This window comes from Streptomyces sp. NPDC057694 (assembly GCF_042799415.1).
Taxonomy (GTDB): domain Bacteria; phylum Actinomycetota; class Actinomycetes; order Streptomycetales; family Streptomycetaceae; genus Streptomyces.
Genome location: NZ_JBHVIX010000035.1, coordinates 1 through 45,637 on the forward strand (window position 1 = coordinate 1; position 45,637 = coordinate 45,637).

Below are 45,637 nucleotides of genomic sequence, written 5' to 3' on the forward strand. Positions count from 1 at the left end.
GCAGCCTTCGAGGTCCTGGAAGTCCTCGAGCGTGGGATCCTGCGCCTGCAGCATGGTGCCCATCGCACCGTCGGCCACCACGACACGGGAGGCGAGGGCCTGCCGTAGGGCGTCCACGCGGGCGCGGGAATCTGTGGCGGCGGATGCGGGCGTCGGCAACGAGGCCATGAAAGTGCTCCCTGAGGTGCGACGGCTGTCGGCTTTGCGGCTCCACTGCTGGAGGCGCACCCGGCCAGGGTAGCCGGGACCTTGGTCGTTCCGTACAGAAGTCCACGGGCCGGACCGGAGCGGGCGCCGTGTCGCGACGCCTCCCGGGGGGCGGCTGTGGCGAACGGGTCAAAATAGAGGCGCACGCCGCATTAGCAACGGTCGGCAACGACCGATACTGTTCAGCATTGCCGAACGTTGCATGGTGAGAGGACCGAGGGAGGAAGGGACTGCGATGGCACGCAACATCCAGTCGCTGGAACGGGCCGCGGCGATGCTCCGGCTCCTCGCGGGCGGTGAGCGGCGACTCGGCCTCTCGGACATCGCCTCGGCGCTCGGGCTGGCGAAGGGCACCGCGCACGGCATCCTGCGCACCCTTCAGGCCGAGGGCTTCGTGGAGCAGGACGCGGCGTCGGGGCGCTATCAGCTGGGCGCGGAGCTGCTACGCCTGGGCAACAGCTATCTGGACGTCCATGAGCTGCGGGCCCGCGCTCTCGTCTGGACCGACGACCTGGCCCGTTCGAGTGGCGAGGCGGTGTATCTCGGGGTCCTGCACCAGCAGGGCGTCCTGATCGTGCACCACGTGTTCCGGCCCGACGACAGCCGGCAGGTGCTGGAGGTGGGGGCGATGCAGCCGCTGCACTCCACGGCGCTGGGCAAGGTCGTCTCGGCGTACGACCCGGTGGCGCACAGCGAGGTCGTCGAGGCCGAGCGCAAGGAGTTCACGGCGCGGACGGTGACCGGGCTCGCCGCTTTCGAGTCGGTGCTCGATCTGACCCGCGCGCGCGGGTACGCCGAGGACGTCGAGGAGACGTGGGAGGGCGTGGCCTCGGTCGCGGCGCCGATCCACGACCGGCACCGGATGCCGGTGGGCGCGATCGGCATCACCGGTGCGGTGGAGCGGGTCTGCAAGCCCGACGAGCAGGGTGCGCTGCGGCCCGAGCTGATCGCCGCCGTGCGGGACTGCGCCCGTGCCGTCTCCCGTGACCTGGGCGCCAGCCGCTTCTGACCCCCGGCCCCGCCGGTCCCCCGAGCCCCGTCCCCGGACGGGGCTCTTTCGTGTTCGCGCGCGGCCAAGGTGCAGAGCACACCGATCCGCGCGACGATCGACAGACGCCCAGGGAGCGTGTGGGCGGCGATAGGCGGGAACGATCAATAACGATCGTGGTTTCGATAACAGAACCCTTGACGATTCGGTGAACGCGGGGCGAGACTCGCGTCCATCGGTCGGCATTGTCGAACACCTACCGGCAATACGCGTTAGAGTGTGGGCAAGGCCAGGCCGCAGACCCGCCCCCGCACGGGGCTCGGACCACCGGAAGGGACCCGGAGGTTCCGTACTCGGGTATCCCCTGGACGAAGGACAAAGGAGTCGCGGGTGTCCAGCTCCGACATCTTCCTCGGCGAGACCATAGGTACCGCCGTACTCATCCTGCTGGGCGGTGGCGTCTGCGCCGTACTGACCGGTGCCTACATGGTGGGTGGCGTCTCCGGCGCGCACCTGAACCCCGCGGTCACCGTCGGCCTGGCCATCGAGGGCGGCACCAAGTGGAGCGACGTACCGCTCTACCTGGCCTCGCAGCTGCTCGGCGCCATGATCGGCGCGGTGCTGGTCTACGCGGCGTACGCCGGCCAGTTCCGGGCGCACCTGACCGACCCGGCGATCCTGGAGGCCCACGCGGCCAGCGCCGCCGACGACGAGGGTCTGGTCGACCCCAAGGCGGCGCCCGCGGCCGGCCCCGTGCTCGGCGTCTTCTCGACGGGCCCGGAGATCCGCAACGTGGTGCAGAACATGACCACGGAGATCATCGCCACGACCGTGCTGGTCCTCGCGATCCTCACGCAGGGTCTGAACGACAACGGCAACGGCATCGGGGTGCTCGGCGCCCTCATCACCGCGCTCGTCGTGGTCAGCATCGGCCTGTCGCTCGGTGGCCCCACCGGCTACGCGATCAACCCGGTCCGTGACCTCGGACCGCGCATCGTCCACTCGCTGCTCCCGCTGCCCAACAAGGGTGGTTCGGACTGGTCGTACGCGTGGATCCCGGTGGCAGGACCGCTCATCGGCGGTGCCCTGGCCGGCTTCATCTACAAGCTGTTCTGAAGCCCGGCACCGACACCGACGACCCCGTACTTGAGGAGCAGGAGCACACCGTGACCGACGCACACACCGCAGGCCCCTTCATCGCCGCGATCGACCAGGGCACCACGTCCAGCCGCTGCATCGTCTTCGACCGCGACGGACGCATCGTCTCCGTCGACCAGAAGGAGCACGAGCAGATCTTCCCGAAGCCGGGCTGGGTCGAGCACGACGCGACCGAGATCTGGGCGAACGTCCAGGAGGTCGTCGCCGGCGCCATCACCAAGGCCGGCATCACCAAGGACGACATCAAGGCCATCGGCATCACCAACCAGCGCGAGACGACGCTGCTCTGGGACAAGAACACCGGTGAGCCCGTCCACAACGCCATCGTCTGGCAGGACACCCGCACCGACGCCCTCTGCAAGGAACTGGGCCGCAACGTCGGGCAGGACCGCTTCCGCCGCGAGACCGGTCTGCCGCTGGCCTCCTACTTCGCCGGGCCCAAGGCCCGCTGGCTGCTCGACAACGTCGAGGGGCTGCGCGAGCGCGCCGAGCGCGGCGACATCCTCTTCGGCACCATGGACAGCTGGGTCATCTGGAACCTGACGGGCGGTGTCGACGGCGGCCGGCACGTCACCGACGTCACCAACGCCTCGCGCACCATGCTGATGAGCCTGCACGAGATGCAGTGGGACGAGCGCATCTGCTCCTCCATCGGCGTGCCCATGTCGATGCTGCCCGAGATCCGCTCCTCCGCCGAGGTCTACGGCGAGGTCACCGGCGGCAAGCTCGGCGGGATCCCCGTCGCCTCGGCGCTCGGCGACCAGCAGGCGGCCCTGTTCGGCCAGACCTGTTTCGCCGAGGGCGAGGCCAAGTCCACGTACGGCACCGGCACCTTCATGCTGATGAACACCGGTGACAAGGCCATCAACTCCTACTCGGGCCTGCTGACCACGGTCGGCTACCAGATCGGCGACGCCAAGCCGGTCTACGCCCTGGAGGGCTCCATCGCCGTCACCGGTTCGCTGGTGCAGTGGATGCGTGACCAGATGGGCCTGATCAAGTCGGCCGCCGAGATCGAGACGCTGGCCTCGTCGGTGGACGACAACGGCGGCGCGTACTTCGTGCCCGCCTTCTCCGGCCTGTTCGCCCCGTACTGGCGCTCCGACGCGCGCGGTGTCATCGCGGGCCTGACCCGCTACGTCACCAAGGCGCACATCGCCCGCGCCGTCCTCGAGGCCACCGCCTGGCAGACCCGCGAGATCACCGACGCCATGACGAAGGACTCCGGCGTCGAGCTGACCGCGCTCAAGGTCGACGGCGGCATGACCTCCAACAACCTTCTGATGCAGACCCTCTCGGACTTCCTCGACGCGCCCGTGGTGCGGCCGATGGTGGCCGAGACGACCTGCCTCGGTGCCGCCTACGCCGCCGGTCTCGCCGTCGGCTTCTGGTCCAGCACCGACGACCTGCGTGCCAACTGGCGCCGGGCCGCCGAGTGGACCCCCCACATGGACGCGGCAACCCGCGACCGTGAGTACAAGAGCTGGCTCAAGGCCGTCGAACGGTCCATGGGCTGGCTCGATGATGAGTCCGCCGAGTAAGCAGTCGAGGAGTACGACCCCACCATGACTACCCAGTCCACCCTGCAGACCGTGCCTGCCCTCGGAACGCACCCCGTCGCCGGCTCCAACCCGAGCCGCGCCGAGACCCGCGAGCAGCTTTCCAAGGCGACGTACGACCTCCTGGTCATCGGCGGCGGCATCCTGGGCATCTCCACTGCCTGGCATGCGGCGCAGTCCGGTCTCAGGGTGGCCCTGGTCGACGCCGGCGACTTCGCCGGCGCCACCTCCTCCGCCTCGTCCAAGCTGCTCCACGGTGGTCTGCGCTACCTGCAGACCGGCGCGGTGAAGCTGGTCGCGGAGAACCACTTCGAGCGGCGTGCGGTGTCCCGGAACGTGGCGCCGCACCTCGCCAACCCGCTCACCTTCTACCTGCCCGTGTACAAGGGCGGTCCGCACGGCGCGGCCAAGCTGGGCGCGGGTGTCTTCGCGTACAGCGCGCTGTCGGCGTTCGGCGACGGCGTCGGGCACCTGCTCTCCCCCGGCAAGGCCCAGCAGGACGTGCCGGAGCTGCGGACCGAGAACCTGAAGGCCGTGGCCGTGTACGGCGACGACCAGATGAACGACGCGCGGATGGCCCTGATGACCGTGCGGGCGGCCGTCGACGCGGGCGCCGTGGTCCTCAACCACGCCGAGGTCACCGGCCTGCGCTTCACCAAGGGCCGGGTCACCGGCGCCGAGCTGAAGGACCGCATGGAGGGCGAGGAGTTCGGCGTCAGCGCCCGTCTGGTGCTCAACGCGACGGGGCCCTGGGTCGACCACCTGCGCAAGCTGGAGGACCCGAACGCGGCGCCGTCGATCCGCCTGTCCAAGGGCGCGCACCTGGTCATGAAGCGGACGTCGCCGTGGAAGGCCGCGCTCGCGACCCCCATCGACAAGTACCGCATCACGTTCGCCCTTCCCTGGGAGGACATGCTGCTGCTCGGCACGACCGACGAGGAGTACGAGGGCGACCCGGCGGACGTCTCCGTCACCGAGAAGGACATCGACCAGATCCTCGACGAGGCCGCCTTCTCCGTGCGCGACCAGCAGCTCAAGCGGGAGCTGATGACGTACTCGTTCGCCGGTCTGCGGGTGCTGCCGGGCGGTCCCGGCGACACCTCGAAGGCCAAGCGCGAGACGGTCGTCACCGAGGGCAAGGGCGGCATGCTGTCCGTCGCGGGCGGCAAGTGGACGACGTTCCGGCACATCGGCCGCACCGTCATGCAGAAGCTGGAGTCGCTGCCCGGCCACCCGCTCGGCGACGACTTCGAGCCGATCAAGGAACTGCCGAAGCGGATGCCGCTCCCGGGCGTCGCCAACCCGCGTGCCGTCGCGCACCGTCTCCTGGTCGACAACCCGGCGCCCGGCCCGCGGATGGCCGCCGACACGGCCAAGCACCTGGCGACGCACTACGGCTCGCTGGCCTTCGACATCGCGCGCCTCGCGAACGAGAACCCGGAGCTGGCCGCGCGCGTCCACCCCGACGCCCCGGAGATCTGGGCGCAGGTCGCCTACGCCCGTGACCACGAGTGGGCCGAGACGGCGGACGACGTGCTGCGCCGCCGTACGACGCTGACGATCCGCGGTCTCGCGACGGACGAGATCCGCGGCAAGGTGGAGGACCTGCTCGGCAAGAAGTAGGCCTGAGCGAAGGTGACTTGAGGGGCGGCTCCCACGGGGGGAGCCGCCCCTCCCTGCTGTCCGGGCGGGCTGCCATGCCGCGGACATACGCGCGCAATGTCCGGGAGTGACGCTTGGACCATGTCTGCTGCGTCTGCATCGTCGCCCTCTCCGTTCCTCCTCGGTCTCGCGCTGACCGCCGAACCGGGCCTGTCCCCCGACGAGTTCGTCCGTCTCGTACGGCGTGCGGAGGCGGCCCGCGTCGACTTCGTGACCGTCGAGGACGACCCCGGGCGCCTCGACTCCACCCTGCTGCTCGCGCTCGCCGCCCGGGAGACCAGCCGGATCGGGCTCGTGCCGCTCGGGCCGGTCCTCGGTCAGCCCGCCGGGTACGCCGCCCGGTTCGCGACGCTCGATCTGCTCAGCGGCGGGCGGGCCGGGGTGCGGCCGCGGATCGCCGCGGACGATGTGGAGCACGAGCGGATCGTGCGGGCCATCGGCACCCCGGAGGGCGACGCGCTGGTCGCCGAACTCTTCGCCAGGGCCGATGAGTTCATCGGCCGGGTCGGGGACGCGTGGGACGTGTCGGGGACCGCGCCGCAGGGCCGGCCGCCGCTGCTGTCGCTGGCGCACGACACGGTGCCCTACCGATTCGCGGCCCGGCACGCGGACGCGGTGCTCATCACCCCCTTCGACGTCCAGGGGGTACGGCGGATCCGCGCGGAGGTCGACGCGCTCGCCGCCGAGGCGGGACGGACGGTGAAGGTGCTCGCCGATCTCCACGTACTGCTCGCGCCCACGGACGCGGAGGCCGCCGAACGGCGCTCGGAACTCGGGGAGTTCGAGTCCGACGCCGATCTGTTCACCGGCACTCCCGAGGGGCTCGCCGGCCGTCTGGAGGAGTGGCACCGGGACGGCGGCGCCGACGGTTTCCGGATCCGGCCCGTCACCGTGCCCGACGACGTGTACGCGCTCGTGGACCGGGCCGTGCCACTGCTCGTGCGGCGCGGGCTGCTCCCGGAGACGTACGGCACCCGCACGCTCCGCGGTCACCTGGGCCTCTCCCGGGAGGTGGCGGCGTGAAGTTCCAGGTCCTGTCCATCATCGGGCACGCCCCGCACCCGCTCACCGGCGAACTCCCCTCCCCCGCCGACCGGTTGACGCAGGTCGTCGAGGTCGGGGTGGCGGCCGAGGAACTGGGCTACGACGCGTACGCGGTCGGCGAGCGGCACGCGGGGGCGTTCCTGTCGTCGAGCCCGACGGTCGTGCTCGGGGCGCTGGCGGCGCGTACGTCACGTATCAGGCTGCTGACCGGGGTGACGGTCGTGGCGATCCTGGATCCGGTGCGGGTCGCCGAGGACTACGCGACGCTGGACCAGCTCTCGCACGGACGCATCGAGTTGGTCGTCGGCAAGGGCGCCGAGGCCGGCCACTTCGACCTGTTCGGGCTGGACGAGGCCCGCCAGTGGGAGCTGCAGAAGGAGAAGTACGAGCTGCTGCGGCGGTTGTGGACCGAGGAGGGCGTCGACTGGGAGGGCGAGTTCCGGCCCGCTCTGAAGGGGGTGACGACGGTGCCGCGCCCGTACGCGGGGCTGCCCCGGATCTGGCACGGCTCGGCGACCTCCCTCAACTCCCCCGAGCTGGCGGCCAAGCACGGCGATCCGCTGTTCACGGCGAACGCGATCCAGCCGCGGGCCGCGTACGCGAAGCTGATCGACCACTACCGGGAGCGGTTCGCGGCGTACGGGCACGACCCGGCGGACGCGCATGTGGCGGCGGGGTCGGGCGGGTTGCTCATCGCGGACACGCACGAGCGGGCGGTGGCCCGCTACCGGGACCTGTACGAGGCGAAGGTCGCACAGACCTTCAAGCCGCACCTGGCGGGGAAGGCCGGCTACAACACGCCGTTCCGCACGATCGAGGACGCCATCGCGGACGGGCCGCAGCTCATCGGCTCGCCGCAGCAGATCATCGACAAGATCCTCGGGTACCACGAGGTGTACCGGCACGATCTGCAGTCGGTCACGGTCGACGGGTTCGGGCAGGGCACGAGCGAGCAGATCGAGACCTTGCAGCGGTTCGCGGAGGAGATCGCGCCCGTGGTGCGGGCCGAGGCCCCCAGCACACTCTGGGAGTGAGCGGGGGTGACGCTCAGCTCTCCCCGTCCGGTCCCGAGTCGACGATGGAGTGCTCCAGCTTGCCCAGCAGCCGGGCCAGTTGGCGGCGCTCGGACGGGGAGAGTCCGGCGAGCATCCGGTTCTCGTTGTCCAGATGCTCGGCGAACACCTCGTCGACCTTGGCGAGGCCGGCGTCGGTGAGCCGCGAGTAGACGACGCGCCGGTCGACGGCGTCGCGCTCGCGCACGATGAGGCCGTCCTTCTCCAGGCGGTCCATGCGCAGCGTGACGCCGGCCGAGGAGACGAGGCCGGAGTCGGCGAGCTGACCGGCGGTGAGCCGGAAGGGGATGCCCGAGCGGCGCAGCGCGGTCAGCACGTCGAATCCGGCGACGGACAGGCCGTGCCGCTCTATCGACGCGTTGAGCTTGGTGTTGTACCGCAGGAACGAGCGGTGCAGGCGGGCGAGCACCTCCAGCGGGGAGGTGTCGAGTTCGGGGCGCTCGCGAGCCCAGTCCGCCACGATCTGTGTCACGGCGTCCTGCCGCGTCGCCTTCCGCTCGGCCATCCCGTCCCCTCGCGCAGCTCCCGGGTGGGCGCATGGTCGTACGCCCCTGAAAATTCTATCCCTGAAGCGATCACGCGCCGCCCACGGTCGGCAGGGTCGGTCAGCGGGCGCGGCGGCGGAGCACCCGGACGAGCACCACCGCGGCGAGCAGGGCGGCGGCGGGGGCGGCGGCCTTGCGCAGCAGGACGGGCAGGGCGGCGGCGCCGAGGTCGACGGCCTCCGGCTCCGCGGCAGCGCCCGCCGCGAGGGGCGCGGGCGCGGTCTGCGGGGCGCTGAGCAGTTCTTGCAGCCGGTCGGCGAACTGGCCGACGATGCGGTCGCCGACCTCGGTCATGATGCCCCGGCCGAACTGGGCGGGTCGGCCGGTGATGTCGAGGTCGGTGCGGACCCGTACGCGGGTGCCCGCGGGGTCGGCGGCGAGTTCGGCGGTGACGGCGGCGGAGGCGGTGCCCGCGCCGCGGGTCTCGCTGCCGCTGAGGGCGAGGCGCAGGCTGCGGGCGCTCTCGTCGCGGGCGACGGTGCCCTCGCCGCGGTAGCTCATCTGCACGGCGCCGACCTTGACCTTGACGCGGCCGGTGAAGGAGTCGCCGTCGAGGGTGTCGAGGACCGCGCCGGGCATGCAGGGGGCGACGCGGGCGAGGTCGTGGAAGAGCTTCCAGGCGTCGTCGGGCGCTGCCGGGACGGTGAAGGTGTGGTCGAGCTGCATGGTCGGGGTCGTCCAATCGTGGGTCAGCCGGTGACGGCGGGCGTGGTGTCGCGCAGCAGGTCGCGGATGCGGCTGGGTGAGAGGGGGCCGCGGCGGACCACGACGCCGAAGGGGCGCAGGGCATCCTCGACGGCGTTCGCGAGGACGGCCTGCGGGGCGATGGCGCCGCCCTCGCCGAGGCCCTTCACGCCGAGGTCGTTCATCGGGCTGGGTGAGTGGATCTCGTCCATGTCGAGGTCGGGGATCTCGGACGAGGTGGGCACGAGGTAGTCCATGTACGTGCCGGTGCGGGGCTGGCCGTCGGGGCCGTAGATCATCTCCTCGTAGAGGGCGCCGCCGATGCCCTGGGCGATGCCGCCGGTGACCTGGCCCTCGGCGATGAGCGGGTTGACGATGACGCCGGCGTCGTGGACGACGACGTACTGGAGGATCTCCAGCTCGCCGGTGTGCTCGTCGACCTCGACGACGGCGGCGTGGGCGCCGCTGGCGACGGCGAAGCCGGGCGGGCGGAAGTGGACGGTCTCGCTGAGTTCGGTGCCGTGCCGTCCGTCGGTGGGCTCGGGGGTGCCGGGCAGCGGGGCGCGGCCGGTGAGTTCGGCGAGGGTGAGGGTGGGCCCGTCGGCGGTCTTGGTGGTGAACACGCCGTCGGTGAGGGTGAGTTCGCCGACGGGGACGCCGAGGCGGCGGGCGGCGGCGTCGAGGGCCTTCTCGCGGACGAGCTTTCCGGCGCGGTGGGTGGCGTTGCCCGCGTTGACCAGGGCGCGGCTGGCGATGGTGCCGACGCCGAACGGGGTCTTGTCGGTGTCGCCGCCGACCACGTCGATGACGTCGAGGGGGACGCCGAGCGCGTCGGCGGCGATCTGCGCCATGGACGTGCGGTGGCCCTGCCCCTGGGAGGGGGCGCCGATGGCGAGCTTGACGCGGCCGCTGGGCGCGATGTCGATGCGGGCGGTCTCGAAGGGGCCGAGTCCGGTCGCCTCGATGTACAGGGCGTAGCCGACGCCGATGTGCTTGCCCTCGGGGCGCTCCCCCGCCGGCACGGCGACCTTGGCGCGGGCGCGGCGCAGCAGTTCGGGGAAGTCTCCGGAGTCGTACGACTGGGGGTTGCCGGAGCGGTCGACGAGGCCGGTGGTGTACGGCATGTCGTCGGGGCCGATGAGGTTGCGGGCCCGCAACTCGGCCGGTTCGAGGCCGAGTCGTGCGGCGAGCCGGTCCATGGCGCGCTCCATCGCGAACACCGTCTCGGGGCGTCCGGCACCCCGGTAGGGCGTGGCGAAGGCGGTGTTGGTGAGGACGCCGACGACGTCGATGTCGACGTTCGGGACGCGGTAGGGGCCGAGCAGGTGGCACAGCGAGTTGTAGGGGACGACGAGGCCCGTCATGTTGTACGCGCCGAAGTTGACGGTGATGCGGTCGCGGACGGCGAGCAGCTTTCCGTCGGCGTCGGCGGCGAGTTCGATGCGGTGGATCTGCTCGCGGGCGTGGCTGGCGGCGGTGAGGTTCTCGCTGCGGTCCTCGCGCCAGACGACCGGGCGGCCCAACTGCCCTGCCGCGTAGGGGATCAGCAGCTCCTCGACGTAGAGGATGCCCTTCTGGCCGAAGCCGCCGCCGACGTCGGTGGCGATGACGCGGACGGTCTCGGAGTCGCGGCCGAGCGTGTGCGCGATGGCCTCGCGGACGCGGTGCGGGGTCTGGGTGTTGGACCAGACGGTGAGGTCGTCGCTGTAGGGGTCGACGCGGGCGGCGACGGCGCGGGTCTCGATGGGTGAGGCGACATAGCGGTGGGCGTGGAACTCCTCGCTGATCACGGTGTGCGCGCTCGCGAAAGCGGCGTCCGGCTCGCCGACTCGGGTGGCGACGGCGACGGCCGTGTTGTCGGTGAGGTCGTCGTGGAGCAGCGGGGCGTCGTCGGCGAGGGCCCGGTCGGGGTCGACGAGGACGGGGAGGGGGCTGTAGCGGACCTCGATCAGTTCGAGGGCGTCCTCGGCGAGGTAGCGGTTCTCGGCGAGGACGAGCGCGACGGGCTGGCCGACGTAGTGGACCTTCTCGGCGGCGAGCAGGGGCATCGGGGTGATGGCGACGCGCGGGTCGAGGAGTTCGGCGAGGCGGGGCGGGGTGCGCAGTTCCTCGCGGTTGAGGAGGGCGGGGAGGTGGGCGACGTCGGCGCCGGTCCAGACGGCGACGACACCGGGGGCCTCGCGGGCGGCCTTCACGTCGACGGATTCGATGCGCGCGTGGGCGTGGGGGCTGCGCAGGACGGCGGCCTCGGCGGCGCCGGGGAGGTCGATGTCGTCGACGTAGCGGCCGTTGCCGCGCAGCAGCCGGTCGTCCTCGACGCGGGGGACGGGGCGGCCGATCCAGGCGGCCTGTTCCTTGGCGGACATGGGGTCACTCACCTCGCTGCGCTTGGTCGTACGTCTCGTCGAGGGCCTGGCCCAGGGCGCGGCGGATGTTGCGGTAGCCGGTGCAGCGGCACAGGTGGCCGCTGAGGGCGTCGGCGACCTCGGTGTCGGCGGGGCGTTCGTCCTGTTCGGTCAGGGCGGTGGCCGTCATCAGGAAGCCGGGGGTGCAGAAGCCGCACTGCATGCCGTGGCACTCGTGGAAGGCGCGCTGCACGGGGGTGAGCGGTGCTTCCCCGGGGGCCAGGCTCTCGACGGTGCGCAGGTCGGCGCCCTCGCACTGGACGGCGAGGGTGAGGCAGGAGCGGACGGGCTCGCCGTCGACGAGGATCGTGCAGGCGCCGCAGACGCCGTGCTCGCAGCCGACGTGGGTGCCGGTGAGGCGGAGCCGGTCGCGCAGGAAGTCGCTGAGCAGCAGCCTCGATTCGACCTGTGCGGTGACGGGCGCGCCGTTCACGGTGAGGCGTATCTCGTGCCAGCCGGAGGGTTCGGCGAGCGGCGGGGTCCGCGCGGGGCGGGGTGCGGGGACGGGTACGGGGGTCACTGCGGTCATCGGGTGCGCTCCCATGCGGTGGTGCAGGCGCGGCCGAGGAGGTGGGCGGCGGCCTCGCGGCGGTAGGCGGCGGTGGCGTGGACGTCGTCGGACGGGGTGAGGTGGGCGAGTGCCGCCTCCTGTGCGGCGGCGCGGGCGGCCGGGCCCGCGTCGGTGCCGGTCAGCGCCTCCTCCACGGCGGGCAGCCGGACGGGGACGGGGCCGACGCCGCAGAAGACGGCGCGGGTGTCACTCACCTGCCGACCGGAGCGCGACAGCAGGACGGCGACGCCGACCGTGGCGAAGTCGCCGTGTCTGCGGGTGAGTTCCTCGAACGCCCAGCCGCCGCCCTGGGGTGGCAGAACGACCTCGGTGAGCAGTTCGTCGGGTTCGACGGCGGTCTGGAAGGTGGCGACGAAGAACTCTTCGGCGGCGACCGTACGGGTGCCGGACGGGCCCGCGATCACGAAGCGGGCGTCCGAGGCGAGGGCGGCGGTGGGCAGTTCGGCGGCCGGGTCGTGGTGGACGAGGCTGCCGCACACGGTGCCCCGGGCGCGGATCTGCGGGTGTCCGATGTGGCCGATCGCGGCGGCGAGCAGGGGCCAGCCGGTGCGGACGGCCGGGTCGGCTGCGGCGCGGGCCTGGCGGACGGCCGCGCCGATGTGCAGGGCGCCGGACGCGTCGACCGTGATGCGGTCCAGGCCGGGGATGCGGGTGATGTCGACGAGCAGGCCGGGGCGGGCGAGCCGCATGCCCAGCATGGGGATCAGCGACTGGCCGCCGGCCACCACCTTGGGCTCGCGGTCCTCGTCGGCGAGCAGCGCCAGCGCCTCCGGGACGGTGCGGGGCGCGCTGTAGTCGAAGGGTGTCGGTTTCAAGCGTCTGCCACCTCGCCTCTCAGGTCATGTCTCGACAAGGCCACGTCTCGAACAGGCCACGTCTCGATCAGGCCATGTATCTAATAGCTGAAATGATTGACACTGAACTATCTTCTTGGCAAGAGGCTGCGGAGAAAGGTTCCGAAGTGATGCGTCATGTGATCGACCAGGCCGCCGCTTGGCAGGCCGACGGGGTCCGCTTCGCGCTGGCCACGGTGGTCCGCACCGCGGGCTCGGCCCCGCACCCGGCGGGCACCTCGATGCTGGTGGCCGCCGACGGGCGGGTCGTCGGCAGTGTCTCCGGCGGCTGCGTGGAGGCGACGGTGTGCGCGGTCGCGGAGGACGTGCTGGCCGGTGCGGGACCGGCCCGGGAGACGTACGGGGTGAGCGACGACGACCCCTTCGCGGTCGGGCTGACCTGCGGTGGAACGATCGAGGTGACGGTCCGCGAGGTGACCGCGGACAGTCCGCTCGGGCGGGTGGCGGCGGATGTCGCGGCCCGGGTGCCGGTGGCGCTCGTGACACCGCTCGACGGGGCCGGCGCGGGCCTCGCGGTCGGCGCCGCGGGGGTCTCGGGATCGCTCGGCGACCCGCGTCTGGACCGGGCCGCGCGGGACGCCGCCACGGGGCTGCTCGGTCGCGGCGAGAGCGGGATCGTCACGGTCGGCGAGGCGGCGCCGGGCCCCGGCTGCGCGGCGGAACGGGCCCTGTTCGTACGGTCCTTCGGGGTCCCGCCCCGGCTGCTGGTCTTCGGCGCCGTCGACTTCGCGCGGCCGCTGGTGCGGATCGCCGCCCTGCTCGGGTACCGGGCGACGGTGTGCGACGCGCGGCCGGCCTTCGCGACGCCCGCGCGCTTCCCGGAGGCCGCCGAGGTCGTCACGGACCGGCCGCACCACTGGCTCGCCGCGCACGAGGACCTGGTCGACGCGTCGACCGCGATCTGCGTCCTCACCCACGACGCCCGCTTCGACGTGCCGGTCCTGGAACTGGCGCTGCGCGGGCGGGCCGGGTACGTCGGCGCGATGGGCAGCCGGCGCACCCACGAGGACCGGCTCGCGCGGCTGCGGGACGCGGGGCTCGACGCGGGCGCCCTGGACCGGCTGCGCTCCCCGATCGGTCTCGATCTCGGCGGGCGGGGTCCCGAGGAGACGGCCGTGTCGATCGTGGCGGAGATCGTCGCCGCGCGGCGCGGCGGCAGCGGGCGCCCGCTGGGCGAACTCGCGGGGCCGGTGCACGCCCCTCACCCTCTTTTGAACAGTCGTTCCAAAGGTACCGTCGAGTCGGAGTTTTTGAACGTACGTTCATAAATCGCGCACCACGGAACGCTTCGTCTAATGTGGCGACGTGGACGCAGAGCAGGAGAAACCCCCGGAGAACGAGCGGCGGCGCGGCCGCGCCCACGATCCCGAGGGCCATCGCAGGGCCGTACTCGAAGCGGCACGCCGCCTGTTCGCCGCCCACGGGTACCAGGGCGTCAGCATCCGGGCCATCGCCGCCGAGTCCGGGGTGACACCGGGGCTCGTGATGGCCTACTTCGGGTCCAAGGACGGGCTCTTCCGGGCGGTCGTCGGCGAGGGCACGGGGGTCACGGCCCATGTGCTCGACGAGGCGGGCAACGATCCGGCCGGTCTGCCCCAGGCGCTCGCCCACTCCTACCTGGACCGCTGGGACCGCCTCTCCGCACAGGACCCGCTCGCCGCGCTGATCCGCTCGGCGCTCAACCATCCGCCCAGCGCGGAGCAGCTGGCCGAGCTGCTGGAACGTCTGGTGACCGGGCCGCTCACCGGCGTACTCGGCGAGTCGCAGGACGCGCGGGCCCGGATCGGCCTCATCCGCAGCATCCTGTTCGGCGTCATCATGGAGCGCTATCTCTTCGCCCACGAGCCCGCCCGCTCCGTACCCACGGCGGAACTGGAGCCGCTCCTCACGGCGGTGCTCACGGCGGCCGTCGGCGGACCGGAAGCCCCGACGGCTCCCGCACCCGCACCAGCGCGCGCACCCACCCCTGCACCGGCACCGGCACCGGAACCGGCCCCGGCACCCGAATCGGCGCCGTCGGACCACGCCCCCGCGGCCGACGCCGACACCCGGGTCTTCGCCGCCCTCACCGACTGCGCCGCCCGCTACCGCGTCCTGATCGGCCGGGTCGTCAAGCGGCACGGGATCGGCCTCGCCGCGTTCGAGGTGCTCGCCGAGCTGCGCCGGGCGGGCGCCCCCTACCGTCGCACCATGAGCGAACTCGCGGCGGCGGGCGCGGTCCGGGCCGGCGGGATGACCCAGCACGCCGACCGGCTGGCCGGGGCCGGGCTCATCGAGCGCGAGCGCGACGACCGCGACCGGCGCGTGGTGTGGCTGCGGCTGACCCCGGCGGGCCGCGACCTGGTGGACCGGGTCGCCGAGGAACGCCGGGCCGGTGAACGCGAGCTGCTCGACCGGCTGCGCCCTGACGAGCGCCGCCGGCTCGACGTCCTGCTGGGCGCTCTGGGCCGCACCCTGGCCGAGCCCACCGACGCCGGCTGAACCCGCCACCACCCGCCGAAAGGGCGACGGCGCCGGTCCCCCGCACAGGGATCCGGCGCCGCGCCCACAGCATTCACACGATTTACGCGTTGAGGTCCTCCAGCGTCCGCCCCTTCGTCTCGACGGCGAACAGTGCGATCACCGCGCCGACCACGGCCACGCAGGCGAGTTGGGCGAAGACGAGGGAGAGGCTGCCGCCCGCGCCGAGGATCGCGCCGACCGTGATCGGGCCGAGGATCACCCCGAGCCGGTTCCACAGGCCGCCGAACGCCGCGCCCCTGGCCCGGTTGGACGTCGGGTACAGCTCCGGCGAGTAGAGGTACAGGCCCGCGTTGATCGCGTAGACGAAGAACGTCGTGCACGAGGCGAACACGGCGACCTGGAGCCCCGAGGTGACCCCGGTGAGGGCGAGGATGCCGAGCGCGAGCGCGGTGCCGCCCAGCGCGGCGACCAGCGCGGGGCGCCGGCCGACCCGGTCGATGACCAGCGCGACGACGAACGTGCCGACGAGCCCGGTGAGGTTGCTCAGGAGCGTGTAGACGAGCGCCGTGGTCAGGTCCAGGCCGAAGTTCTTCGTGTACAGCGACGGCAGCCACGTGGAGATGCCGTGATTGACGTAGTACGCGACGAACCACAGGCCCGACAGGACGGCGGTGCGGCGCAGATACCGGCCGGTGAACAGGTCGCGCAGCCGGCCCCGCGTCACTTCCTCGGCGGGGGCGGCGGACGGCCGGGGCAGCGGCTCGCCGACCGCCTGTTCGACCTCCGCCTCGATCCGGGCGATGACCTGTTCGGCCTCCTCGACGCGGCCCTGCGACAGCAGCCAGCGCGGCGATTCCGCGACCTGCCGGGGCAGCAGGACCGCGACCAGGACGGGCAGCGCGCCGAGCACGAACATCGCACGCCAGCCGAGGTTCGGCACGACCCACACGGCGACGAGGCTGGCCGCCGCGAGCCCGGCCGGAAAGATCATCTCGTAGAGCAGGACGAAACGGCCGCGCTTGTCGGAGCGGGAGATCTCGTTGATGTACGTGGCCGCGACCGGGACGACGCCGCCGATACCGAGACCCTGGACGAACCGGAAGAGGGAGAACAGTTCGATCCCGTTCGCCAGCGCGACGGCGAGGCTGGCGACGCCGGTGATCCCCACGCCGAGGGCGACGGTCCGCACCCGGCCGATCCGGTCGCCGAGCCAGCCCGCGACCAGCGCGCCGAACAGCATGCCGATGGAGCCGGCGGTGACCGCGAAGGTCGCCTGCCCGGTCGAGAGGTGCCAGTCCTTGGTCAGGACGGGCAGGGCGGAGGCGGCCAGGAGCTGGTCGAAGGCCTCGAAGAACGTCACGGCGCCGATCAGGAATCGGACCTTGACGTGCCAGCGGGAGTGCGGCAGCCGTTCGAGCCTGGCCGCGATCGAGCCGAGGCCCTGTGTGCCGGCCACAGTCGTCATAGAGGGGGTCCTTCCGCGAACACGCGAAGCAAGGGAGTTCCGCAGACAGTAGGAGCCGACACCTAAGCGGTCAATGGTTAGGCACTTAGACATGTAGAGAGTGACGTCACCGTCACCTGCGCGTAACTGACGCTGTACAGCGGGGAGTCTGCCGAGAAGGGCCGCAGGGAGGCGGGGTCTTGCGGAGAATCATTTAAGCGCTTAGATTTCTAGCACTTCAGCGATTCCGCGCCTGCTCCACCTTCTTCGCCTTCTCCACGTTCTCCACCTTCTCCGCCCTCTCCGCTCTGGAGGTACCGCCGTGCCCCACCTGCACCCCCACCCCGAGATCCTCGTCGCGGGCCGGTGGCGACGCGGCGGCGGCGAGCCCGTCGAGACCATCGACCCGGCCACCGGGAAGGTGCTCGCCACGGTGCACTCCGCGTCGGCCGACGAGGTCGACGAGGCGGCGCGGGCGGCGGCGCGCGCCGTGGCCGACCCGGCCTGGCGCGACCTGCTCCCCCACCAGCGGGCCCGACTCCTGCACCGCATCGCGGAGTTGACCGAGGAGGCGGCCGACGAACTGGCCGCGACGCAGACCGCCGACACCGGCAAGACGCTCACCGAGACGAAGGCGCTGGCGCTCAGCGCGGCCGGCACGTTCCGCTACATGGCGGCCGCGCTGGAGACCGCCGAGGACACTCTCACCCCCGCGCGCGGCGCTTACGTCACGATGAGCGTGCACGAGCCGATCGGTGTCGTCGGCGCCGTCAACCCCTGGAACTCGCCGGTCGCGAGCGACGCGCAGAAGATCGCCCCGGCCCTCGCTGCGGGCAACGCCGTCCTGCTCAAGCCGGCCGCCTGGACCCCGCTCGTCTCCCTCGCGCTGGGTCGCCTCATCACCCGCGCGCTCGAAGAATTCGGCCTGCCCACCGCCCTGTTGTCGGTACTGCCCGGCAGCGGCCGGGTGGTCGGTGACGCGGTGGTGCGGCATCCGCTGGTCGGCCGGATCGGGTTCACGGGCGGCACGGAGACCGGCCGTTCCATCGCGGAGATCGCCGCCCGCAAGCTCATCCCGGCCTCGCTGGAGCTGGGCGGCAAGTCGCCGACGATCGTGCGGGCCGACGCCGACCTCGAACAGGCCCTGGCGGGCGTGATGTTCGGGATCTTCTCCTCCAGCGGGCAGTCCTGCATCGCCGGTTCGCGGCTCTTCGTGGCGCGTGAGATCCACGACGCGTTCGTCACCGAACTCGTCGCCCGCGTACGGAAACTGCGGGTCGGTCCGGGCACCGCGCCGGACACCCAGGTGGGTCCGCTCGTCCATCACCGGCACCGGGACTCGGTCGCCGCGTACGTGGACCTGGCCCGCTCGGAGGGCGCCGAGGTGCTGTGCGGCGGCGCCGCGCCCGAAGGGCCCGAGTACGCCGACGGCGCCTACTACCTGCCGACCGTCCTGGCCGGACTGCCGAACTCGGCGCGCGCCTGCCAGGAGGAGATCTTCGGCCCGGTCCTGGTGGTGCTGCCGTACGACGACGAGGACGACCTGGTCGCGCAGGCCAACGACTCCGTGTACGGGCTCGCCTGCGGGATCTGGACCCGGGACCACCGGGCCGCCTGGCGGCTCGCCCGCCGGATCGACGCGGGCACCGTCTGGATCAACACGTACAAGCAGTTCAGCGCCTCCACCCCGTTCAGCGGGATGAAGGACAGCGGACTCGGCACGGAGAAGGGCCGGGACGCCATCCGCGCCTACCAGCGCCAGAAGTCCCTGTACTGGGGCACCTCAGACGCCCCGCTGCCCTGGGCCAACTGACCACCCCTCCCCCGGAGTTCCCATGTCCCACCCGCACCCCCCGATCGCCCGGCTGCGCGCGCTGCGCTCCGTCGAACTGCTCACCCCCTCCTTCACGGAGGCCACCGACTTCTACGAGGACGCGTGGGGCCTGGAGGTCGTCGAGTCCGAGCGCGGCGCGAGCTGGCTGCGCGGCACCGGCGACGAACACCACGCCCTCCAGCTGACCCGCTCCGAGCGCACCGGCCTCGGCCGCCTCGTGTTCGCCGTCGCCACCCCCGCCGAGATCGACGAGGCGGCCCGGCGGCTCGAAGCGCGCGGCATCAAGCCCGTCGCCGGTCCGGGGCCGCTGGACCAGGTCGGCGGCGGCTACGGCCTGCGCTTCCACGACCACGAGGGCCGGCTCGTCGAGCTGTCCGCCGACACCTGGGCGGTCGCCCCGCGCGGCCGGGACGCCGCGATCCCGGTCGGCGTCACCCACACCGTCCTCAACACCCCGGACATCGACGCGGCCGTCGCCTTCTACCGCGATGTGCTCGGTCTGCGCGTCTCCGACTGGTCCGAGCACCAGATGGCGTTCCTGCGCTGCAACGCCGACCACCACTGCATCGCGTTCAACCAGGCCGAGTGGGTCTCCCTCAACCACGTGGCCTACGAGATGAGTTCGGTCGACCACTTCATGCGCGGCCTGGGCCGCCTGCGCCACCACGGGATCGTCCCGCAGTGGGGTCCGGGGCGGCACGGGCCCGGCAACAACACCTTCTCCTACTTCACCGATCCGACCGGCCTGGTCTGCGAGTACACCTCCGAGGTCGCCCAGGTCGTGGAGGACCGGTGGATCGCCAAGGTGTGGCGGCGGGTGCCCGAGCTGTCCGATCTGTGGGGCACGGCCGGGCCGCCGTCGAAGGAGATCCGCTGTCACATGGCCGGCAACCCGGAAGGACCCCTCGCATGACCAGCACACCGAAAGTGACCGGCACACCGAGGGTGACCGGCACACCGAGGGTGACCGGCACACTGAAGGTCGGCCTCGTCGGCTGGGGCGCCATCGGCCGCGTCGTCGGCACCGCTCTCGCCGAACAGGGCGTACAGGGCGCGGAGTTGACGTGCATCGTCGACAACCGGCCGCTCGGCGAGGCGGCGCCCGCGCCGCAGGTCACGTTCGAGGAGGCCATCGACGCCTGCGATCTGATCGTGGAGGCGGCGGGCCAGGGTGTCGTACGGGAGTGGGGCGAGCGCGTCCTCACTTCCGGCACCGATCTGCTGGTGGCGTCCACCGGGGCGCTGACCGACGACGAGCTGGCCAAGCGGCTGCTCGCCGCCGGTCCGGGCCGGGTGTACTTCACCGGCGGCGCGGTCGGCGGCCTCGATCTGCTCCAGGCCGTGCGCGCCCTGGGCCCGCTGGACGACGTACGGCTCACCACCACCAAGCTGCCCTCGACCCTCGAACAGCCGTGGATGGACGCTGAGTTGCTGGACCGGATGCGTGCGGCGTCCGGGCCGGTCGAGGTGATGAGCGGGACGGCGCGCGACGTGCCGGTGAAGTTCCCCAAGTCGACGAACGTCGCGGCGTCCGTCGCGCTCGCCGTCGGCGACCTGGACGCTGTGCGGGTCCGGGTCGTCGCCGATCCGGGGGCCACTCTCACCCGGCATGTCGTCGAGGCCTCCGGGGAGCACGGCGCGTACCGCTTCGAGGTGGCGCACCGGCCCGACCCGGGCAACCCGGCGACCAGTCAGGTCGTGCCGTACGCGGTGCTGCGCTCGCTGGCGGCGCTGGCCGGACGGTCGGGGCAGATCCTGTGACCGTCCACCTGGAGACCGCGGGAGAAGCCGGCCCCCTGCTGCTCTGTCTGCACGGCATCGGCTCCTCGTCGGTGGCGTTCGCCCCGCAGCTCGCCGAACTCTCCGCACATGTACGGGTCATCGCCTGGGACGCGCCCGGGTACGGCAGGTCCGACGACCCGGACGGGCCGCTGGACCTGGACGGGTTCGCGGACGCCGCCGCCGACGTGATCCGGTCGCACGGCGCCTCGGCCCATGTGCTCGGGGTCTCGTGGGGCGGCGTGATCGCGCTGCGGCTCGCCACCCGCCACCCGGACCTCGTCGACTCCCTGATCGTCGCCGACTCCAGCGCGGGCTCCGGCACCGACGAGGCGAAGTCCGCCGGGATGCGGGCGCGCGCCGCCGAGCTGGCGGAGGTCGGAGCGCGGGCCTTCGCCGAGAAGCGCGGCCCGCGCCTCGTCTCCGACCTGGCCCCCGCCGCGCTCGTCGAGCGGGTCGTCGCCACCATGGCCGGCTCGGTGCGACTGCCCGGCTACGGGTACGCCGCCGAGTCCATGGCCGGCGCCGATCTGCGCCCCGAACTGTCCGCCGTCGCCGCGCCCACGCTCGTCGTGTGCGGCGACCGCGACACGGTCACCGGCGTCGAGGCCTCCCAGGTACTCGCCGGGGGCCTGCACAAGACCGCCTACGTGATCGTCAAGGACGCCGGTCACCTGGCCAACCAGGAACAGCCCGGGCGGTTCAACGCCTGGGTCCTGTCCCATCTGCACATCGTCACCAACTCCCGCACGCAGCGGGCACGGAAGGGCTGATCAGCATGCCTCTGACCACCACCGAGTACGACAACGACGGCGACCTCGGCGCGTACACCGACTCCCTCATCGCCACGAAGGAGTCCCGGATCGCGGACTTCGACACCCTGTCCTTCCAGGAGAAGGCGGGCAAGCAGTTCCGGCGTGGCCAGATCCGCTACGTGGGCTCCGGCGCGACCGGCAACCACGAGGGCGACAAGCGGATCCTCCCGTCCGGCGGCTTCACGTTCTCCAACATGCTGCTGCAGCCCGGCGCCGAGGGCCCGGCCCACACCCACCACGACGTGGAGGAGGCGTTCTTCGTCCTGGAGGGCCAGGTCCGCGTGGGCATCCACCGCGGCCCGGACGAGGTCGAGTACCGCACCCTCGGCTACCGCGACATGATCGTGGTGCCCGCCGGTGTGACCCGCTCGCTGAAGAACGAGGGCGACACCGACGCCCTGTTCTGCGTCGTCATCGGCACGCAGAAGCCGCAGGTCCCGACGTACCCCGAGTACTCGCCGATGCACGGCGTGACCCGTGACTGATGCCCCTCTGGTCGTCGTGACCGGGGCGGGCCGTGGCCTGGGACTGGCCATGGCCCGCCGGGCCGGCGAGGACGGCTTCCGGGTCGTCGTCGCCGAGGTCGACCCCGAGCGCGGCGACCGGGCCGCGGCCGGGCTGCGGGCCGACGGGATCGACGCGCACTTCGTGCGGTGCGATGTCGCCGACCCGGCCTCCGTGGACCACCTCGCTTGCGCAGTGGGCGATTTGGGGTCGTTGTACGGGCTCGTCAACAACGCCGCGCTCGCCAACGGCGTGGGCGGCAAGGAGTTCCAGGACATCGACATCGCGGCCTGGGACCGGCTGATGACGGTCAACGCGCGCGGCCCGTGGCTCGTCGCGAAGGCCCTGCACCCGCTGTTCGCGGCGGCCGGGCGCATCGTCAACATCGCCTCGGACGCGGCCCTCTACGGCTCCCCGCGGCTCGCGCACTACATCGCCTCCAAGGGCGCCGTCATCGCCCTGACCCGGGCCATGGCGCGTGAACTCGGCCCGCGCGGCATCACCGTGAACGCGCTGGCGCCCGGTCTGACCGAGTGCGAGGCGACCGAGACGGTCCCGGCCGAGCGGCACGGTCTGTACGCCACGAACCGGGCGATCTCCCGCCCCCAGCAACCGGACGACCTGGTCGGGCTCGCCGCCTTCCTCCTCTCCGAGGAGTCCCGCTATCTGACCGGACAGGTGATCGCCGTCAACGGCGGATTCACCATGAACTGATCTACAGGAGAACCGAGTTATGGATCTGGGCCTCGCCGACCGGACCTATGTGGTCACCGGAGGCAGCTCGGGCGTCGGCCTGGCCACGGTCCGCGCCCTGCTCGACGAGGGCGCGAACGTCGCCACGTGCGGGCGCGACGCCGACCGGCTCGCCCGCGTCGGCAGCCACGACCGACTGTTCACCGCCGCCTGCGACGTGCGGGACGCCGACGCCGTACGGGACTTCGTGACAGCCGCCGCGGACGCGTTCGGCGGCCGGCTCGACGGGCTCGTCAACAACGCCGGGCAGTCCCGGATGAAGCGGCTCGACGACACCACCGCCGACGACTGGCGCGACGAGCTGGAGCTGAAGTTCGCGGGCGTCCTCAACCCCCTTCAGGCGGCCCGCAAGCACCTCGGCGCCTCCGACGCGGCGTCCGTCGTCAACGTGAACGCCGTCCTCGCCAAGCAGCCGGAGACGCGCCTGATCACGACGAGCGCCGCCCGCGCCGGCATCCTCAACCTCTCCAAGTCCCTGGCCACGGAACTCGCCGCGGACGGCATCCGGGTCAACTCGGTCTGTCTGGGCCTCGTCGACACCGGCCAGTGGACGCGCCGGCACGCCGCCGCCGACTCCGGTCTGTCCTACGAGGACTGGCAGGCGGAACTGGCCGCGGACCGCGGCATCGCGCTCGGCCGGCTCGGCCGCGCCGAGGAGGTCGCGTACGCGATCCTCGCGCTGCTCTCCCCCCGCGCCTCGTACATCACCGGAACCAGCATCGACGTCTGCGGCGGAGTCGGCCGCGGCATCCTCTGAGGAGCTCGCATGAAGTACGCCGATGGAGGCGCTCTCCTCGTCGCCGTCCTGAAGGAACTGGGCATCGACACGGTCTTCGGGATCGTCTCCGTGCACAATCTGCCGCTGGTCGAGGCCGTCGACCGCGAGCTGCGCTTCGTACCCGTGCGGCACGAGGCGAGCGCCGTGAACGCGGCCGACGCCTACGGGCGGGCCCGCGGTTCGATCGGCTGCGCGCTCACCTCGACCGGGACGGGCGCGGGCAACGCGGCCGGTTCACTGATCGAGGCGCTCGCGTCGGGCACGTCGGTGCTGCACGTCACCGGGCAGGTCGAGTCGCGGTTCCTGGGCAGCGGCCGCGGGTTCATCCACGAGACGAAGGACCAGCTCGGCATGTTGACCGCCGTCTCCGCGCACGCGGCCACGGTGGGCTCCGCCGACGACGCGGGCCGGGTGCTGCGTGAGGCGGCACGTGCCGCGCTGGCCTCACCCGGCGGCCCGGCGAGCGTGGAGTGGCCGATCGACCTCCAGTACGCGGCCCAGACGGACACCGTGAGCGAGGCACCGGCCGCCGTCGCCCCGGTCGCCGACGTCACGGACGCGGCGGCGCTGCTGAGCGCGGCCGAGCGCCCCCTGATCTGGGCCGGCGGCGGCGCCACCCGGGCCGGTGCCGAACTGGCCGCGCTCGTCGAGACGACCGGCGCGGGGCTCCTCACCTCCAACTCCGGGCGCGGCGGCGTCCCCGAGGACCACCCGCAGGTCATCGGCAACTTCGCCACCACGCCCGCGGTGCGTGCCCTGCTCGCCGACGCCGACCTGCTCGTCACGGTCGGCACCCACTTCCGGTCGAACGAGACGGCCGACTACGGGCTCGAACTCCCGGCCGCGCACGTGCAGATCGACATCGACGCGGCCGCGCTCGGCCGCGTCTACCCGGTCGCGCACGCCCTGCACGGCGACGCCGCCGCCACCCTCGGCGCGCTGCTCCCCCACGCCCGGCAGGCCGACCCGGACTGGACGCGCCGCGTCACCCAGGTGCGTACCGACGTGCGCGCGACGCTCCACGACAACATCGGCCCGCAGGCCGCGATCTGCGACGCGCTGCGCGCCGCGCTCCCCCGGGACGCGGTCGTCGCGCGCGACGTCACGATCCCGTCCAGCAGCTGGGGCAACCGCCTCCTGGAGATGTACGACCCGAGGGCGAACGTCTTCCCGCGCGGCGGCGGCATCGGCCAGGGCCTCGGCATGGGCATCGGTGCCGCGCTCGCCGACCCGGAGCGGCCGACGGTGGTCATCGCGGGCGACGGCGGGCTCGCCGTCCACCTCGGTGAACTCCTCACCCTCGCCCAGGAGCGCCCCCGGCTGACGCTGCTGGTCTTCAACGACGGCGGGTACGGCGTGCTGCGCAACATGCAGGACCGGTACGCGGACCGCCGCTCCGGCGTCGATCTGACCACGCCCGACTTCGAACTCCTCGCCCGCGCCTGCCGGTTGCCGTATCTGCGGATCGCGGACGCCGAGCACGCCGCGCCGGTGATCCAGGAGGCCGTGACCTCGGACGGGCCCGTGCTCGTCGAGGTGGACCTGGCGGCGCTCGGCCCGATGAAGAACCCGTTCACCCCGCCCGTGAAGATCCCCGGCACGTAGGGAGGCCCCACCATGACCGACTCCGACCGTCAACTGGAGCTGCTGGTCCGGCGGATGACCTGGGAGGCCGACGGCGTCCTCTCCGTCGAGCTGGTCCACCCGGACGGCAAGCCGCTGCCCTGCTGGGCGCCGGGCGCCCACATCGACGTGCACGTGGGCGGGCAGATCCGGCAGTACAGCCTGTGCGGCGACCCCGCCGTCACCGGCACGTACCGGATCGGCGTGCTCAACGAGCCGTCCTCGCGCGGCGGTTCGCGCCACGTCCACACCGCGCTGCGGCCCGGCCAGAGCGTCACCGCGTCCGAGCCGCGCAACCACTTCGCCCTGGAGGACGCCGGCGGCTATGTCTTCGTCGCGGGCGGCATCGGTGTCACGCCGATCCTCGCCATGGCCCGCGAGGCCGCCCGGCGCGGGGCGCGCTGGCGCCTGGTGTACGGCGGGCGCGGCCGTGCCTCCATGGCCTTCACCGACGAGCTGGCCGCGCTGGGCGGCGACGTGACGCTCGTACCGCAGGACGAGCTGGGCCACATCGACCTGGCGGCCGCGCTCGACGGGCTGTCCGACGACACCCTCGTGTACTGCTGCGGGCCCGAGCCGCTGCTCGCCGCCGTGGAGGCGGTGTGCCCGGCGGAGGTGCTGCGCGTCGAGCGGTTCGCGGCGCCGGTCGTCGAACGGAACGCGGACGACGGGGAGTTCGAGGTCGAGTGCCGCACCTCCGGACTCACCCTCACCGTCGGCGGCGACACGTCGATCCTGGAGGCCGCCGAGCAGGCCGGCCTCGACGTCGCCAGCTCCTGCCGCGACGGCATCTGCGGCTCCTGCGAGACGCGGGTCCTCGACGGCACCGTCGACCACCGCGACTTCCTGCTCTCGGAAGCCGAGCACACCGCGAACGCCTCGATGATGATCTGCGTCTCGCGCTGCGCCGCCGGCTCCCGCCTCGTCCTCGACCTGTAACCCGTACCGGGAGATGCACATGAACACCGACTGGCCGTACCTGGAGATCCACCAGTCCCGCACCCACGAGCCGTCGCCCTACGAGCTGAAGCTGGCCGCCACCCTCGAAGAGGTCTTCACCAAGGACGGCCACGAACTCGCCGACGTCATCCGCGGGCTGAACGCCCGTCAGGTTCCCGCGCCCGACGGCGCCCCGTGGACCGAGGACTCCTTCCGCGCCGAGATGCACCGACTGGGAGCGTGACCGCCATGACCCCGAAAGCCCCCGCCCTGACCGCCGACCACCTGTACGCGACGGGCCTGCGCGGCCAGTGGCACCCGGTCGTCCCCTCCTCGTTCGTCGCGCCCGGCGCGATGCGCAAGGTCACCGTCCTCGGCGAGCAGTGGCTGCTGTTCCGCCGCTCGGACGGCACCCTGAGCATGCTCGCCGACCGCTGCCCGCACCGCGGCGCCCCGCTCTCGCTGGGCAAGCACCTCGGCGACCGGGTGGCCTGCTGGTACCACGGCCTGGAGATCGAGACCGACGGCACCGTCTCCTCCGTGCCGGGCCTGCCCGGCTGCAACCTGGAGGGCAAGCAGCTCGTCGTCTCGCTGCCGGTGAAGGAGGTGTCCGGCGCCGTCCTCGCCTACTTCGGCACCGCGGAGCAGCCGCAGCCGGTCGAGCTGACACTGCCCGAGCCGCTCACCGACCCCGACACCGAGGCGATCCTCTGCTACGCCGAGTGGGACGTGCCGTGGCGGTACGCCGTCGAGAACCTGCTCGACCCGATGCACGGCGCGTTCCTGCACCACGACTCGCACACGATGTTCGACGGTGACACCACCGCCAAGTTCCGCATCCGCGAGACCGACCGCGGCTACTTCTTCGAGAAGACCGACCAGCGGGGCGTCAACTTCGACTGGGTCGAGCTGTGCCGCACGGGCGTCGACTGGGTCGACCTGTCGATCCCCTACCCGCCGTCGGCAGGGCCCGGCGGCCCGTTCGGCATCGTCGGCATGGTCCGTCCGGTCGACGCGGATCGCTGCGCCGTCTTCTTCTGGCGCTACCGCACGGTCCAGGGCTGGCAGCGCGACACCTGGCGGTTCCTGTACAAGACGCTGATCGAGAAGCGGCACTGGGAGGTCCTGGAGCAGGACCGGGTGATGCTGGAGGCGATGCCGTCCGACGCGGACCAGCAGGAGAACCTGTACCAGCACGACCTCGGCGTGGTCCGGCTGCGCCGCATGTACCGCGGGGGCGCCGAGGCCCAGGCCACGGCATGAGTCCCAGAGCCCGCTGGGCCGGTGTGCTGAGCCTGCTGGTCATCGTCCTGATCAGCTAGGTGCGCCCGTCGGCGCCGCAGTCGTCGGTGGACAGCTCCGAGGGAGAGCGCGGCCAGGCCGTCCCCGTACGCCCATAATGGTCCGAGACATCGGAGGAATGGGCTCTCCGGACGAGCAGAGGGGGCTGCCATGGCCGTCACCGACGAGGCCATCGAGAAGATCAAGGGCATGATCGTCTCGGGCGCTCTGCGCCCCGGCGACCGGCTCCCCAAGGAGAGCGAGCTGGCCGCGGAGCTCGGGCTGTCGCGCAACTCGCTGCGGGAGGCGGTGCGCGCGCTCTCCCTCATCCGCATCCTGGACGTCCGGCAGGGCGACGGCACCTACGTGACGAGCCTGGACCCGCAGCTCCTGCTGGAGGCGCTGAGTTTCGTCGTCGACTTCCACCGCGACGACACGGTCCTGGAGTTCCTCGCCGTCCGCCGCATCCTGGAGCCGGCCGCCACGGCGCTGGCGGCGACCCGCATGGACCGCGACGAGCTCGACCGGCTCGCCGCCCAGCTCGACGATCTGGGGCCCGAGCCCTCCGTGGAGGAGCTGGTCGCCGCGGATCTCGACTTCCACCGCGGCATCGTGAAGGCGTCCGGCAATTCGGTGCTCTGTTCCCTCCTCGACGGCCTGTCCGGGCCGACCACGCGGGCCCGCATCTGGCGCGGCCTGACCCAGGAGGACGCGGTCAGCCGCACCCTGCGCGAACACCGGGCGATCCTGGCGGCGCTGCGCGACGGCGACCCGGAGGCGGCCCGCTCCTGGGCGACGGTGCACATCGCGAGCGTGGAGCAGTGGCTGCGCTCGACCCTGTGAGAAACCCCGACATTCAGGTGGAGTGCCCGCCCGCGACTCGGGGCAGTGTTCCGGGCAGCCTCCGGGTTTCAGGGGGCTGCGGAGGGTCCTCGCGGACGCCGTAAGGTGGGCAGGTACGCGAGGGCACGTTGGAAGGAGGCGCTGGGTGATCGAGCTCGAGGGGGTTCCCGAGCTGGTCGACCCGGTCATGGTGGCCGCGTTCGAGGGCTGGAACGATGCCGGCGACGCCGCCTCCACCGCGGTCGCGCATCTCGACAAGGAGTGGAAGGGCGAAGTGTTCGCGGCGCTGGACGCCGAGGACTACTACGACTTCCAGGTCAACCGGCCCACCGTCTTCCTGGAGGACGGCGTGCGCAAGATCACCTGGCCGACGACCCGGCTGTCGGTGGTGCGCATCGGCGGCGACAAGCCGCGTGACCTGGTCCTGGTCCGGGGCATCGAGCCGTCCATGCGCTGGCGCTCGTTCTGCAACGAGCTGCTGGGGTTCGCGCACGAGCTGGGCGTGGAGCTGGTGGTGATCCTGGGCGCGCTGCTCGGCGACACCCCGCACACCCGGCCGGTTCCGGTCAGCGGCGTCACCTCCGATCCGGATCTCGCTACGCGCATGGACCTGGAGGAGACCAAGTACGAAGGTCCGACGGGCATCGTCGGGATCCTTCAGGAGGCGTGCACGCACGCGGGCGTCCCGGCGGTCTCGCTGTGGGCGGCGGTCCCGCACTACGTGTCGCAGCCGCCGAACCCGAAGGCGACGCTCGCGCTGCTCAACCGGCTCGAGGACCTGATCGACCTGCGCATCCCGCTGGGCGAGCTGGCCGAGGACGCGCGCGCCTGGCAGCTGGGCGTGGACCAGCTGGCGGCGGAGGACAGCGAGGTCGCCGAGTACGTGCAGTCGCTGGAGGAGGCGCGGGACACCGCGGAACTGCCGGAGGCGTCGGGCGAGGCGATCGCCCGCGAGTTCGAGCGGTATCTGCGGCGCCGCGACCCGGGAGCACCGCCCGGCGGCCGGGCCACGGACGGCGGCGACGGCTCGTCTCACCTGCGGGACAACCCGACCGGCCGGAGCCGGCCGCCGAAGCCGCCGCGCCCCGACACGGAGGACGGCGGCAGCGGCGGCGACGAGTAGCAGGCCGCGACTCCACGATCGACGAAGCGCCCCCGGCGCCGGGCAACCGGCACCGGGGGCGCTTTCGCGCCGCCTCCGTTCTCCTCGCCTTTGGCCGGTTTGCGGCGTGACAGACGGTTCCGGATGGATTGCAGGGGGTTCCCCATTCAACTTGTTTTCAAACGCACTTGGCGAACAAGGGGTGGACGAGCGGGCCCGGCCGTAGCAAGGTGTGCCCCGACGACGAGCGCGGCACAGGCACACCCGTACGACCAGAGGTGGCGAGGGGAGCTGTGGACCGATGACCGACCAGCACGCAGAGCCGGCACGGGGCCCGGGGGCGGCGGGTCCGGGCCCGGACGGAGCCGGTTTCACGTATCGCGGAGCGGAAGCGGAACTGATCGTCCTGGCGCGGCCGGAGGCCCGGCTGCGGGCCCACGCGGACGGTGTCAGGTCCGCCGCCGGCGCCGACGTATCGGCACTGAACATGTTCCTGGGCGACGAACAGCTCGCCCTTGAACCGTTGTTCGGCAGTGAGGAGCGACTCCGAGGCGTCTCGGAGGCGTCCGGCTCCGGGGCGGACGTACCGGATCTGGCGCTGTTCTACCGGGTACGCGGCGCGGGCGGGCGGGCCCAGGAGCTGCGCGCACGGATCGCGGCACTGCCGGAGGTCGACACCGCGTACGTGAAGCCCGGTGCGGTGCCGGCCCTACCGCCGCCGGAGGACTTCGACGAGGCGCGGCGGCTGAAGGAGAAATCGGCGGCGACCCCCGATTTCACCGGCCGCCAGGGCTACTTGGGGCCCGCGCCCGAGGGCGTGGACGCGGTGTGGGCGTGGCAGCGGGTCGGCGGCAGCGGCGAGGGCGTCACCGTCATCGACGTGGAGGGCGCCTGGCAGTTCAGTCACGAGGACCTGTCGGCGAAGCTCGCGGGCGTCGTCGTCGGGACCCCGGTGTCGGATCTGGCGTGGCGCAACCACGGCACCGCCGTCCTCGGCGTGATCGGCGGGGACCGCAACGAGCACGGCGTGACCGGCATCGCTCCGGAGGCGGTGACCGCGGCGGCCTCCTTCCAGGGCGTGGGCACGGCGGCGGCGATCCACGCGGCGGCCGAGCGGCTCGGCCCCGGTGACATCGTGCTGGTCGAACTGCACCGGCCGGGGCCGCGGTTCGACTTCGAGCAGCGCGACGACCAGCGCGGCTACATCGGCCTGGAGTGGTGGCCCGACGACTTCGCGGCGATCAGGTACGCCACCGCGCTGGGCATCGTGGTGGTGAGCGCGGCGGGCAACGGCGGCGAGTCGCTGGACGACGGCCTGTACGAGCGGCGTCCGGAGGGCTTCCCGTCCTGGTGGCACAACCCGTTCAACCCGACGAACCCGTCCTCCGGCGCGGTCCTGGTCGGCGCGGGCGCACCGCCGCCCGGCACGCACGGCCGCGACCACGGCCCGGACCGCTCGCGGCTGGCGTTCTCCAACTACGGCGCCCGGGTGGACGCCCAGGGCTGGGGCCGCGAGGTCACCACCACCGGCGGCTTCTGGGACCGGCCCGGCGATCTGCAGGGCGGCTCCGAGGAGATCTCCTGGTACACCGATACTTTCTCCGGCACCTCGTCTGCCTCCCCGGTGGTCGTCGGCGCGCTGGCCGCCCTCCAGGGCATGCTCAAGGCCGGCGGCCAGCGTCCGATGAACTCTCAGCGGGCGCGCGAGGTTCTCAGGGCTTCCGGCTCTCCGCAGCAGGACGCCCCCGGCCGGCCCGCCTCACAGCGGATCGGCAACCGGCCCGACATCAGGGGAGCGGTCACCAACCTGCTGCCCTCGACGGTCGGTTCGGGCCAGGCCGAGCGGTACTGGGACGAACTGATCCCGTATCCGCGCGAACTCCCGCCCAGGCTCAGGCTGTTCGTGGCGGGCACCTGGCGCAATCTGAACGACCCGTCCCCGGAGACCCGCCAGGCGGTGCACAGCGCCTTCGCGGGGGGACGGCCCGATGTCCGTGTCTGGTTCTCGGACGACGAGATCGTCGGCCTTGTGATCACGGGCTGACGCGACGCAGCCAACCATTGATGGAAGGTGGCACCCGCATGAGCATGACCCCGCAGATGAGTCAGCAGGGGCAGCAGTTCCCGAGCACGTCGCCCTACCAGCAGCACCAGCAGCAGCCGTTCGGCCAGCAGGGCTTCGGCCAGCAGGGCTTCGGCGGCCAGCAGGGTCTGGGCCAGCAGGGCTACGGCCAGCAGCAACAGCAGCAGCCGTTCGGACAGCAGGGCTTCGGCGGCCAGCAGGGCTTCGGCCAGCAGCAGCCCATGGGGATGAGCGGCTCGCTGGAGCAGCTGCAGCAGCTCGGTCAGCAGCAGCCGTTCCAGGGGCTGCTCCAGCAGCTCGGTCAGCAGCAGGGCTACGGCCAGCAGCAGATGGGCGGCCAGCAGCAGCAGGTCGAGCAGCAGGTGCAGCAGCATCTTCACCAGATCGCGCAGATCGCGGTGCAGCACGCCCAGCAGCAAGTGCAGCAGCAGGTGCTGCAGGCCGGCGTCGCGGACGGCTACATCGACGTGGTGCAGCCGCTTCCCGGACAGCCCAGCATCATCGCGCTGCGCATCCAGGGCCAGTTCCGGATCTTCGCCAACCCCAACCCGCAGACCCACGACGAGGTCCAGGAGGCCTTCGCCTTCGGTCACCAGGTCGTCGGCATCTGGGACTCGGGTTCGCCGCAGGTCCTGCGCAGCATCCACGTGCGCAAGATCTGATCCGCCGGATCCGGCCCGTCGGATCCGCTGGGAACAGCTGACAGGAGAGAGGGGCGCTTCCTCCGAGGGAGGAAGCGCCCCTTTCGCGTGTCGCCGTCGCGGGTCAGCTGCCGCCCGCGCAGGTGAACGCGGCGGCGGCCCAGTCACCGTGGTCGCCGGTCTTGGACCCGTTGGTGTCGGTCACCTTCAGCCGCAGGTGCCGGGCACCGGTCACGTCGACGTCGGCCGGGACGGTGGCGGAGGCGCCGGTGACCTTCGGCGAGGTCCACAGGACCTTCCCGTCGGCCTCGACGGAGAAGGCGACCTCGCCGTATCCGTCGATCTCGTCGTCGATGCCGACGTCCGCGGTGAACTTCGAGCACTGCCCGCCGAGGTAGACCTCGATGTCGGAGTCGGCGTGCACCCCGATGCCCTTGTCGTAGGTCTTCCCGGCGAGGGTGAGGGGGTGGCCGTCGGCGGCGCCGGACTCGCCATTGCTGCGGTCGCGTTCGGCGGGTCCGTAGCCGTTGGTCGACGTCAGCCACTCCAGGTCGCTCGCCCAGGTGTGCCCGGCGGGCGGCTTCGGCATGACGGAGACCGCGAAGTGGCCCTGCGCGGTGCGCTGTTGGCCCCCGGCCCGGTAGCGGGCGGTGGCGGTGAGCGCCTGTTCCCCGGGCTTCGCGTCCGCGCCGGGCGTGACGGCGACGTCGACGCGCCGGGTGGTCCCGGCCGGGATCCGGGCGACGGTCACGGGCTTCCCCGCGGTCCATCCCCCGGGTGCGTCGACGCCCACGGCGACATCGGTGGCGTCCTCGGCGCCCGCGGTGACGTCGACGGCGACCGTGCCGGTGACGCCCGCGCCCAGCTCCTGCGCCCCGGCGGCGGAGACGGCCGCGTCGGCGCCCGGCACGGCGCCGCCCACGGCCGCGGTGTCGCGCAGGTCGAGGGTGAAGGCCCGCCCGGTGGACAGGGTCCCAGTCTTCACGCGGACGACTCCGCCCCGGTCGTCCGGGTCGTAGAACCAGCCCCGGGCGGCCTTGTCGAAGGCGCTCTTCGACCCGGCGCGCGCCAGCTTCTTCCCGTCCAGCTCGACGCTGCCCGGGGCGTCCCCGGTGTGCACGGTGAAGGAGTAGGGCCGGGCGGTCTGCTTCCCGTCGTAGCGGCCCTCGCTGGCACCGATCCGCACCCGTACGTCGCCGGGCCCGGACCGCGGTGCGGTGACGCTGGCGCGCTGGGTGGCGTAGGCGCCGTCGCGGTGGTCGCGGGTGACGCCGTCGTCCTCGTACAGGTCGAACGACGACTTCCCTTGCGGGTACACGTCCCAGGCGACCTGGGAGTCCTTGTCACGGTCGGTGTACGAGCGGATCCCGGGCCACATCGGGACGGCGGCGCCGCCCTTCACGAACAGCGGGAGGGTGTCGAGCGGCGCGCTGTATCCGTCGATCGTGGTCGGTCCCTGGTAGACCCGGCCGGTCCAGTAGTCGGTCCAGGTGCCCTTGGGCAGGTAGATGCCGTCGCGCTCGGTGGAGTCCTGGTAGACGGGTGCGACGAGGAAGTCCTCACCGGTCAGGAACTCGTACTTCGCGGCGTCGCCGGCGGCCTTCGGATCGTCCGGGTACTCCAGGGCGAGCGGCCGCACGGCGCCCACTCCCGTCTTCGTGGCCTCGTGGGCGTACGAGTACAGGTAGGGCAGCAGCGACTCGTGCAGCTTCAGGTACTTCCGGTTGATCGTCGTGTACGGCTCGCCCTGCCGGAACGGCTGCTTGTCGCTCGCGGCCCACCCGTCCATGGTCATGGTCACGGGCAGCAGCGACTTCCACTGCAGATCGCGTACGTACGTCTTGGGGCTGCCGCCGAAGATGCCGTCCACGTCACCCGTCGTGTAGGCGAGCCCGGACATCGTGGCGCCCGCGTAGGTCGGGATCTGCCAGCGGATGTAGTCCCAGGAGCCGGACTGGTCCCCCGACCACTGCACCCCGCAGCGCTGGGCGCCGGCCCAGCTCTCGGGGGCCCAGGTGAAGCCGCGGGCGTCGGAGTTGTCCTCGATCCCCCGGTAGGCGCCCTTGCAGCCGTCGAGGGCCTTCTTGTAGCCGTCGCCGACCCAGGCGACGTCGAGCTTGGCGACGCGCTGGCCGGCCTTGACCTGGTCGGCGATCTTGTCGATGCCGTCCTCGGTCCACAGGCCGAGCTGTGCCTTGTCGCCCTGGAGCCCCTTGGCGGTCTCGGCGAGGTCCTCGTAACCGCAGCCGTAGCCGTCGTTGACGAGCATCCAGCCGAGCGGCATGTCCTGCTCGACGTATTGCCGGGAAATTTTCAGGGCGTCCAGAGTGTGCCGTTCGCCCCGGTTCGCGTTGTGCAGATAGCAGTCGGCGTCGCCCACTTCGAGCCCGTAGACCGGCGGCAGGAACGGCTTTCCGGTCAGCCTCGTGTACTGGCCGATGACGTCTTTGGCACTGTCCTCGCCGCTGCCGGCGAAGTAGTAGGCGTCGAAGCGCCGCTCCGCCGCGGCGGCGGTGACGGGCGCGCCGAAGGTGTACGTGTTGGGCGCGTAGGTGTTGCGGAAGACGCCGTACCCGGCCGAGGAGAGGTAGAAGGGCACGGAGTTGGGGTGTCCCCCGTCGTCCCAGTCGTAGCTGACCTCGGCCTTCGCGGTCTGTCCGCGCAGGCTGGTGTTGCCCCGCCCGTTCTGCATGCCGACGCCGTAGAACTGCTCGTCGGCGCCGCGGTCCAGGCTCTGGGTGGTGGCGCCGTCGCTCCAGCTGATGGGCGCGTTCTCGGCCCACAGCTCGGTGCCGTCGGCGCGGAAGAGGGCGAACCGCAGCGGGGACTTGTAGGCGCGCAGCGTGACCTCGGCGCTGCTCAGCTCGTAGCGGTCGCCGCGGTCCTTCCAGCGGGTGGCGGGCGGCGCGCCCTGCGGCAGGACGATGTCGTCGCCCGCGGGATCGGTGAACGTGCCGTCGGGGGCGACCTCGATCCGAAAACTGTCGGCGGACACAAAACTGACCCGGGCCTCGGCCGTCCCGGCGTCGAAGGTGTAGCGGGCCTTGCCCGGATGGAACCCGGTGACATCACCGAGAGCCCCGGGCCCACCGTCGGCCCGGGCGGCTTGCCCGGGCCCGGCGAGAACGGCCGCGAACCCGATGAGGGCCACGGCGACGAGAGATCTGAGGCGTCCAGAACGCCAGAGCGTGCTCGATGCTGATCGCATCCCCATGGTTTAGCGCACAAACGAGCACGACGCTAGACCATGAGAAAGCCCCTCCGGCGATTGAGGAGCGGGGTCCGGGGCAGAGCCCCGTGACCTCAGCTACTCACCCCGGAGGGGCTGTTCGGAAACGGGCGGGACAGGGGAGCCCTAGAGCGCAACCCCGAGCAGAGCGTCGACGGCCCGAGAAACAACCCCCGGCGCACCCTCGTCAGAGCCCCCGTCGGCATCCTGCCCAGCAGCCCACCGGTCAACGGCGGCCAGCGCGGCAGGCGCGTCCAGATCGTTGGACAGCGCCGCGCGGATCTCGTCGACCAAGCCCTCCGCAGGAGGCCCGTCGGGCCGCGACACGGCGGCCCGCCAGCGCCCGAGCCGGTCCACGGCGTCGGCGAGCACCTGATCGGTCCACTCCCAGTCGGACCGGTAGTGGTGCGCGAGCAGCGCGAGCCGGATGGCGGCCGGGTCGACCCCGTCGCGGCGCAGCTGCGACACGAACACGAGGTTGCCCTTGGACTTGGACATCTTCTCGCCGTCGAGCCCGACCATCCCGGCGTGCACGTACGCCTTGGCCATCGGGAACTCGCCGGTCAGCGCCTGGGCGTGCGAGGCGCCCATCTCGTGGTGCGGGAAGGCCAGGTCGGAGCCGCCGCCCTGGACGTCGAAGCCCATGCCGAGGTGGTCGAGGGCGATGGCGACGCACTCGATGTGCCAGCCGGGGCGCCCCGCGCCGAGCGAGCCGCCGTCCCAGCTGGGGTCGCCCTCACGGGCGGCCATCCAGAGCATCGGGTCGAGCGGGTTCTTCTTGCCCGCACGCTCCGGGTCGCCCCCGCGCTCGGCGGAGAGCAGCCGCATCGCGGCGGCGTCCAGGTTCGAGACGGACCCGAAGTGCGGGTCCGCCTCGACGGAGAAGTAGATGTCGCCGTCGAGCTCGTAGGCGGCACCGGCGTCACGGAGCCGCTCGACGAGCGGCACGATGCCGGGTATCGCCTCGACGGCGCCTATGTAGTGCTGCGGCGGCAGCATCCGCAGGGCAGTCATGTCCTCGCGGAACAGGGCGGTCTCACGCTCGGCGAGGCCCTCCCAGTCGATGCCGTCGCGCACGGCGCGCTCCAGGAGCGGGTCGTCGACGTCCGTCACGTTCTGGACATAGTGAACCTGCCGCTTGGTGTCGAGCCACACGCGCTGCACAAGGTCGAACGCGTTGTAGGTCGCCGCGTGACCCATGTGGGTGGCGTCGTACGGCGTGATGCCGCAGACATAGATACGGGCGACGGGACCGGGGTCCAGGGTGACGAGCCCATCGGTCGCGGTGTCGTGGATCCTCAGGTCGCGGCCCTTGCCAGGCAGGGCGGGGACCTCAGAAGCGGGCCAGGCATGCATGACATGAGCGTAACCGGACGGTGCTTCCGGATACGAACCGGACCAGGCCTGATGGCCGACAAGGCCCTCTTGCGCGATCATGACGCGGCGGCTAGGCCAGGGTGGCCCGGATGCCGTCGGAGAGCCCGAAGTGGCGTATCCCGTGCAGCAGATAGGCGCGCAGCGTGCACACGAAGTACGTCCAGCCCTGCGTCTGCCCCACCGCGAGGGCGGCGCCCTCGGGGCCGTCCCCCATGGGTTGCTCCGTGATGGTGAGCGCGGTCGCCCCGGCGCCTTCGGTACCGGACTCGGCCAGTTCGATGGTGACGTGCCCGCCCGGCCAGTTCCACGAGACGAGCCGATCGGTCTCGATCGCGCCTATCTCGACGTCGAACTCCGCGTCGACATGGGGAAAGCTCCAGGTCACGGTGGTGTCGGGCACCATCGGCGCGGAGGTGCGCGCCACGAAGAAGCCCGACAGCCCCTCGACGGTGACGATGGCCTCGAACACGTCCTTGACCGGGCGGTCGATCCGGTCCTCGACAATCAGCTTGGTCATGCCCTCGAACGTAGCCCTCGCCACTGACAGCCGCCCCCGGGCGGGACAGAACCCCAGCTCACCAGGGGTGACCAGAGGTTCAGGCGGCTCAGATGGGCGGCCACGGAATGGCCGGCCACTCCCCGCTCGGCTCCCGGTGCTTCCCGGACTTCAGCAGTGCGGCCACCCGCTCCCGTACGGCGTCCAGCTCGGCGACGGTGATCAGCCCGGCCAGCCGTGCCGCGAGCGCCTCGCCCTCGGCCAGGCGTCCCCGCAGCGCCTCCAGCGCCCCGGTGGCCTCCTCGGTCAGGGGTTCCCCGGCCCAGCCCCACAGCAGCGTGCGCAGCTTGTCCTCGACGTTGAAGGTGACGCCGTGGTCGATGCCGTACAGCCGCGCCCCGTCGACGAGCAGGTGCCCGCCCTTGCGGTCGCCGTTGTTGATCACCGCGTCGAGCACGGCGAGCCGCCGCAGGCGCGCGTCGTCGGCGTGCACGAGCAGCGCGGTGCGTCCCTCGTCGACCTCGGCGAACCCGACGGCCTTCCAGCCCTCCCCCGGCTCCTCGGCGTCCACGAGCGCGAGCAGCCTGCTGTCGTCGGCCGGCTCGTCGGGGGTGTCGATCCACAGCTGGCACATGCCCTCGCCGTACGGCCCGTCGCGCAGCACGGTCGGCGGGACGAGGCCCCAGCCGAGCGCCTCGGAGACCTCGAAGGCGGCCACCTCGCGCTGGGCGAGCGTGCCGTCGGGGAAGTCCCACAGCGGCCGCTCACCGCGGACGGGCTTGTAGACGCAGGCCGCCTCCCGGTCCTCGTGGCTGACCCGGCACAGCAGGACCGCGTTCGACGCGTCCCTGATCTGCCCCTCGACGTGCAGCTCCCCGCGGGTGAGGAGGTCCAGGGCTTCGTGGTCGCTCACGCGCCGCGCCGGTAGCCGTTCTGGCGCGGGCATACGTGTCCCTCCGGGTCGAGCGGCAGACTGCACAGCGGGCACGGCGGGCGGCCCGCGTTCACGACCTCCAGGGCCCGCTTGGCGAAGGCGCGCGCCTGGTTGCCGGTGAGGCGGACGCGGAGCATCGGCGGGCCGTTCTCCTCGTCCTGGAGAAGCCTTTCCTCTGCTTCCGCCAGGTCCTCGTCGGACTCGGCGTCCATCTCGACGAGGGCCTGCGCCTCGACGATCATGCGCTGTTCGTCGCCGTCCCAGGCCAGGGCCATGGTGCCGACCCGGAACTCCTCCTCGACAGGGGAGTCGAGCGGGGCCGTGTCGGCGATCTCGGTGGGTGCCATGGCCGGCACGGGCGCATTTCCGCCGCTGCGCCGCACCACCTCGTCGAGCAGCTCGTCCATGCGCTCGGCGAGCGCGGCCACCTGGGTCTTCTCCAGCGCCACGCTGGTGACCCGGACGCCTTCCGAGGCCTGCAGGAAGAAGGTGCGGCGCCCGGGGAGTCCGACCGTACCGGCCACGAAACGCTCCGGAGGGTCGTAGAGGAACACCTGACGGGACACGTCCTGTCTCCATGATCTGGGGATGGGGATCGAACTGACCGGGCCCGGCCCGGCGGCCGGATCCGACTGTGCTTACGGCTGCTTCACCCTACTGCGGCGGACGATCACGGTGCGCCAGCGCCGCCGCCGACGGTCGCATCCGGGCTCTGTGGCTGCTCGCGCGGGGCCAGCGAACCGAAGTCCCCCGTGTCCCCGAGGCGTACGAGAAAGGGGCGCAGTCGTGTGTAACGGATCGCGGTGATGGAACACGGCTCCACGGAGATCCGCTGAAAGAGGTCCAGATGCAGCCCGAGAGCGTCCGCCACAAGGGACTTGATGATGTCGCCGTGCGAACACATGACGTACACGGCGTCCGCGCCGTGATCGCGCTCCACGCGCGCGTTCCACTCCCGCACCGCTTCCGCGGCCCGGTGCTGCATCTGCCGCATGGACTCGCCGCCGGGGAAGGCGGCGGCGGTCGGGTGCTGCTGGACGACCTGCATGAGCGGCTCGTCGGCGAGTTCGGCGAGCTTGCGGCCCGACCAGTCCCCGTAGTCGCACTCGCCGATCCGGTCGTCGGTGTGCGCGCTCAGGCCGGGCCGCGCGGCGAGCAGCGGCGCGACGGTCTCCTGGCAGCGCTGGAGCGGGCTGGTGACGATCTCCGCGAGCGGCAGGTCCTTGAGGCGCTCGGGCAGCGTGGCGGCCTGCGCGCTGCCGCGCTCGTCGAGGGCCACGCCGGGCGTCCAGCCGGCGAGCAGACCCGCGGTGTTGGCGGTGGAGCGTCCGTGACGGACGAGGATCAGCGTGGGCATGTGCGCCAGCCTAAAGGCACGCGGAAGTGCAGTCGGCGAACCCTCTGGGAAGAATGGCCGACATGATCGTCGACTGCGCCGTCTACCGGGAGGGTCGCCGGATCGAGGGCCCGGAGGATCCCAGGGATCTGTCCGACGCGCTCGAAGCGGCGCGGGCGTCGGACGACGCCTTCGTGTGGATCGGGTTGCACGAGGCCACGGAGGCCGAGTTCGCCACGGTGACCGAGGAGTTCGAGCTGCACCCGCTGGCCGTCGAGGACGCCATGAAGGCGCACCAGCGGCCGAAGCTGGAGGTCTACGACGACTCGCTGTTCGTGGTCCTCAAGCCGGTCGTGTACGAGCCGAAGAGCGACAAGGTGTCCTCGGGCGAGGTGATGCTCTTCCTGGGCGACTCGTTCGTGGTCACCGTGCGCCACGGCGAGGGCTCCTCCCTGGCGGACGTGCGGAAGCGCCTGGAGCACGACCCGGCCTTCCTGCGCCACGGCCCGACGGCGGTGCTGTACGCGGTCTCGGACGCCACGGTCGACCACTACCTGGACGTCGCGACCGAGTTGCAGACCGACCTGGAGGAGCTGGAGGCGGAGGTCTTCTCGCCTGACGGCGGCGGCTCGCGGGACACGGCGTCGCGGATCTACGCCTTCAAGCGGCAGATCCTGGAGTTCCGCCGGGCCACCGGTCCGCTGGCGCTGCCGATGGCCCGGCTGTCGGGGATCGGCCCGTTCCCCATGACCGTGCCGTTCGTGGCCGACGACGCGCGGCCGTTCTTCCGTGACGTGAACGACCACCTGACGCGGGTGAACGAGTCCGTGGACGGCCTGGACCGGCTGGTGACGGACATCCTGTCCGCGCATCTGGCGCAGGCGAGCGTGCGGCAGAACGACGACATGCGGAAGATCTCCGCCTGGGCGGCGATGGCCGCGGTGCCCACGATGATCGCGGGCATCTACGGCATGAACTTCGACCACATGCCCGAGCTGCACTGGGTGTGGTCGTACCCGGCGGTGATCGCGCTGATGGCCGTGCTGGAACTGGTGCTGTACCGGATGTTCAAGCGGCGCGGCTGGCTGTAGGCACGGTGGACGTCGCGCTCACGCGAACTCGACGGAGGTGGTCGCGGGGCCGCCGAGCGCGTCGCGCCGCCGCGGCATCGACAGGGAGACCATCCGCCGCCAGCCGCCGAGGCGTTCGTACGCGTACACGGCGCGGATTCCGGCGGCGAGCATGCCCGCCTTCGGGGCGGACCAGCCGAGGATGCGGCCCATGTGGTCCATGACGGCGAGGCTCACGTCCCGGTAGACGGCGATCTCGGCGAGGGCGCACTCCCGCAGGACGCGCTGGATGGTGCGGCCGTGGCCCGCGTACGCGAGGCGCAGCAACTCCTCGTGGCAGTAGGCGAGGTGGTTGTCCTCGTCGTTGGAGATCATCTTGACCGCGCGGCCGATGTCGGGGTGACCGGCGAAGTGTTTGCGCAGGAGTTCCATCTGCTCGGAGGCGCGCTGTTCGGTGACGCGGCTGTGGGCGAGGTACGTGACGATGTCCCGCACGGAGAGGGGCTCGTCGCGGTTGAGGCGCTCGTGCGGGAGTCCGATGCCGTGCCGCTCCAGGAGCATCGTGTAGTCGGTCTCGTCCGGGACCGGCACCGGGGTCAGGCCGCGCTTCTTCAGCAGGGCGTTGAAGATCCGCCCGTGCTTGTCCTCGTCGGCGCCGTGCCGGGCGATCTTGGGCGCGAGGGGCCGCTCGCTCGCGGGGACGAGGGCGGCGATCCGGCCGTTCTCCCAGCCGCCCTGCGCCTCGCCGCCCGCGGCGATCGAGCAGAACAGCCGGAACGAGTCGTCGTTGTCGAGAATCTCCTGGAACAGGCTCTTGGCCGACAGCATCCGGTTACCTCCGTGCCTCCACGCGCGGTCCGCGGCTCCATGGCTCGCAAAGACCGAGTCAAATGCGGGAGGCGGTGGCAGGCAACAGGAATGACCGACAACTCGGCCGAAAGGAGGATCCGTGCCGGGATGGGAGGCGTAACCGTGGGCCCGATGGCGCGTTGTTCTCCGTGACGGCCGTGGCGGGGAAGACCCCCCGAGCCCCCACCACGGCCGCGGAAAACTCCGCCGGTGTACAGGCTGCCCGTTACGCCAGTCCGGCGCGCTCCACCGCCTCGACGCCCGCGCGCAGCGAGGCGAGCCGCTCGTCCAGCGTGAAGCCGGCCGGGGACAGCGTCAGGGTGGTGACACCGGCCTCGGCATACTCCCGCATCCGGTCCGCGATGCGGTCCACGGAGCCGAGCAGCGTGGTGGAGTCGATGAGCTTCTGCGGAATGGCGGCGGCGGCGCCGTCCTTGTCGCCGGACAGGTACTTCTCCTGGATCTCGGCGGCCTCCTTCTCGTACCCCATGCGCTGCGCGAGCTGGTTGTAGAAGTTCTGCTTGGCGCTGCCCATGCCGCCGACGTAGAGCGCGGTGTAGGGGCGGAACGAGTCGGCGAGCGCGGAGATGTCCTTGTCGCCGCCCTCCGGGCCGACGGCGATCGGCACGGTCGGGCAGACGTCGAAGCCCTCCATCGTCTTGCCGGCCTTCTCGCGGCCCGCGCGCAGGTACGAGATCGCGGTGTCCTCCAGGTGCTCGGCGGAGGGGAAGATCAGCAGGGCGCCGTCGGCGATCTCGCCGGTCTGCTCCAGGTTCTTGGGGCCGATCGCGGCGATGTAGAGCGGGATGTGCTCGCGCTTCGGGTGCACGGTCAGCTTCAGGGACTTGCCCGGCCCGTCGGGCAGCGGCAGGGTCCAGTGCGCACCCTCGTAGGAGACCCGCTCGCGGCTCATGGCCTTGCGCACGATGTCGACGTACTCGCGCGTGCGGGCCAGCGGCTTGTCGAACTTCACGCCGTACCAGCCCTCGGAGACCTGCGGTCCGGAGACCCCGAGTCCGAGGCGGAAGCGGCCGCCGGAGAGCGTGTCGAGGGTCGAGGCCGTCATCGCCGTCATGGTGGGCTGGCGGGCCGGGATCTGCATGATGGCCGAGCCGACGTCGATGCGCTCGGTCTGCGCGGCGACGTAGCTGAGCACCGTCACGGTGTCGGAGCCGTACGCCTCGGCCGCCCAGCACACCGCGTAGCCGAGCTGGTCGGCCTCCTTGGCGACGGCGAGGTTGTCGGTGTCCATCCCCAGGCCCCAGTACCCGAGATTGATGCCGAGCTTCATTGACCACATCCCCTTAACCGCGTGCGGGAACCGCTGGATTACCCATCGGTAACGTCTCTTCCCGGGCACCCTAGCGCGACGGACGGCACGACAGATATCCACCGGGCCCCCCATCCTGACCTTCGGCCAGTACTCTCAGCGCCCATGGAGCAGAGGCATCTCGGCCGTACCGGCCTGCGTGTGTCCCGGATCGGGCTCGGCACCCTCACGTGGGGGCGCGACACGGACGAGCACGACGCAGCCGACCTGTTGAAGACCTTCTGGGAGGCGGGCGGCTCGCTCGTCGACACGGCCGACGTGTACGGGGACGGGGAGTCGGAGTATCTGCTCGGCCGCCTCGTCGAGGGCCTGGTCCCCCGCCGTGACCTGGTCATCTCCACCAAGGCGGGCAGTGTGCCCGACCCCGACCGGCGCTTCGACGGCTCGCGCGGCCATCTGCTCTCCGCGCTCGACGCCTCGCTCGCCCGTCTCGGCACCGACTACGTCGACCTCTGGCAGATCCACGCCTACGACACCGATACCCCGCTCGACGAGACGCTCCAGGCCCTCGACATCGCGGTCAGCAGCGGGCGGGCACGCTACGCCGGAGTGTCCAATTTCTGCGGGTGGCAGCTGGCCAAGGCGGGCACCTGGCAGCTCGCGGCGCCGGGCACCCGCACCCGTATCGCCAGTACGCAGATGGAGTACTCGCTGCTCCAGCGCGGGGTGGAGCGGGAGGTGCTGCCGGCCGCCGTCGACCTGGGCATCGGACTGCTGCCGTCGTCGCCGCTCGGGCGCGGGGTGCTGACCGGCAAGTACCGGGGCGGCACCCCCACGGACTCGCGCGGCGGCTCCGACCACATGGCGCCGTTCGTCGCGCCGTACCTGGACGAGGCCGCGGGGCACATCGTGGACGCGGTCGCCATAGCCGCCGACGGACTCGCGGTGACCCCGCTCCAGGTCGCCCTGGCCTGGGTCAGGGACCGGCCCGGCGTGACCGCCCCGATCATCGGCGCGCGCAACGCCCGGCAGCTCACAGCGGCATTGTCAGTGGAGGCCCTTAGTCTTCCTGACGAGATCTGCCAGGCGCTCGACGACGTGTCGGCGCCCGTGCACCGCTATCCCGATCAGGACTGGAGCACGTTGTGAGTACGGAGTCCGCTGCCGCGGAGAACGAGTCAGGGCAGGGCCCCGACGCCGGGCCGGACACGGAGGCACCCGTCGAGGCGGCCGAAGCCACCGAAGCGGCCGGGGACGGGACCGAAGCGACCGGGTCCGACGCGACCGGGGACGAGAAGGCCGGCACCGAGGAGGCTGCGGCCCAGCCGTCCGAGGCCGAGGCCGAGATCGCCGCGCAGCGGGAGCTGCGGGAGCGCATCGCGCAGCGCAAGGCCGCCAAGGACGGGCCGATCGCCGCCGGTACGAAGCTGAGCGGCACCGCCGCCGATCTGCTCGCCGCCGTACGTGCCGTGGAGAGCGGCGAGAAGCCGGCCGCCACCGTGTTCGCGCAGCCGGAGCGCGCGCCGCGCCCGGCCGCCACCGCCCCCGAGCCGCGGCCCCGCACACCCGCCGCGCCGGTCGTGGACGCCGGGCCCGACGCCGACTCGGTGGCGGCGGTACGGGCCGTGCTCGTCGAGGGCGGGGCGCCCGACACGCTCGCCGTGGCGGCCGCCACGGCGCTGGGCGAGGGCGCCGAGGACCTGCTGCGCGAGGATCCCTGGCAGTTGCTGCGGGTGAGCGGGGTGCGCCCGGAGCAGGCCGACGGGTTCGCCCGCGCGCTGCTCGGCGCCGAGTGCGGCCCCGAGGACGAGCGGCGCGGCCGGGCGGTCACCGTGTGGCTGCTCGAACAGGCGGCGGTCGCCGGACACACGGCCCTGGATCTGCCGGTGCTCACGGACGCGCTCGGCAAGCGCGGGGTGCCCGATCCGGGCGAGGCCGTGCAGAGCGCCGCCGCGGAGGGCGACGCGATCCTCTTCCAGGACCCCGTCGAGGACGCGCCCGAGCCCCAACCGGCCGAGGACGGCGAAGAAGAGCCTGAGCGCCCGGTGCGGATCCTCGTCGGCCTCGAGCGGTACGCGCTCGCCGAGGAGAGCCTCGCCGACGGTCTCGCCCGGATCATCAACTCCGGGCCCAAGGACGGCGACTCCGTCGGCGGTGACTGGGAGGCGGCGGCCGCCGCCGCATCCGGTACGACGGCCGAGCTGATCCGGGCCGCCGGCGCGCACCGGCTGGTACTGCACACCGGCGGCGAGGCCGCCCGCGCCGAGCCGGTCGCGCTGGCCTCGGCCGCGGCCGGTCTCGGACTGCGGGTGTGCGTGGCCGCGCACGGCGCGGACGGGCGGCGGCGGGCCGCCGCCCTGCTCGGCGCCGACGCGCCGGACGCCGCCACGGCCACGGTCGAGGGGCTGCTCACCCAGACCCAGGGCCCCGGCCGGGACGCCGACGGGGCGCTCGCGGTCGATCTCCTGGTCGTCCTGGACGCGCCGCAGCTGGACGTGGACGGGGCCGCGATGCTCGTCGAGCTGCTGGCCGACGGCACATGCCTGGTGCTCAGCGGCGATTCGGGCGTGCTGTGGTCGGCGGGGCCCGGGCGGGTCTTCGCGGATCTGCTGGCCGCCGGGATCTGCCCGCGCCTCGCGTCGCGGACACCGGATCCCGGTCCGATCGGCGAGCTGGTCTCGGGTATCGGCATCGGCGAGCTGAGCCAGGTGGAGGCGCCCGGCAAGGAGGTCGTGATCGTGCCGGTGCGGGACGGCGCCGAGGCGATCCACCGCACCGTGCAGCTCGTCGCGGACTCGGTGCCGCGGGCCATCGGGGTGCCCGCCGAGGAGACCCAGGTGATCACTCCGGGGCATGCGGGCGCGGCGGGGACGCGGGCGCTGAACGCGGCGCTGAAGGAGCGGCTGAACCCCGGTCCCGGGCGGTTCGGGGGCTTCGACCCCGGGGACCGGGTGGTCCACGTGGCCGGTCCGGGGCGGATCAGGCCCGGGCGGGTCGTCGGGGCCGACGCGGAGGGGCTGCGCCTGGACTGCGCCGGTGAGCCCGTGCTCGTACCCAAGGAGCAGGTGGAGCGGGCCGTGCGGCACGGGTGGGCGGTGACCGGGCACCAGGCGGTGGGGCTGCGGTGGGCTGCCGCCGTGGTGGTGCTGCCCGGTGACGCGGCGGCGGGGTTGAGCCGGCCCTGGGTGTACACGGCGTTCGGGCGCGGGGAGCGGCATCTGTCCGTGGTGGACGGGGTGGGTGCCGGATTGCCCCGGGCTGTTTCGGAGATTGCCGCCAAGCCCCGTACGACCCGGCTGGGCCGGCTGGTCCGGGCCCAGGCGCCCGGGGCTTAGAGCGGGGCCGGGGTGGGCGCCTTCTGAAGCGCTCACCCCGCGCCGGGGTGGCGCCCTTCCCCCCCCCCCCCCCCCCGCGGGAAATTTTCCCACGCGGCGGGGGGGGGCC

At 72.3% G+C, this 45,637-nt stretch carries 40 protein-coding genes; 26 read left to right on the forward strand and 14 right to left on the reverse strand.

Annotation, left to right across the window (positions count from 1 at the left end; genetic code table 11):
- The first annotated feature begins 442 nt into the window (after nucleotides 1–442).
- The 6 genes from ACFVDP_RS40325 to ACFVDP_RS40350 all read left to right on the forward strand — a co-directional run bounded on the left by ACFVDP_RS40325 (nucleotide 443) and on the right by ACFVDP_RS40350 (nucleotide 7,652).
- Entirely contained in the window at nucleotides 443–1,216 is a 774-nt protein-coding gene (locus ACFVDP_RS40325; protein ID WP_383501622.1) for an IclR family transcriptional regulator, read from the forward strand.
- A gap of 369 nt (nucleotides 1,217–1,585) precedes the next feature.
- Nucleotides 1,586–2,311 (forward strand): MIP/aquaporin family protein, encoded by a 726-nt coding sequence (locus ACFVDP_RS40330; RefSeq protein ID WP_383501625.1) that lies wholly within the window; start codon nucleotides 1,586–1,588, stop codon nucleotides 2,309–2,311.
- Between the two features lie 50 nt (nucleotides 2,312–2,361).
- Nucleotides 2,362–3,894 (forward strand): glycerol kinase GlpK, encoded by a 1,533-nt coding sequence (gene glpK / locus ACFVDP_RS40335; RefSeq protein ID WP_383501628.1) that lies wholly within the window; start codon nucleotides 2,362–2,364, stop codon nucleotides 3,892–3,894.
- A gap of 24 nt (nucleotides 3,895–3,918) precedes the next feature.
- Complete coding sequence (locus ACFVDP_RS40340) at nucleotides 3,919–5,535, forward strand: FAD-dependent oxidoreductase (RefSeq protein ID WP_383501631.1); 1,617 nt, start codon at nucleotides 3,919–3,921, stop codon at nucleotides 5,533–5,535.
- A 120-nt stretch (nucleotides 5,536–5,655) separates the two neighbouring features.
- Nucleotides 5,656–6,597 (forward strand): LLM class flavin-dependent oxidoreductase, encoded by a 942-nt coding sequence (locus tag ACFVDP_RS40345; RefSeq protein WP_383501633.1) that lies wholly within the window; start codon nucleotides 5,656–5,658, stop codon nucleotides 6,595–6,597.
- Nucleotides 6,594–7,652 (forward strand): LLM class flavin-dependent oxidoreductase, encoded by a 1,059-nt coding sequence (locus ACFVDP_RS40350; protein ID WP_383501636.1) that lies wholly within the window; start codon nucleotides 6,594–6,596, stop codon nucleotides 7,650–7,652. The genes ACFVDP_RS40345 and ACFVDP_RS40350 overlap by 4 nt, the downstream gene beginning before the upstream one ends.
- A gap of 13 nt (nucleotides 7,653–7,665) precedes the next feature.
- On the opposite strand, the gene ACFVDP_RS40355 is transcribed toward ACFVDP_RS40350, so the two are convergent.
- The 5 genes from ACFVDP_RS40355 to ACFVDP_RS40375 all read right to left on the reverse strand — a co-directional run bounded on the left by ACFVDP_RS40355 (nucleotide 7,666) and on the right by ACFVDP_RS40375 (nucleotide 12,711).
- Nucleotides 7,666–8,196 carry a MarR family winged helix-turn-helix transcriptional regulator gene (locus tag ACFVDP_RS40355; protein WP_383501639.1) on the reverse strand — a complete coding sequence of 177 codons (531 nt, stop codon included), beginning with the start codon at nucleotides 8,194–8,196 and terminating at the stop codon, nucleotides 7,666–7,668.
- A 100-nt stretch (nucleotides 8,197–8,296) separates the two neighbouring features.
- Complete coding sequence (locus tag ACFVDP_RS40360; RefSeq protein ID WP_383501642.1) at nucleotides 8,297–8,902, reverse strand: SRPBCC family protein; 606 nt, start codon at nucleotides 8,900–8,902, stop codon at nucleotides 8,297–8,299.
- Nucleotides 8,903–8,925: 23 nt separating this feature from the next.
- A complete protein-coding gene (locus tag ACFVDP_RS40365; protein ID WP_383501645.1) occupies nucleotides 8,926–11,286 on the reverse strand; it encodes a xanthine dehydrogenase family protein molybdopterin-binding subunit in 2,361 nt (786 codons plus the stop codon).
- A 4-nt stretch (nucleotides 11,287–11,290) separates the two neighbouring features.
- Nucleotides 11,291–11,854 carry a (2Fe-2S)-binding protein gene (locus tag ACFVDP_RS40370; protein WP_383501648.1) on the reverse strand — a complete coding sequence of 188 codons (564 nt, stop codon included), beginning with the start codon at nucleotides 11,852–11,854 and terminating at the stop codon, nucleotides 11,291–11,293.
- Nucleotides 11,851–12,711, reverse strand: coding sequence for an FAD binding domain-containing protein (locus tag ACFVDP_RS40375; protein ID WP_383501651.1), 861 nt, complete (start codon nucleotides 12,709–12,711; stop codon nucleotides 11,851–11,853). The genes ACFVDP_RS40370 and ACFVDP_RS40375 overlap by 4 nt, the downstream gene beginning before the upstream one ends.
- 149 nt (nucleotides 12,712–12,860) lie before the next feature.
- Here ACFVDP_RS40375 and ACFVDP_RS40380 point away from each other — a divergent pair, with 149 nt between their 5' ends.
- Nucleotides 12,861–14,018 (forward strand): XdhC family protein, encoded by a 1,158-nt coding sequence (locus tag ACFVDP_RS40380; protein ID WP_383501653.1) that lies wholly within the window; start codon nucleotides 12,861–12,863, stop codon nucleotides 14,016–14,018.
- A gap of 37 nt (nucleotides 14,019–14,055) precedes the next feature.
- A complete protein-coding gene (locus ACFVDP_RS40385) occupies nucleotides 14,056–15,231 on the forward strand; it encodes a TetR family transcriptional regulator (RefSeq protein ID WP_383501656.1) in 1,176 nt (391 codons plus the stop codon).
- 82 nt (nucleotides 15,232–15,313) lie between these two features.
- Here ACFVDP_RS40385 and ACFVDP_RS40390 read toward each other — a convergent pair whose 3' ends face one another.
- Entirely contained in the window at nucleotides 15,314–16,678 is a 1,365-nt protein-coding gene (locus tag ACFVDP_RS40390) for an MFS transporter (RefSeq protein WP_383501659.1), read from the reverse strand.
- Between the two features lie 301 nt (nucleotides 16,679–16,979).
- Between ACFVDP_RS40390 and ACFVDP_RS40395 the strand changes: the two genes are divergently transcribed.
- From ACFVDP_RS40395 to ACFVDP_RS40465, 15 genes are all read left to right on the forward strand, one after another.
- Entirely contained in the window at nucleotides 16,980–18,470 is a 1,491-nt protein-coding gene (locus ACFVDP_RS40395) for an aldehyde dehydrogenase (protein WP_383501662.1), read from the forward strand.
- A 22-nt stretch (nucleotides 18,471–18,492) separates the two neighbouring features.
- Nucleotides 18,493–19,404 carry a VOC family protein gene (locus ACFVDP_RS40400; protein ID WP_383501665.1) on the forward strand — a complete coding sequence of 304 codons (912 nt, stop codon included), beginning with the start codon at nucleotides 18,493–18,495 and terminating at the stop codon, nucleotides 19,402–19,404.
- Nucleotides 19,401–20,252 carry an aspartate dehydrogenase domain-containing protein gene (locus ACFVDP_RS40405; RefSeq protein WP_383501667.1) on the forward strand — a complete coding sequence of 284 codons (852 nt, stop codon included), beginning with the start codon at nucleotides 19,401–19,403 and terminating at the stop codon, nucleotides 20,250–20,252. Before ACFVDP_RS40400 ends, ACFVDP_RS40405 begins: the two co-directional genes overlap by 4 nt.
- Nucleotides 20,249–21,043 (forward strand): alpha/beta fold hydrolase, encoded by a 795-nt coding sequence (locus tag ACFVDP_RS40410; RefSeq protein WP_383501670.1) that lies wholly within the window; start codon nucleotides 20,249–20,251, stop codon nucleotides 21,041–21,043. The genes ACFVDP_RS40405 and ACFVDP_RS40410 overlap by 4 nt, the downstream gene beginning before the upstream one ends.
- Before the next feature lie 5 nt (nucleotides 21,044–21,048).
- A complete protein-coding gene (locus ACFVDP_RS40415) occupies nucleotides 21,049–21,570 on the forward strand; it encodes a cupin domain-containing protein (RefSeq protein WP_383501673.1) in 522 nt (173 codons plus the stop codon).
- Entirely contained in the window at nucleotides 21,563–22,303 is a 741-nt protein-coding gene (locus ACFVDP_RS40420) for an SDR family oxidoreductase (RefSeq protein ID WP_383501675.1), read from the forward strand. The genes ACFVDP_RS40415 and ACFVDP_RS40420 overlap by 8 nt, the downstream gene beginning before the upstream one ends.
- Before the next feature lie 19 nt (nucleotides 22,304–22,322).
- Nucleotides 22,323–23,099: an SDR family oxidoreductase gene (locus ACFVDP_RS40425; protein WP_383501678.1), complete on the forward strand. Its 777-nt coding sequence runs from the start codon at nucleotides 22,323–22,325 to the stop codon at nucleotides 23,097–23,099.
- Between the two features lie 9 nt (nucleotides 23,100–23,108).
- The gene (locus ACFVDP_RS40430) at nucleotides 23,109–24,725 is read left to right on the forward strand and encodes a thiamine pyrophosphate-binding protein (protein ID WP_383501681.1); all 1,617 of its coding nucleotides are present in this window, start codon (nucleotides 23,109–23,111) and stop codon (nucleotides 24,723–24,725) included.
- A 12-nt stretch (nucleotides 24,726–24,737) separates the two neighbouring features.
- Nucleotides 24,738–25,682, forward strand: coding sequence for a PDR/VanB family oxidoreductase (locus ACFVDP_RS40435; RefSeq protein ID WP_383501684.1), 945 nt, complete (start codon nucleotides 24,738–24,740; stop codon nucleotides 25,680–25,682).
- A gap of 19 nt (nucleotides 25,683–25,701) precedes the next feature.
- Nucleotides 25,702–25,926, forward strand: coding sequence for a recombinase-like helix-turn-helix domain-containing protein (locus ACFVDP_RS40440; RefSeq protein WP_383501687.1), 225 nt, complete (start codon nucleotides 25,702–25,704; stop codon nucleotides 25,924–25,926).
- A gap of 5 nt (nucleotides 25,927–25,931) precedes the next feature.
- On the forward strand, nucleotides 25,932–26,945 hold the full coding sequence (locus tag ACFVDP_RS40445) for a Rieske 2Fe-2S domain-containing protein (RefSeq protein ID WP_383501690.1): 1,014 nt from the start codon (nucleotides 25,932–25,934) through the stop codon (nucleotides 26,943–26,945).
- A gap of 189 nt (nucleotides 26,946–27,134) precedes the next feature.
- Nucleotides 27,135–27,806 (forward strand): FadR/GntR family transcriptional regulator, encoded by a 672-nt coding sequence (locus ACFVDP_RS40450; RefSeq protein ID WP_383501693.1) that lies wholly within the window; start codon nucleotides 27,135–27,137, stop codon nucleotides 27,804–27,806.
- Between the two features lie 145 nt (nucleotides 27,807–27,951).
- Nucleotides 27,952–28,929 (forward strand): PAC2 family protein, encoded by a 978-nt coding sequence (locus ACFVDP_RS40455; RefSeq protein ID WP_383501696.1) that lies wholly within the window; start codon nucleotides 27,952–27,954, stop codon nucleotides 28,927–28,929.
- A 280-nt stretch (nucleotides 28,930–29,209) separates the two neighbouring features.
- On the forward strand, nucleotides 29,210–30,952 hold the full coding sequence (locus ACFVDP_RS40460) for a S8 family peptidase (RefSeq protein WP_383501698.1): 1,743 nt from the start codon (nucleotides 29,210–29,212) through the stop codon (nucleotides 30,950–30,952).
- Between the two features lie 38 nt (nucleotides 30,953–30,990).
- A complete protein-coding gene (locus tag ACFVDP_RS40465) occupies nucleotides 30,991–31,653 on the forward strand; it encodes a hypothetical protein (protein ID WP_383501700.1) in 663 nt (220 codons plus the stop codon).
- A 103-nt stretch (nucleotides 31,654–31,756) separates the two neighbouring features.
- Here the strand turns inward: ACFVDP_RS40465 and ACFVDP_RS40470 are convergent, their stop codons facing one another.
- From ACFVDP_RS40470 to ACFVDP_RS40495, 6 genes are all read right to left on the reverse strand, one after another.
- A complete protein-coding gene (locus ACFVDP_RS40470) occupies nucleotides 31,757–34,840 on the reverse strand; it encodes an NPCBM/NEW2 domain-containing protein (protein WP_383501703.1) in 3,084 nt (1,027 codons plus the stop codon).
- A gap of 147 nt (nucleotides 34,841–34,987) precedes the next feature.
- Nucleotides 34,988–36,217, reverse strand: a complete 1,230-nt coding sequence (mshC, locus tag ACFVDP_RS40475; RefSeq protein WP_383501705.1) for a cysteine--1-D-myo-inosityl 2-amino-2-deoxy-alpha-D-glucopyranoside ligase — start codon at nucleotides 36,215–36,217, stop codon at nucleotides 34,988–34,990.
- 91 nt (nucleotides 36,218–36,308) lie between these two features.
- The gene (locus tag ACFVDP_RS40480; protein WP_383501707.1) at nucleotides 36,309–36,755 is read right to left on the reverse strand and encodes a hypothetical protein; all 447 of its coding nucleotides are present in this window, start codon (nucleotides 36,753–36,755) and stop codon (nucleotides 36,309–36,311) included.
- A gap of 88 nt (nucleotides 36,756–36,843) precedes the next feature.
- Nucleotides 36,844–37,680: an SCO1664 family protein gene (locus tag ACFVDP_RS40485; RefSeq protein ID WP_383501709.1), complete on the reverse strand. Its 837-nt coding sequence runs from the start codon at nucleotides 37,678–37,680 to the stop codon at nucleotides 36,844–36,846.
- Nucleotides 37,644–38,234 (reverse strand): DUF3090 domain-containing protein, encoded by a 591-nt coding sequence (locus ACFVDP_RS40490; protein WP_383501711.1) that lies wholly within the window; start codon nucleotides 38,232–38,234, stop codon nucleotides 37,644–37,646. Before ACFVDP_RS40490 ends, ACFVDP_RS40485 begins: the two co-directional genes overlap by 37 nt.
- Nucleotides 38,235–38,338: 104 nt before the next feature.
- Nucleotides 38,339–39,025, reverse strand: coding sequence for a histidine phosphatase family protein (locus ACFVDP_RS40495; RefSeq protein WP_383501714.1), 687 nt, complete (start codon nucleotides 39,023–39,025; stop codon nucleotides 38,339–38,341).
- Nucleotides 39,026–39,087: 62 nt separating this feature from the next.
- Here ACFVDP_RS40495 and corA point away from each other — a divergent pair, with 62 nt between their 5' ends.
- Entirely contained in the window at nucleotides 39,088–40,095 is a 1,008-nt protein-coding gene (gene corA, locus ACFVDP_RS40500; protein WP_383501717.1) for a magnesium/cobalt transporter CorA, read from the forward strand.
- An 18-nt stretch (nucleotides 40,096–40,113) separates the two neighbouring features.
- On the opposite strand, the gene ACFVDP_RS40505 is transcribed toward corA, so the two are convergent.
- Nucleotides 40,114–40,902 (reverse strand): ferritin-like domain-containing protein, encoded by a 789-nt coding sequence (locus tag ACFVDP_RS40505; RefSeq protein WP_383501720.1) that lies wholly within the window; start codon nucleotides 40,900–40,902, stop codon nucleotides 40,114–40,116.
- Between the two features lie 247 nt (nucleotides 40,903–41,149).
- A complete protein-coding gene (locus ACFVDP_RS40510) occupies nucleotides 41,150–42,214 on the reverse strand; it encodes an LLM class F420-dependent oxidoreductase (protein WP_383501723.1) in 1,065 nt (354 codons plus the stop codon).
- A 144-nt stretch (nucleotides 42,215–42,358) separates the two neighbouring features.
- Between ACFVDP_RS40510 and ACFVDP_RS40515 the strand changes: the two genes are divergently transcribed.
- Nucleotides 42,359–43,342 (forward strand): aldo/keto reductase, encoded by a 984-nt coding sequence (locus ACFVDP_RS40515; RefSeq protein WP_383501726.1) that lies wholly within the window; start codon nucleotides 42,359–42,361, stop codon nucleotides 43,340–43,342.
- Nucleotides 43,339–45,528: a helix-hairpin-helix domain-containing protein gene (locus ACFVDP_RS40520; protein ID WP_383501728.1), complete on the forward strand. Its 2,190-nt coding sequence runs from the start codon at nucleotides 43,339–43,341 to the stop codon at nucleotides 45,526–45,528. The genes ACFVDP_RS40515 and ACFVDP_RS40520 overlap by 4 nt, the downstream gene beginning before the upstream one ends.
- The last annotated feature ends 109 nt before the right edge of the window (nucleotides 45,529–45,637 follow it).

What these genes read in the sequence shown, in the direction of transcription:
- ACFVDP_RS40505 (WP_383501720.1), bottom strand. Translation starts at nt 40,902, where the DNA reads ATGCTGTCGGCCAAGAGCCTGTTCCAGGAGATTCTCGACAACGACGAC.
- ACFVDP_RS40390 (WP_383501659.1), bottom strand. Translation starts at nt 16,678, where the DNA reads ATGACGACTGTGGCCGGCACACAGGGCCTCGGCTCGATCGCGGCCAGG.
- ACFVDP_RS40510 (WP_383501723.1), bottom strand. Translation starts at nt 42,214, where the DNA reads ATGAAGCTCGGCATCAATCTCGGGTACTGGGGCCTGGGGATGGACACC.
- ACFVDP_RS40425 (WP_383501678.1), top strand. Translation starts at nt 22,323, where the DNA reads ATGGATCTGGGCCTCGCCGACCGGACCTATGTGGTCACCGGAGGCAGC.
- ACFVDP_RS40400 (WP_383501665.1), top strand. Translation starts at nt 18,493, where the DNA reads ATGTCCCACCCGCACCCCCCGATCGCCCGGCTGCGCGCGCTGCGCTCC.
- ACFVDP_RS40470 (WP_383501703.1), bottom strand. Translation starts at nt 34,840, where the DNA reads ATGCGATCAGCATCGAGCACGCTCTGGCGTTCTGGACGCCTCAGATCT.
- ACFVDP_RS40365 (WP_383501645.1), bottom strand. Translation starts at nt 11,286, where the DNA reads ATGTCCGCCAAGGAACAGGCCGCCTGGATCGGCCGCCCCGTCCCCCGC.
- ACFVDP_RS40325 (WP_383501622.1), top strand. Translation starts at nt 443, where the DNA reads ATGGCACGCAACATCCAGTCGCTGGAACGGGCCGCGGCGATGCTCCGG.
- ACFVDP_RS40360 (WP_383501642.1), bottom strand. Translation starts at nt 8,902, where the DNA reads ATGCAGCTCGACCACACCTTCACCGTCCCGGCAGCGCCCGACGACGCC.
- ACFVDP_RS40480 (WP_383501707.1), bottom strand. Translation starts at nt 36,755, where the DNA reads ATGACCAAGCTGATTGTCGAGGACCGGATCGACCGCCCGGTCAAGGAC.
- ACFVDP_RS40465 (WP_383501700.1), top strand. Translation starts at nt 30,991, where the DNA reads ATGAGCATGACCCCGCAGATGAGTCAGCAGGGGCAGCAGTTCCCGAGC.
- ACFVDP_RS40495 (WP_383501714.1), bottom strand. Translation starts at nt 39,025, where the DNA reads ATGCCCACGCTGATCCTCGTCCGTCACGGACGCTCCACCGCCAACACC.
- ACFVDP_RS40355 (WP_383501639.1), bottom strand. Translation starts at nt 8,196, where the DNA reads ATGGCCGAGCGGAAGGCGACGCGGCAGGACGCCGTGACACAGATCGTG.
- mshC (WP_383501705.1), bottom strand. Translation starts at nt 36,217, where the DNA reads ATGCATGCCTGGCCCGCTTCTGAGGTCCCCGCCCTGCCTGGCAAGGGC.
- ACFVDP_RS40340 (WP_383501631.1), top strand. Translation starts at nt 3,919, where the DNA reads ATGACTACCCAGTCCACCCTGCAGACCGTGCCTGCCCTCGGAACGCAC.
- ACFVDP_RS40415 (WP_383501673.1), top strand. Translation starts at nt 21,049, where the DNA reads ATGCCTCTGACCACCACCGAGTACGACAACGACGGCGACCTCGGCGCG.
- corA (WP_383501717.1), top strand. Translation starts at nt 39,088, where the DNA reads ATGATCGTCGACTGCGCCGTCTACCGGGAGGGTCGCCGGATCGAGGGC.
- ACFVDP_RS40450 (WP_383501693.1), top strand. Translation starts at nt 27,135, where the DNA reads ATGGCCGTCACCGACGAGGCCATCGAGAAGATCAAGGGCATGATCGTC.
- ACFVDP_RS40380 (WP_383501653.1), top strand. Translation starts at nt 12,861, where the DNA reads ATGCGTCATGTGATCGACCAGGCCGCCGCTTGGCAGGCCGACGGGGTC.
- ACFVDP_RS40515 (WP_383501726.1), top strand. Translation starts at nt 42,359, where the DNA reads ATGGAGCAGAGGCATCTCGGCCGTACCGGCCTGCGTGTGTCCCGGATC.
- ACFVDP_RS40430 (WP_383501681.1), top strand. Translation starts at nt 23,109, where the DNA reads ATGAAGTACGCCGATGGAGGCGCTCTCCTCGTCGCCGTCCTGAAGGAA.
- ACFVDP_RS40405 (WP_383501667.1), top strand. Translation starts at nt 19,401, where the DNA reads ATGACCAGCACACCGAAAGTGACCGGCACACCGAGGGTGACCGGCACA.
- ACFVDP_RS40440 (WP_383501687.1), top strand. Translation starts at nt 25,702, where the DNA reads ATGAACACCGACTGGCCGTACCTGGAGATCCACCAGTCCCGCACCCAC.
- ACFVDP_RS40460 (WP_383501698.1), top strand. Translation starts at nt 29,210, where the DNA reads ATGACCGACCAGCACGCAGAGCCGGCACGGGGCCCGGGGGCGGCGGGT.
- ACFVDP_RS40445 (WP_383501690.1), top strand. Translation starts at nt 25,932, where the DNA reads ATGACCCCGAAAGCCCCCGCCCTGACCGCCGACCACCTGTACGCGACG.
- ACFVDP_RS40345 (WP_383501633.1), top strand. Translation starts at nt 5,656, where the DNA reads ATGTCTGCTGCGTCTGCATCGTCGCCCTCTCCGTTCCTCCTCGGTCTC.
- ACFVDP_RS40435 (WP_383501684.1), top strand. Translation starts at nt 24,738, where the DNA reads ATGACCGACTCCGACCGTCAACTGGAGCTGCTGGTCCGGCGGATGACC.
- ACFVDP_RS40485 (WP_383501709.1), bottom strand. Translation starts at nt 37,680, where the DNA reads ATGCCCGCGCCAGAACGGCTACCGGCGCGGCGCGTGAGCGACCACGAA.
- ACFVDP_RS40370 (WP_383501648.1), bottom strand. Translation starts at nt 11,854, where the DNA reads ATGACCGCAGTGACCCCCGTACCCGTCCCCGCACCCCGCCCCGCGCGG.